Annotated in this window: 50 protein-coding genes and 1 riboswitch (1 of these 51 cut by a window edge); of the genes, 16 read left to right on the top strand and 34 right to left on the bottom strand. The window is 37.6% G+C overall.

Going from position 1 to position 57671, the window contains the following annotated elements:
• The first annotated feature begins 183 nt into the window (after positions 1 to 183).
• From C7Y47_RS01335 to C7Y47_RS01355, 5 genes are all read left to right on the top strand, one after another.
• A complete protein-coding gene (locus C7Y47_RS01335) occupies positions 184 to 1095 on the top strand; it encodes a LysR family transcriptional regulator (protein WP_132360047.1) in 912 nt (303 codons plus the stop codon).
• Positions 1096 to 1534: 439 nt separating this feature from the next.
• Positions 1535 to 2332: a response regulator transcription factor gene (locus C7Y47_RS01340; RefSeq protein ID WP_142507122.1), complete on the top strand. Its 798-nt coding sequence runs from the start codon at positions 1535 to 1537 to the stop codon at positions 2330 to 2332.
• 3 nt (positions 2333 to 2335) lie between these two features.
• A complete protein-coding gene (locus C7Y47_RS01345) occupies positions 2336 to 3727 on the top strand; it encodes a sensor histidine kinase (RefSeq protein ID WP_142507123.1) in 1392 nt (463 codons plus the stop codon).
• Between the two features lie 197 nt (positions 3728 to 3924).
• On the top strand, positions 3925 to 4677 hold the full coding sequence (locus C7Y47_RS01350; protein ID WP_142507124.1) for an ABC transporter ATP-binding protein: 753 nt from the start codon (positions 3925 to 3927) through the stop codon (positions 4675 to 4677).
• Entirely contained in the window at positions 4674 to 7196 is a 2523-nt protein-coding gene (locus C7Y47_RS01355; protein ID WP_142507125.1) for an FtsX-like permease family protein, read from the top strand. The genes C7Y47_RS01350 and C7Y47_RS01355 overlap by 4 nt, the downstream gene beginning before the upstream one ends.
• A gap of 1041 nt (positions 7197 to 8237) precedes the next feature.
• Here C7Y47_RS01355 and C7Y47_RS01360 read toward each other — a convergent pair.
• From C7Y47_RS01360 to C7Y47_RS01390, 6 genes are all read right to left on the bottom strand, one after another.
• On the bottom strand, positions 8238 to 9122 hold the full coding sequence (locus C7Y47_RS01360) for a YwqG family protein (protein ID WP_255504963.1): 885 nt from the start codon (positions 9120 to 9122) through the stop codon (positions 8238 to 8240).
• Positions 9123 to 9138: 16 nt separating this feature from the next.
• Positions 9139 to 9705, bottom strand: coding sequence for a hypothetical protein (locus C7Y47_RS01365; protein WP_142507126.1), 567 nt, complete (start codon positions 9703 to 9705; stop codon positions 9139 to 9141).
• 61 nt (positions 9706 to 9766) lie between these two features.
• On the bottom strand, positions 9767 to 11056 hold the full coding sequence (locus tag C7Y47_RS01370; RefSeq protein WP_142507127.1) for a DUF1963 domain-containing protein: 1290 nt from the start codon (positions 11054 to 11056) through the stop codon (positions 9767 to 9769).
• A 113-nt stretch (positions 11057 to 11169) separates the two neighbouring features.
• Positions 11170 to 12225: an ankyrin repeat domain-containing protein gene (locus C7Y47_RS01375; RefSeq protein WP_142507128.1), complete on the bottom strand. Its 1056-nt coding sequence runs from the start codon at positions 12223 to 12225 to the stop codon at positions 11170 to 11172.
• Between the two features lie 460 nt (positions 12226 to 12685).
• Positions 12686 to 13252, bottom strand: a complete 567-nt coding sequence (locus C7Y47_RS01385; RefSeq protein ID WP_142507129.1) for a hypothetical protein — start codon at positions 13250 to 13252, stop codon at positions 12686 to 12688.
• Between the two features lie 247 nt (positions 13253 to 13499).
• Positions 13500 to 13751: an alpha/beta fold hydrolase gene (locus C7Y47_RS01390; RefSeq protein ID WP_142507130.1), complete on the bottom strand. Its 252-nt coding sequence runs from the start codon at positions 13749 to 13751 to the stop codon at positions 13500 to 13502.
• Between the two features lie 473 nt (positions 13752 to 14224).
• Between C7Y47_RS01390 and C7Y47_RS01395 the strand changes: the two genes are divergently transcribed.
• On the top strand, positions 14225 to 16318 hold the full coding sequence (locus C7Y47_RS01395; protein WP_142507131.1) for a hypothetical protein: 2094 nt from the start codon (positions 14225 to 14227) through the stop codon (positions 16316 to 16318).
• Positions 16319 to 16437: 119 nt separating this feature from the next.
• Here the strand turns inward: C7Y47_RS01395 and C7Y47_RS01400 are convergent, their stop codons facing one another.
• A complete protein-coding gene (locus tag C7Y47_RS01400; protein WP_142507132.1) occupies positions 16438 to 17673 on the bottom strand; it encodes a DNA polymerase IV in 1236 nt (411 codons plus the stop codon).
• Positions 17674 to 17820: 147 nt separating this feature from the next.
• The gene (locus C7Y47_RS01405) at positions 17821 to 19218 is read right to left on the bottom strand and encodes a PLP-dependent aminotransferase family protein (protein WP_142507133.1); all 1398 of its coding nucleotides are present in this window, start codon (positions 19216 to 19218) and stop codon (positions 17821 to 17823) included.
• A gap of 133 nt (positions 19219 to 19351) precedes the next feature.
• Here C7Y47_RS01405 and C7Y47_RS01410 point away from each other — a divergent pair, with 133 nt between their 5' ends.
• Positions 19352 to 20518 carry a PLP-dependent aminotransferase family protein gene (locus C7Y47_RS01410; protein WP_132356607.1) on the top strand — a complete coding sequence of 389 codons (1167 nt, stop codon included), beginning with the start codon at positions 19352 to 19354 and terminating at the stop codon, positions 20516 to 20518.
• A 183-nt stretch (positions 20519 to 20701) separates the two neighbouring features.
• Here C7Y47_RS01410 and C7Y47_RS25385 read toward each other — a convergent pair whose 3' ends face one another.
• From C7Y47_RS25385 to bioD, 5 genes are all read right to left on the bottom strand, one after another.
• The gene (locus C7Y47_RS25385) at positions 20702 to 20824 is read right to left on the bottom strand and encodes a hypothetical protein (protein WP_255504965.1); all 123 of its coding nucleotides are present in this window, start codon (positions 20822 to 20824) and stop codon (positions 20702 to 20704) included.
• Between the two features lie 433 nt (positions 20825 to 21257).
• The gene (bioB, locus tag C7Y47_RS01415; RefSeq protein ID WP_142507134.1) at positions 21258 to 22250 is read right to left on the bottom strand and encodes a biotin synthase BioB; all 993 of its coding nucleotides are present in this window, start codon (positions 22248 to 22250) and stop codon (positions 21258 to 21260) included.
• Positions 22251 to 22359: 109 nt separating this feature from the next.
• The gene (locus tag C7Y47_RS01420) at positions 22360 to 22950 is read right to left on the bottom strand and encodes a biotin transporter BioY (RefSeq protein WP_142507135.1); all 591 of its coding nucleotides are present in this window, start codon (positions 22948 to 22950) and stop codon (positions 22360 to 22362) included.
• Entirely contained in the window at positions 22917 to 24320 is a 1404-nt protein-coding gene (gene bioA / locus C7Y47_RS01425) for an adenosylmethionine--8-amino-7-oxononanoate transaminase (protein ID WP_142507136.1), read from the bottom strand. Before bioA ends, C7Y47_RS01420 begins: the two co-directional genes overlap by 34 nt.
• A complete protein-coding gene (bioD, locus tag C7Y47_RS01430; RefSeq protein WP_142507137.1) occupies positions 24301 to 25005 on the bottom strand; it encodes a dethiobiotin synthase in 705 nt (234 codons plus the stop codon). The genes bioA and bioD overlap by 20 nt, the downstream gene beginning before the upstream one ends.
• A gap of 302 nt (positions 25006 to 25307) precedes the next feature.
• Here bioD and C7Y47_RS01435 point away from each other — a divergent pair, with 302 nt between their 5' ends.
• On the top strand, positions 25308 to 26057 hold the full coding sequence (locus C7Y47_RS01435; protein ID WP_185903365.1) for a CPBP family glutamic-type intramembrane protease: 750 nt from the start codon (positions 25308 to 25310) through the stop codon (positions 26055 to 26057).
• A 219-nt stretch (positions 26058 to 26276) separates the two neighbouring features.
• Positions 26277 to 26741, top strand: a complete 465-nt coding sequence (locus C7Y47_RS01440; protein WP_142507139.1) for a hypothetical protein — start codon at positions 26277 to 26279, stop codon at positions 26739 to 26741.
• Between the two features lie 206 nt (positions 26742 to 26947).
• On the opposite strand, the gene C7Y47_RS01445 is transcribed toward C7Y47_RS01440, so the two are convergent.
• From C7Y47_RS01445 to C7Y47_RS01455, 3 genes are all read right to left on the bottom strand, one after another.
• Positions 26948 to 27985 carry a beta-carotene 15,15'-monooxygenase gene (locus C7Y47_RS01445; RefSeq protein WP_142507140.1) on the bottom strand — a complete coding sequence of 346 codons (1038 nt, stop codon included), beginning with the start codon at positions 27983 to 27985 and terminating at the stop codon, positions 26948 to 26950.
• Position 27986: 1 nt separating this feature from the next.
• Positions 27987 to 28469 carry a MarR family winged helix-turn-helix transcriptional regulator gene (locus C7Y47_RS01450; protein WP_142507141.1) on the bottom strand — a complete coding sequence of 161 codons (483 nt, stop codon included), beginning with the start codon at positions 28467 to 28469 and terminating at the stop codon, positions 27987 to 27989.
• A gap of 183 nt (positions 28470 to 28652) precedes the next feature.
• Positions 28653 to 29549 carry an AraC family transcriptional regulator gene (locus tag C7Y47_RS01455; RefSeq protein ID WP_142507142.1) on the bottom strand — a complete coding sequence of 299 codons (897 nt, stop codon included), beginning with the start codon at positions 29547 to 29549 and terminating at the stop codon, positions 28653 to 28655.
• A 110-nt stretch (positions 29550 to 29659) separates the two neighbouring features.
• Here C7Y47_RS01455 and C7Y47_RS01460 point away from each other — a divergent pair, with 110 nt between their 5' ends.
• Together C7Y47_RS01460 and C7Y47_RS01465 are read left to right on the top strand one after the other, a co-directional pair.
• Positions 29660 to 30601, top strand: coding sequence for a DMT family transporter (locus C7Y47_RS01460; protein ID WP_142507143.1), 942 nt, complete (start codon positions 29660 to 29662; stop codon positions 30599 to 30601).
• Positions 30602 to 30739: 138 nt separating this feature from the next.
• Positions 30740 to 31786, top strand: coding sequence for a Cj0069 family protein (locus C7Y47_RS01465; RefSeq protein ID WP_142507144.1), 1047 nt, complete (start codon positions 30740 to 30742; stop codon positions 31784 to 31786).
• A 71-nt stretch (positions 31787 to 31857) separates the two neighbouring features.
• On the opposite strand, the gene C7Y47_RS01470 is transcribed toward C7Y47_RS01465, so the two are convergent.
• Together C7Y47_RS01470 and C7Y47_RS01475 are read right to left on the bottom strand one after the other, a co-directional pair.
• Positions 31858 to 32490, bottom strand: coding sequence for a LysE family transporter (locus tag C7Y47_RS01470; RefSeq protein ID WP_142507145.1), 633 nt, complete (start codon positions 32488 to 32490; stop codon positions 31858 to 31860).
• Between the two features lie 221 nt (positions 32491 to 32711).
• Positions 32712 to 33452: a tetratricopeptide repeat protein gene (locus tag C7Y47_RS01475; protein ID WP_255504966.1), complete on the bottom strand. Its 741-nt coding sequence runs from the start codon at positions 33450 to 33452 to the stop codon at positions 32712 to 32714.
• A gap of 798 nt (positions 33453 to 34250) precedes the next feature.
• On the opposite strand from C7Y47_RS01475, the gene C7Y47_RS01480 reads away from it, so the two are divergent.
• From C7Y47_RS01480 to nspC, 3 genes are all read left to right on the top strand, one after another.
• A complete protein-coding gene (locus C7Y47_RS01480) occupies positions 34251 to 34457 on the top strand; it encodes a hypothetical protein (protein WP_132356620.1) in 207 nt (68 codons plus the stop codon).
• Positions 34458 to 34729: 272 nt separating this feature from the next.
• Entirely contained in the window at positions 34730 to 35959 is a 1230-nt protein-coding gene (locus tag C7Y47_RS01485; RefSeq protein ID WP_132356621.1) for a saccharopine dehydrogenase family protein, read from the top strand.
• Positions 35956 to 37095: a carboxynorspermidine decarboxylase gene (nspC, locus tag C7Y47_RS01490; protein ID WP_142507146.1), complete on the top strand. Its 1140-nt coding sequence runs from the start codon at positions 35956 to 35958 to the stop codon at positions 37093 to 37095. The genes C7Y47_RS01485 and nspC overlap by 4 nt, the downstream gene beginning before the upstream one ends.
• 42 nt (positions 37096 to 37137) lie before the next feature.
• Here nspC and C7Y47_RS01495 read toward each other — a convergent pair whose 3' ends face one another.
• The 3 genes from C7Y47_RS01495 to C7Y47_RS01505 form a co-directional block, all read right to left on the bottom strand.
• Entirely contained in the window at positions 37138 to 38025 is an 888-nt protein-coding gene (locus tag C7Y47_RS01495) for an amidase (protein WP_142507147.1), read from the bottom strand.
• Between the two features lie 42 nt (positions 38026 to 38067).
• Positions 38068 to 38156, bottom strand: a riboswitch (cyclic di-GMP riboswitch).
• A gap of 336 nt (positions 38157 to 38492) precedes the next feature.
• Entirely contained in the window at positions 38493 to 38981 is a 489-nt protein-coding gene (locus C7Y47_RS01500) for a chemotaxis protein CheW (RefSeq protein WP_142507148.1), read from the bottom strand.
• 25 nt (positions 38982 to 39006) lie between these two features.
• Positions 39007 to 40122 carry a M20/M25/M40 family metallo-hydrolase gene (locus tag C7Y47_RS01505; protein WP_132356625.1) on the bottom strand — a complete coding sequence of 372 codons (1116 nt, stop codon included), beginning with the start codon at positions 40120 to 40122 and terminating at the stop codon, positions 39007 to 39009.
• Between the two features lie 244 nt (positions 40123 to 40366).
• On the opposite strand from C7Y47_RS01505, the gene C7Y47_RS01510 reads away from it, so the two are divergent.
• Positions 40367 to 40672: a hypothetical protein gene (locus C7Y47_RS01510; protein WP_142507149.1), complete on the top strand. Its 306-nt coding sequence runs from the start codon at positions 40367 to 40369 to the stop codon at positions 40670 to 40672.
• A 100-nt stretch (positions 40673 to 40772) separates the two neighbouring features.
• On the opposite strand, the gene C7Y47_RS01515 is transcribed toward C7Y47_RS01510, so the two are convergent.
• The 3 genes from C7Y47_RS01515 to mce all read right to left on the bottom strand — a co-directional run bounded on the left by C7Y47_RS01515 (position 40773) and on the right by mce (position 43842).
• On the bottom strand, positions 40773 to 41732 hold the full coding sequence (locus tag C7Y47_RS01515; protein WP_142507150.1) for a hypothetical protein: 960 nt from the start codon (positions 41730 to 41732) through the stop codon (positions 40773 to 40775).
• A gap of 143 nt (positions 41733 to 41875) precedes the next feature.
• On the bottom strand, positions 41876 to 43423 hold the full coding sequence (locus tag C7Y47_RS01520; RefSeq protein ID WP_142507151.1) for an acyl-CoA carboxylase subunit beta: 1548 nt from the start codon (positions 43421 to 43423) through the stop codon (positions 41876 to 41878).
• Between the two features lie 5 nt (positions 43424 to 43428).
• Positions 43429 to 43842 carry a methylmalonyl-CoA epimerase gene (mce, locus tag C7Y47_RS01525; RefSeq protein ID WP_132356629.1) on the bottom strand — a complete coding sequence of 138 codons (414 nt, stop codon included), beginning with the start codon at positions 43840 to 43842 and terminating at the stop codon, positions 43429 to 43431.
• A gap of 125 nt (positions 43843 to 43967) precedes the next feature.
• Between mce and prli42 the strand changes: the two genes are divergently transcribed.
• Positions 43968 to 44063: a stressosome-associated protein Prli42 gene (prli42, locus tag C7Y47_RS24795; RefSeq protein WP_156304613.1), complete on the top strand. Its 96-nt coding sequence runs from the start codon at positions 43968 to 43970 to the stop codon at positions 44061 to 44063.
• A gap of 20 nt (positions 44064 to 44083) precedes the next feature.
• Here the strand turns inward: prli42 and C7Y47_RS01530 are convergent, their stop codons facing one another.
• The 10 genes from C7Y47_RS01530 to C7Y47_RS01575 all read right to left on the bottom strand — a co-directional run.
• Positions 44084 to 45061, bottom strand: coding sequence for an aromatic acid exporter family protein (locus C7Y47_RS01530; protein ID WP_142507152.1), 978 nt, complete (start codon positions 45059 to 45061; stop codon positions 44084 to 44086).
• A 569-nt stretch (positions 45062 to 45630) separates the two neighbouring features.
• Positions 45631 to 46071, bottom strand: a complete 441-nt coding sequence (locus C7Y47_RS01535; protein ID WP_142507153.1) for a BrxA/BrxB family bacilliredoxin — start codon at positions 46069 to 46071, stop codon at positions 45631 to 45633.
• A gap of 131 nt (positions 46072 to 46202) precedes the next feature.
• Complete coding sequence (gene meaB / locus C7Y47_RS01540) at positions 46203 to 47300, bottom strand: methylmalonyl Co-A mutase-associated GTPase MeaB (protein WP_142507154.1); 1098 nt, start codon at positions 47298 to 47300, stop codon at positions 46203 to 46205.
• On the bottom strand, positions 47300 to 49453 hold the full coding sequence (scpA, locus tag C7Y47_RS01545; protein ID WP_142507155.1) for a methylmalonyl-CoA mutase: 2154 nt from the start codon (positions 49451 to 49453) through the stop codon (positions 47300 to 47302). The genes meaB and scpA overlap by 1 nt, the downstream gene beginning before the upstream one ends.
• Positions 49450 to 51141, bottom strand: coding sequence for a methylmalonyl-CoA mutase family protein (locus tag C7Y47_RS01550; RefSeq protein ID WP_366151245.1), 1692 nt, complete (start codon positions 51139 to 51141; stop codon positions 49450 to 49452). The genes scpA and C7Y47_RS01550 overlap by 4 nt, the downstream gene beginning before the upstream one ends.
• Before the next feature lie 132 nt (positions 51142 to 51273).
• Positions 51274 to 52617: a dihydrolipoamide acetyltransferase family protein gene (locus C7Y47_RS01555; protein WP_142507292.1), complete on the bottom strand. Its 1344-nt coding sequence runs from the start codon at positions 52615 to 52617 to the stop codon at positions 51274 to 51276.
• A 440-nt stretch (positions 52618 to 53057) separates the two neighbouring features.
• Positions 53058 to 54041 carry an alpha-ketoacid dehydrogenase subunit beta gene (locus tag C7Y47_RS01560; protein ID WP_142507157.1) on the bottom strand — a complete coding sequence of 328 codons (984 nt, stop codon included), beginning with the start codon at positions 54039 to 54041 and terminating at the stop codon, positions 53058 to 53060.
• Positions 54041 to 55057, bottom strand: coding sequence for a thiamine pyrophosphate-dependent dehydrogenase E1 component subunit alpha (locus tag C7Y47_RS01565; protein WP_142507158.1), 1017 nt, complete (start codon positions 55055 to 55057; stop codon positions 54041 to 54043). The genes C7Y47_RS01560 and C7Y47_RS01565 overlap by 1 nt, the downstream gene beginning before the upstream one ends.
• 46 nt (positions 55058 to 55103) lie before the next feature.
• Positions 55104 to 56531, bottom strand: a complete 1428-nt coding sequence (gene lpdA / locus C7Y47_RS01570) for a dihydrolipoyl dehydrogenase (protein WP_142507159.1) — start codon at positions 56529 to 56531, stop codon at positions 55104 to 55106.
• Between the two features lie 156 nt (positions 56532 to 56687).
• Positions 56688 to 57671: the 3' portion of a Leu/Phe/Val dehydrogenase gene (locus C7Y47_RS01575; RefSeq protein ID WP_132356637.1), read on the bottom strand. The gene runs 111 nt beyond the window's last position; the window shows 984 of its 1095 coding nt (coding positions 112-1095); the start codon falls outside the window, past its right edge; its stop codon occupies positions 56688 to 56690.

Raw genomic sequence — 57671 nt, forward strand, 5'->3', positions numbered from 1 at the left:
TAATTTGCGATTGGATGGATACACCTGGTATCAACTAACTTCAAACTGAAATACAATTCAGCTTGAATTTTTGAACTATTCTTAATTATGAAAATAGTATATCTTTACATTTTTATAATGTAAATTATAATATTTATATGGCTTCCATATATTTTATGAATACTAAAAGGAGGAGTTATCAAAATGAACCTTCATCGTTTACATTGTTTTATTACAGTAGTTGAGGAAGGTAGTATTACAAAAGCTGCTACTGCACTGCAAATGACTCAACCCCCCTTAAGTATTTTAATTAGAAAATTTGAACAAGAATTAAATGTCACTTTGTTTAATCGTTTAGGTAGATCTCTTGAATTAACACCTAGTGGACTATTTTTATATGAAAAAGGAAAAGAATTACTTGATTTATCTGAGAATACGGAGAAGAAATTAGTCGAGTTTCATGAAGGAATTAGAGGTACCGTGAAATTGGGTTGTACTACTTCAGCAAATCTATTTATTTTGCCAAATGTCTTAAAAAAAATTCAAAAGGAAACTCCTAACATAGTTACACATGTTCGCGAGGGTAATACATCATATATTTTAGAAGAACTAAGAAGTCATAAAATAGATATTGGAATTGTCCGAACTTCAGTGAGAGCTGAGGACATCCATACTTCAATATTACTAACAGAACCTTTACTTTTAGCTCTTCCACCCAACCATCATCTATGTGAAAAAGATTCTATTGATATTGCAGACTTGACAAACGAACGATTTCTTTTAAATACAACATCTTATGGATCAGGTGTTGCTGATGATGTGATCGAGGCATGTCAAAAAAGTGGATTTACGCCTAATGTCATTTACTGGGGGACAGAAACATTACCAACACTTATGATGGTAATGAAAGGCGCAGGAATTTGTTTTGTACCTAGCTGTTTCAAGCTACTTAATTCTCCTGATTTACCGGTACTTAGACCACTAGCAAATCCAGTGTTACAAACAAAACTTAATATAATTACACTTAAGGATCGTTACATGACCTCAATTTCCAAACGATTTCTTGCGATTACCGAAGAGGTTGCAATGAAAATGACAAGCATTTTCAATGATTAATGTGATTTAAGTTATGGCGTTCAAGTTAAAATGCTCGGTAGATAATGCATAATAAGTCAAAATAAGATTCTCACTTTAACATCAGTTAAGATAAGAGTGCTTTAAATTACCACCTGCTAAAGTAGGTGGATTTTGTCATGAATGTCCACGACTAAAGTCTTTTTTATCTAACGCTGAAACCCTTCTCAAAACTCCTAATTCAAGTACCTAATATTAATTAAAATACCCAATATATATAACAAACGTACAATAAATTCACATTATTCATCAACACAATTCCCTCATATGGTTATATTTACAATATAATAGAAATTATACTGGTGATGAGAAAAAACAAGGAGGCAATTATATCAAGCACCATCACCACGCCCAGGTACCTTACCAATTCTAGCAGCTAACCCTAAATTAATTGAACAAACCCTGTATTCTAATTGGAAGTATGCATAATATAGAATCTTATGAAGGTTGGTGTTTACAAAGAAACAAGGTACCAAACCATTGTAGTTTTAAATTATTAGAAGAGGTGATTAAAATGCCTTTTAGGAATATTTTAATTGTTGATGATCATATAGAAATTTTACAATTGATGACTGATTTTCTAGAGCTGGAAAATTATATAGTTTATAGTGCTCAAAATGCTGAAGAGGCAGAAACACTGTTACGTCAGATGACAATAGATTGTATTATTTTAGACGTTATGCTGCCTGATATTGATGGCTTTACACTCTGCAAGAAAATCCGAAAAGAATCAGAAGTTCCTATTTTATTTTTAAGTGCCAATCATCAAACCGATACGGATAAAATAAGAGGTCTCATGCTAGGAGCTGATGATTATATTGTCAAAACAGCAAGTCCAAGTGAAGTCGTGGCAAGGGTCAAGGCAGTTGAAAGAAGAATAGCTATACATTCTCGGAAAGCTATAGATGTGCAGAGGGTTTTATCTATAGAACAACTTGAATTAAACCAAGACACGAGGTCAGTGAAAGTAGGACAACAAGCAGTAGAGCTAACAACAATTGAGTTTGATTTATTAAATTATTTTATGGAAAATGAGGGAATTGTGCTAACATATGAGAAAATTATAGAAAGAATATGGAATGACGATGTAACTGGGTTTCATAGTGTGCGAGTCCATGTTGCAAAATTAAGAGAAAAGCTAGCCCCTTTTGATACAGTTCCTGAAATAAAAACAATTAGATCCGTTGGTTACCAGTTGCATAAAGGAATGAGAGGATAAAAGATGCCAAAGATTAGTTTTAAGGCGTTTATTGCGTTGAGCCTAATCGTTATTGTCTTCACGCCAATCCTTTTAGCGAAAACAGCTACACGCCTAACAGACGTTTATTCATCCAAAGAAAGTCAAATATTCGATTTGGACTTGTGGGTGCAGGACAATATAGTAAATGCCGATAAAACACAGTTCGATAAGGAAGAATGGAAAAGCCAATTAAGAAAGAAAGCCGAAGAAGATAAGCTTGATCTGTTCATTATTTTTGAAGATGATGAAATGCTTTATACTCAAGGAATGAAGGAAGCTGAAAATACTCAGCTTCATGAAGAGGTTCAAGCCCTTTCAGAAAGTCTCGAAAGGAAATCTAATTTAAATCTAGTTCCTTATATTGTTAATTCAGATGATTCGTTCATTGCAACGGTATATATTAACTACCCTATACCTGCTGAAGAACAAATTCAAAGTACAAATTACGATTTTGTTTTTTATATGGGTGCATTTTCCCTAGTCTCGATACTCTATATAGTATTTCTGCAAGTAAATTTAATGAAGCCATTGCGTGCTATTAATAAATCTTCACAGTTTATATCGAATGGTACATATAGCATAACTTTGCCAGATTCCTACATTAAAGAAATGAGCTACACGACTCATACCTTTATTGAAATGACTAAAAAACTCAAATTATCGAAGGAAACGAACGAAAGACTAGAAGATGAAAGAAAGCTCTTTGTGTCTTCCATTGTTCATGATTTAAGGACACCTATTTTTTCATTGCGAGGTTATTTGGAAGGCCTAATAAAAGGAATTTTTAAAAATGAACAAAAGAAAACGCAATATTTAGAAATGAGCATGAAGCAAGCAAATCATCTGAATGAATTGGTCACGTTTTTGGCTAATTATGCAAATATTGAAGGACAAATTAAACTCCAAGAAATAACAGTATTTCAAGTTAATGATCTGGTACAGGATTTAAAACAGATGTTATTTTTTAACCTTTCAGAGAAAAAACTTACGCTAGAAATAAATAATCTAACAAGTCAGCCCGCTGTTGGTGATTATATGTTGCTAAAAAGAGCATTTGAAAACGTGCTTATCAATTGTATTCGCTATAGCCCACCAACAGAGAAAATAGAAGTATTTGTTAGAGAAAGAGACAATTTTATAGAAACGATTATTTTAGACAATGGAAACGGGTTTGCTGAAAAGGATCTTGAACACATTTTTAAACCTTTATATAAAGGGGAAGAAGAAAAGTTTAGTGGAGGCCAAAGCATGGGCTTAGGTTTAACTATTGCACAGGTTATTATTCAGAAGCATATGGGAACAATCCAAGCTGCAAATGATGAGGATAAAGGGGCAAAGCTTGTTATAAAAATACCTAAAAATATCTTCGAATAAAATGATCTGAAAACATAAAAACGAAGGAAGCTATCTCCTTCGTTTTTTTGTATGGGTTAATATATTTTCAAGGTTATAACCTAGTTATTGTTTTATGAAATGGTGATATTTCTTGATAAAACCTTGATAATAGATCGATAGAAAATTGATTTACCTTGGCTATAATTCATACGAGAAAAAAAAGGAGGAGATTAAAAATGTCAGTTCTTAGCGTGAGAGGACTTTCTAAGATTTATGGCCAAGGTCAAAGTCAAGTAAAGGCATTAAATCATATTGAATTAGAAATTGAAAAAGGCGAATTTGTCGCAATAATGGGAACAAGCGGTTCTGGAAAATCAACCCTTTTAAACATGATATCTGGGTTAGATACTTATGATCATGGAGAAGTTCTGATAAGTGGTGAAAATATAAAAGGATATTCAGATCACGAATTGACTCGTTTACGCAGAGAAAAAATAGGGTTTATTTTCCAATTATTTAATTTAATTCCTGTATTATCTGTTTTAGAGAATGTTACCCTCCCAGCAATGTTAACTAAGGAGAACAAGCAAGAATTAGAAAAAAAAGCTACTGACTTATTAAATTTAGTTGGTCTAAGTTCTTTTATACAATCTAAACCTAATTTATTGTCTGGTGGACAACAACAGAGAGTAGCTATGGTGAGAGCACTTATAAATGAACCAGAATTAATTTTGGCAGATGAGCCTACTGGTAGCCTTGATTCGAAAACTTCTAAAGCAATGATGAATATTCTACGTCAATTTTGCGATAACCTTGGACACACATTAATTGTAGTAACGCATGATGCAAATGTAGCAGCTTATGCTAATAGAGTAATTTTTATGCATGACGGTAAAATTTGCGATACGCTACATTTAAAAAACTCAAGTTTGAAGGATAATGAAGTAGTTAGGATCATTGCATCTAAGATTGAGGAACTAAGCTTATGAGATTATTTATTAAAGCAGCTATTAAATCATTATTCAACCATAAGGCCAGAAACACATACTTAGTTTTAGGTATTTCTCTAGGTGTTGCTCTAATTGTAATCGTGCAAATATTATTAGCTAGTTTACAAGAATCAAATGAACAGACAATCAAAGATTTGCATGGAAATTTTGACATAGTAGTTGGTTATCAAGATAGTTATAAGTCACTTACTAAATTAGAGATTGATATGATAGAGGCGATAGAAGGCGTGGAGAAAATAAGTCCCTTCCTATATCCATACTTAAACAAAGAAGAAGAGTATGATATGTGGAGCGAACCAACTTACATTGGTTTTAACAATGATGAGCTAGCTTATGAATATCCGTTTGTATCAATAAAATCTGGTCATTTTCCTAAAGCAGAAGAAGCTTTAATTTCTCCCACATACGCTAAACTAAATAACTTGCAAATTGGCTCGATGATAGAAATGAATTTTCCACCACAAGGGAAAAGAGCGGTTAGGGTATCGGGAATTAGTGAAGAGCATGAAGCATTAACGAATATGGTCATTCTCGACTTTCATTGGCTTCAAGAAGTTACTTTAAACGATGGAATAACAACCGCATTGATTATTAAGTTAGATGATATTGAAAAGAAATCGGATGTTGTTCACGAATTGAGAGAGCTTAACCAGGATTTTTTTATTGATAATCGATTAGAGATTGATAATGAACGTAATAATATTGGAGGGCTTGGACCATTTGTTAAGGGGCTTAATATTGCCATTTACCTAATAAGTGCATTGATACTTATTAGTACAATGAGAATGTCCATTCAGGAAAAACAAAAGGAACTTGCAACGCTACGCCTATTAGGTTTTTGGAAAAAACACATTATGTTTTTAATTTTAATAGAGACGATGATAGTAGGATCAGTTTCTTTAGCAGTAGGAATCCTTGTTGGTATTCTAGTCCCCTTTCTTACATTTGATGTACTTTTAGGACTAATGAATATTCCAAATGCCGGTATTGTATTACCATACCACGATATATTATTTAGTTTGGGGATTTTTACAGTAGTCATTTTTTTATCTTCACTCATTCCTGGCTATATAGCAAGTCTTTCTCCACCACTTGTTGTTTATAGAGGTGCGAATAAGACACAAGGTATTACTAAAAGGTATTTCATTATTTGCTTGTTGTATGCGGTATTAATAACTATATTATTTGCCTTTAATCAGTGGCAGTGGCAATCAAGGTTTTTATATGTTATTAACGCAGTTTCGTTTATAGCGTTGATATTTATAACTATTCCTCTAATGTTTGTGTTATTTGAAAAAGGAATAAGTCTATTAGATCGAAAAGTAAAGGTTAGAGCAGAATGCTTATTAGCTACAAAAAATTTACTAAGGCAATTAGCCAGAAATGTACAAATCTCTATTATTTTCACTTTAGGTGTTATCATCTCTATTATAGGAATGGTGGTATTAACAAGTGTTAAAGACAACACGACTGAAACAATCATGGATACTTACCCAAATGACTTAAAATTAGTGTCTGTGGTATCAGAAAGAGAAGAGGGATTTCCATTTTCATTCTATGAACTTGTCAGTGAGAACCCTAATATAGAGGCGCATTTTTACACAAATGTAAAGCTGTTTGATACGATGAATCTCCCTTCAAAACAAGGTGAAGTGATACTAGCTCTTAGTGGGACTGATTTACAATACAGCATAGATAAAAATGAGGTTAAGATAAAGGACGGTATTCATCTAGAGGAAGAGTTGAGTCCTAACGGCGTTATGATAACAGAGTCTACTTCAAAGAAATTAGGCTATCATTTAGGCGATATAATAGAAGCTGATATGTCTGAAAATATGGATGTAGTGGATAAGAAAGAATTTATCGTAGAAGGTATTATAACCAATTCAGAGCACATGAGTGACGACTACAAAGTATTCACTACTAAAAAAAATATGGAAGATATGTTTCATATTCATACTCTTTATAGCGTAGAGATGAATATAACATCAGATATAGACCAACAAAAAACATTGAAAGATGTTCAATCTCTGATCCAACAACCGCAGTATGCTAATACTATTTTATATAATAAAGCAGAAGAATTGAATGACTTAGAAGAACAATTGTTACAACGCTTTTTCATTTTATTTCTAGCTGTAGGATTAATAATTATATTTACCATCATCGGGTTAATGAATAGTACAGCCAGTAGTATTAAGGAAAGAATCCAAGAATTAAGTATGCTCCGTGTACTTGGTTATACAAAGAAACGGTTATTTTCGATATTAATGATTGAAGGAGCCCTTTTAACAGGAACAGTTGGAATATTTGCAGTAGGGCTATCGATGATTTCCACATACTGTTTGCTTCAAAGTTTAAATGCTACAACATTTCCGTCAATGCCCTTACTACTGGGAGGTATAATTGTTTTTTCTCCATTAATAGGTATGGGAGCAGTTTTATTTCCTGCTATATGGGCAACGAGGCAAGATGTGATGAAGGGATTACGCGTATAGCTTTTAAATACTATTATAACAGTTGAATCTATCCTTAAAAATAAGAAAGATGGAGAATGACTATTCCTCCTCTTTCTTAGATTCGATGATTCCATCAGCAACGCTTTCTGGTGCTATGTCAAGAAAATGGACACAGAAAATTGAGATTTTTACTTTCTCCCTAGCGCGCTATGGCTTGCTAGTCTCACAAGTAATTTTAAGGGACGTTATCCATAAATTATTTGTGAGATTCAAAGGGGTGAATCCCTTTGTTCTCTGTAAAATTTCAGAATATCGTTAAGCAATTAGCCACATATAGTTTGTATAAGAACGGATACGTTTATAGTTATAGAAACTAACGATGTATAGCAACAAAATCAATTACAAGACAACAATAATCTAGCTCTCAAACAATCAAACGCAACTGTTGAATAAGCTTCATTTTCTTATTCCCCTAACAGTTAAAAAAGAATAGGGCTTGTGTTTATCATTGATTTTCATATATGCAAGCCCTTTTTTGTTCTCACAAGCTCACAGACAACTCTGTTGCTCCAATCAGACAACCTATGTAAATGATTCCTCTGCTTTACTATAAATCCTCAAAGGCTCGTTATACATTTCTATGTGCTTGCGACTGTTGGTGTAAGCTCCTTCAAAGCTAAGGATTTTTAAATAAGCTCATATCGCCAACGATAACAGTCAAACACAGCCGTTACAAATTTACCATTTAGGAGGGATTCGAACCCCTAACCTCCTAATGATTTACAAAATCACTCGTTTTCTAAGGCTAAATCAGTTGATTAGTTTGTCTAAAGCCAGTAAAAGATGGTCTTTATCGTACATGTGTTAATAAAATTATCGATTCTTTTTATATCTTGACAAAATGTATATAAAAAAAATAAAAAATCTCCCCATCTCAGTATATGATTTGAAGAGATTATAGTTTAGATTTCACTTAATTTCTATTGACCATATGCTAACAAGCGATGGACATTTCTTAATCTTGCAAACTATAGTCCTGAATCAGTGGCTTTTGCCTATAACTATAGTACAATAATTGACTTAACTTGAATATAGGGAGCAATAGGTATTTGTAAAATTGCCCGCGAGCAGATCTTCCTTTCGAATATAGAACTGCAATTCCCCAGCGTCACACCAGCAGAATCCCACATCCTGATCGGAGTCTAGCGCAAGCAATACTAACGTATCCTGCACTTCCTGCTTCGCTCGAATAGAATCACCTTTGAAGTAATCCGTAATCTTCTTTAACGCTGAATCCATTGAATAGTCATACTTTTTGCCTATCAACAGATGAAGAGCTGCTTCGTATTCACAATCCCCATGCTGGGTAGATGGATAACCGAACATTGCAGCCAGATCACTTGAGTTATCTTCATTCAACTCGAAGCATAGCTCTTCATACTGATCATAATCATGCTCATCGTCTTCCACTATATCGTAGTCTACATAACCATAATTGGGAAGTTCCATCATTGATTTAGCGCTCACACGGTATCCGGTAAAATCACCCTCAATGGCTGTCACTGCGGGTGAAGGGTAACGTTTAGCTCCTTCAAGCTTGTCTTCTGATAGATATATCACCTTATGCTCGATTCCATACGCAGGTTCATCCACTCCTATGAAAAAGTACAATATGCCTTTTACAGGTAGCAGTGCTGCTACATCATGTGGTGCCAATTCACTTAAACGCAGCTGGGCCAAGAATTTCATTGGAGTTCCATCAGAATTTAACGGCCATTCCACGTTTGCAGGAAGATCTGGATCGCCCCCTATACGGGATGAGCATATTTCATTGTATGTTTCGATCTCTTTCTTGGACAAGCGAATACCTTGACGTACAGACTCTTTCAAATAATCCATCGCATGTTCAAACTGGTATTCGTGAACAATTCGCTCAAGTTTATTTCGGTTGTTATTATTTAGCAATCTTTACACATCCTTTTTAGTAAGTGGAACTTTCAATCGTAAAATTTGAATTGAAATCAAATTCCACTGACTCCTTCCTTTCTGCCTTTCGCAAAACAAACTCAAATGTAGGTTCATAATATAAATCTTGCAAAGTTTCTCCACCTAATATCTCTATGCTGTACCAGCCGTTTTCAACTTCAATCATTGGTCTATTATATTGTCGATAATCATTAAGTAAAGCATGAACGCTTTCGTTAGTGAATTGTTCTAATATTCGCCAAGTAAACAGCATAAGTATGTTGTTTTCAACTTTAAGCGAATAGCCGTCACGTTTGAATTGTAAACGGCTATCTGTTTTTAACAATTCTGGAGCATCATCAGAAAGATTAAATATGATGGTATAGGGAAAGTTCTCAATCCCTACCATCGGAAGTATGATACCATCAAGCACAACATTATCGCCGCTCTCATTTGTTGTAAATTCCATTGCTAAATTATCTGAATGATTGTTGGACAGTTTCCATCTTTCCAATAGTAAAATATCTCCCAGAATAAAATAGTTTATAAGATCATTCAGCACTTCGGTAAATTTGTATTTCACGTTAAACGCCTCTTTTCCTCCTTTTATCTCGAAGCCAAGTTCCTTAAAGTGTGAACGTTATTCAGCTTTGCTGATATACTGTTGCCGTAATCTTGTCTTTTAGACATACAAACATATAAAAAATACCTTCAGCATATTCATCGAAATCAGCATAATCGATTTGCCCTATATACCGCATTCTTCGTTCACAACATGGACAAAGCGGATACTCCGGATCCTGGACCCAGCTTGGATGGCCGCCAATCTGCGAATTTAATTGTGACATGGTCCAAACTGCAGCATAATACGGTGATTGTGGCTCATGTGATAGGACTAAACTAAGTGGGATTTCAGTACTGCTGTTTACGTCATCAATATCCGGAAGATAAGCGGGTTCCTGATTATAGCGGCTCCATACAGGCACGCCATGATTGTCCAGCTCTATGTATATCGTGCTAAAGCCCCCACATAAATCACAGGTTATCACCTGCAGATTCTCCATCTGTAAGTCGAGATATTGCAAGGAAGGATGAGAGGTAGCTACGTCCATCAACTTTGTTAACTTCCTATTGCACCATGGGCATGTTGAATGGCTTATCTCAAGAAAACGGGCATGATGTACTTCATTTAAATCGTTATTCTGTTGTTCTACTTGCCTAATTGGATAACATAAATGATTAATTAGATCACGCTTCTCTCCGTCTGGGGTTAGCTCCCATCCTCCATCGAGAGCGTATGTTTCAGGAGTTACATACAACTGCTCCGCCCATTTTGGCGGCTGCATTTGCCATTCCCGAAACTGCTCTATGACCAGGGCATTCCCCATCCATCCGAGCACAAGGAGAAGCTGATTTCGGTTATCCTCATCCCATTTCACCCGCTCCAAAAGCTGCTCTTGAATTTCTTGTGGTGCATCTTTAAAAACAATCGGGTTATGAAACAAGCCGCGCTCTATAAGCTCAGGCAAAGCATTCGAGATATTATCATTCCGATAGCATACTAGAGATAATAAAATGTCTTGTGCTTCACTTTCATTGTTAATAGCGAGTAATTCCATCGCATATTCCAGCATACCGCCTGCTTCATTATCTGATAACGAAATGTACAACTGCTCCATGCTCAAAGGATAAGGAGTGTATTGGATAAGCGGACCTTGCCTTCTTGGTGCATGCATCACCTTGAGAATATCTAAATAATCTGTTAGTCCTTCAAAGAGATTCACTGTTTTGCGGTGCTGCTCAATATAAGCTTGTTGTTTTTTTCGTTCTTGCTCCTGATGGCAAGGCATGCAGATGCCTCCTGTTTTGACTGCTGTACTCGGCAAAATTGTTGCGTTGCAGTCTTCCGTCTTGCATGGTATGCGTTCCGCCATGTTTGATTAACCCCCTTTATTTCATCCCTCTTCTTAGCTGATGTGTGCTTAGAAAAAAGTATGTATAGTGCATTTAAAAGTTTATTGTATATGCTGATTAAGTCGTACATAAGTTATCGCTTATAGTCGGGCTGTTCCAAAGTAATAGGATTAGGATTGATGAGTACCCAATGCACTGCCAGTTCGCATAGTCTCGCAGGCTCTTTACTACCATTGCCGTTGTGAAGTTCTTTCGCTAATCTTTCAGCCTCTAGAAGTGCATCTGGATGTAATGGCGTACCCAAGCTAAAGTAATGGCCTAAACTGTTAATCATGTTACGATATTGATTATCCCAGTTGATACTGCCGTTATTTAAAATTTCGTATGATATTTTACCTGTAATACGGATAACCTCACCCTGTACGGTTTTCGCATGTCCTTGTGAAGGAATTAATAAATTCCAAAGTTCATCGTGTTGCGCCTGCCATCCCTTTGTTGATACTGCTATCGGAGAGGTACCATCGTGAGTCTTTCGTTTCCCTACTGGAGGAACATCAAATAGCTCATATAGACGTAAAAGTGCCTCATCTGTTTGATTCAAATATTCTTTATTAAAGCCTTCTCTGTGAAACTCAAAGTCATTGCCAATTCGCTTAATAGAGTCTTTCATTTTCTGCGTTTCAGTTGCTCCAGCGTTAAGCAAAATATCAGCAACTTTCGCCATATTGACGATATCTATGTTTCTACACATTGCCAAAGCTTTTTCTAAGGGCGTCTGTTTCAACTTATTTTCTGCGCTGATATTTGCCCCTTTGGCAATCAACGTGTTTACCGCATTTGGCTTGAATGAAGCTGCGGCGGCAAATAAAGGTGTCTCGTTTTGATAATCAATGGCCTCTATATCTGCACCCAACTCAAGCAGTAATTCAGTATTACCGCACCAACTTATTGCATGTTTATGTAGAGCCGTTCTTCCGTAACTGTCACTAGCATTTATATCAGCACCCTGTTCCACAAGCCAGCGGACCAATTCATTCGGTATATTGAAAAAGCTCAAAGCTGTTGATTTACTGTAACCGCCACGGGCATCTAATTCGCATTGCATAAATACCTCTTTTAATGCCGAGATATCGCCTACTTCAATTAGTTCATCGAAATTTTTCGGTAAGGTTTTTTTCTTCTTCCCCATCTGTACTACTCTCCTTAGGTCAGATTTTTGAAATTAGCACATTACTACATTTTACCACTTATTCATTTGTTGTAGTATTCCATTCTCCATTAATATGGTGCTATACGAAGGAATGGCTTCCAAGCTATACGATCAAACCTCAAATAAAGTTATGGTTAGATGAGTATTTACTGAATAGTTCCTTGACTATTCGGTACTATCCGTTTAGCTAAACACTCGTATCATCACTCCCATTGCTTCAATTTGAATAGGACAAGCCTGTTTGAGAAAATTAATCGATGGACTAATTGATAACCTTCCCTTCTGGTAACGTACCATCCTTAATCCACTCTTCTACAAAACGATTAAAGAACTCAGGATTCGCTAATGAGACACCGTGGCCGATGTTCGATAGCACAACACCTTAGACGAACACAACTATATGCTATTTTTTCTGGCTCAAAATTTATCCTTCATTATTTTAAGTGTTCCTTGTGAGATTGAGCTTTGGCATATAAGTACCTCCACCTGCTACCATTTCTTTTGTTTCAACATCATAAATTGCATATCTACCTCTGAATTCTTTTTCTGTGTCTATAAAGGAATAAAAGAAATAAACTTGCCTATCAGGGCTAACAGTCTGATGGTAGTTAATATCTATATCAGGGTAGGGACGAAGAATATTTCCATCAATAGTTATATAATTTAATCTTTCTACCTCATTAAACAATAACTTTTTTCTAATATTTACAGATGCATCAGGTATTTCTTTAAAAAGAGCAGTATCCAAATCTCTTTGCTGTTGCTGTTGCTTGGGCTTCTGCTTATATCTTTGATAAAACTCCTGATGTATAGGATACTTTAGGTCTCTTAATGCCTGGTAAAATGCATCTACAGTTTCATCAAAAACTTTTTCCTTATTTGCAGGATATAAATATTCAATTTTATCTGAAGATGTAGTTTGTGAATAAACAGGATTTCCTAATAACAGGGAAAGACTGCACGAGAATATAAACATATACAAACTAATTAAGAATGGATTTTTCATTTAGGTTACTCCTTTTTAAAAGTAAAGTACCCTAAATGTTCTTTAACTATCCTGCATTGTTAGTTGAAGAATATATAATTTAACATCTCACTCAAACTACACTTCCGCCTACCAAATATTCCAAATCATATCTTTAAACACAAAAAAAGTTGAACTAATACAAAAATTAGTTCAGCTTAAAAATAACTTGTTATAATGTTGCACATTATATTAAGTGTATCAGTATAACTCTTGACTTTTAATAAAACTATGACACATTTATTTTTTGCTTTTTCTTTAATGATAGAAGGGTTTTGGCACTATCTTCAATTGAAAAATCAGAGTTATTTTTAGCCCCGTTATCTATTAATTCTGGTACAACGCAATGATAATCGGAAAAGTATTGGACTTGTTTATCCCACATCCACCCTCCAACACCACCCCCATGAATCAACAGTATAAGCGGCTTATGTATATCTCCGTACTCTTTAAAATGCATTACCACACCTTCTTTCTTCATTCTTGTATTCCCTGGGAAATAAACAAATTATTCTTACATATTTTGAATCATCACCAAAAGCTGTGGATAACTTTTGTTAAAGTGTATGCCTTGTATATAAGTTGATTGGAGTGGAGACTGGGCGACTCCTCGGGGATCAGCGTCACAGATGAGACCATGGAGCGAGCAACGCGAGTGAAGCGGCTCATCGGACGCCCCCAGGAAGCTTTGCTCTGTGTGAAAGCGTAGTGTTAACGTAGCGGCAGCAACAAAGCGCCCAGTCGGAACGGAAATCAACCACTCGTTATGGTTATGAGAGCTATACTTTTACACATTGTATTTATTTTACCAATTTGTAGTGTTTATGTGTCATATTTATAGTTTCTACTGCATATATAATACTCGAAACACATTTTCCATTTTTTTACGTAGCATTGTGGCTCTTGGGATTGAGGAAGAAAGACAAAAAAATAATAAACATGGAGGTAATACAGATGGATCAAAACAAAACGAACGAACTAAAAGTAAAAGCCATTACCCCTTCCAGTTTAGGAGAATTTCCCCTCGCACCAATTAGTGGCTTATATGTATGGAGTGAGCAGCAAATCCGTGAGGAACTTCGCATCGATGTCGACGGATTCTACCCACAAATGGTAGCAAGTGGCACTATTATTTCAAACCAGTCTTCTACTATTCATTGGATTGCTAAGTTAACAGCGAATGGTCCAGATACTTGGACAGGCAATATTCGAAATAAATATTTAGACGACAACCAATCATTTCCTTATACAAATGTGAAAATACAAGTAACACGCGGTTCATTACCTGAACAGCATTCTGCAGAAGTCGCATTTCTAATCGGAGGGGAGATAGACAGAACTAGCACTTTCCAGTTTCAATCTCCTTACTTCCACCCTGTGGAATTTGAATTTGATGCTGAAGAAGATACAACGCCAGTTACTACCTATCAAACTCACGCTCATCCAGACAAGCCTGCATCTTTGCCGGATGAAACTTTGTCAATTTCAGAAGTTTTCAAACGCACGGGGTTTGATGTAAAAATATCAGACGGTAATAATATTGTTTCCAAAGACTATGCAGGGACTGATAAAAAGTGGAACACTCAAGAGATGCATGATGCCATGCAAGTATATTGGTCACACTTTGATAATAAGCCCCAATGGTCCATGTGGACATTCTTTGCAAATTCAGAAGCTGAAGAAGGCCATGGTCTGGGCGGGATTATGTTTGATAGCTTAGGTCCGAATCAACGCCAAGGGACTGCCATTTTTAATAATTCATTTATTGCCGATCCACCTAAAGGTGATCCCGCTCCTGAAGCTTTTGTACAGCGCTATCGTTTTTGGTGTGCTTGCCATGAGATGGGACATGCATTTAATCTGCTGCACTCTTGGCAAAAACACCTAGGTTATCCTTGGGAACCTTTGGAGAGACCTCTTACCCCAGAACCAAAGGCTCTAAGCTTTATGAATTATCCTTACAATTTTGATAGTAAAACTGGTGGCAAAGAGTTCTTTAAAAACTTTGAGTATCGTTTTAGTGACCAAGAACTGTTGTTTATGCGGCACGCACCTGAGCGCTTTGTACAAATGGGTAATGCTGACTGGGCTGTAGATCATGGTTTTGAGCAACCAAACATTTCTACTCACCCTTCTTTTAATCTTGAATTGAGGGTTAACCGTAAATCACCTATATTCCAATGGTTAGAACCTACAGTTATTGAAATCAAACTAACGAATACTTCGAATCAACCTCAATCAATCAATAAACATATATTGTCCGATTTATACGGAATGACTGTAATGGTTAAAAAAGATGGAAAACAAGGACGGCGATTACTACCTCATGCTCAATATTTGTGGAACAAAGAGAACAAGGTAATAATGCCTGGTGAATCACTATACGAAACGATTTTCGCGTCTGTAGGGAAAAATGGCTGGTTAATTGATGACCCAGGATTTTATAGCATTCAAGTAGCTATGCAAATAAACGGCCATAACATCGTATCAAATAACTTAAGACTTCGAGTTTTACCACCTACAGGCTACGATCAAGAATTCCTTGCTCAAGACTATTTCTCTGAAGAAGTAGGACGCGTTCTTGCCTTCGATGGCAGTCGTTACCTTGACAAAGGAAACGATATCCTTCGTGAAATAACGGAAAAACTTCCTGACCATGCTGTTGCTCTTCACGCTCATATCGCTCTTGCTAAACCATTGGCGTTTGATTATCAATTCCTTGACTTCGCAGGAGACTCAGATACAAAAGGTAAAATCAAACTAATACCTGCCCAACCAGATGAGGCACGTAAACAGTTTACTTCTGCGTTAACTAAACATAACCAAATTGCTGCTAAGACACTTTCTAATATTGATTATCATGAATATATGGGAACATACAGTGAATTTCTAAGTAACCAAGAAGAAAACAAGGAAGCGGCAGAGGTACAAAATGTCCTTTATCAAACGCTAGCTGAACAGAATGTGCTAAATAGTGTATTACAAAACATCAAAAATCGTCGCGAAGACTATGAACAAAAGGAAAATGAAATTTCTACGAACATATAATATTCCCACTTAAATAAGCTACTTTGATTCTGAATACAAATAGAAAACCGTCTTTTCAAAAAAAGGTTAAAATCGAAATGACGGTTTTCTGTTTGATCCTTAAAGTTTGTTCATTTATTCTACTTATGTTCATCCCAAAAGTCTTTACTAAAACTCGTATTTGCTTGATATTTCCCTACTGGTTTGGCAATATCTGAACCCCGCAAAATTGTTCCTTTTCCAAACTTTTGCTCGATTTGATCAACCAGTTTAATGATGGGTTCATCTTTTACATGCTCTTCAAAGTTAAATAACGTTAGCTGTTGTGTCGTTTCTTTAATATCACTAACATTCGATACGGTAACACCTAGTAATCGTACAGGTTCCTCATCCCAATGCTTATTAAATAAATACCAGGCATGCTCAACGATATCCTCTTTTGCATGAATCGCGTTATTGATGGACTTACTTCGTGTACAAGTTTCCCAATCAGCTGAACGGATCATGATACTTACTGTAACGCCAGCAAGCTTCTTGGCCCTTAATCTGTCCGCTACCTTTTCAGAAAGTGTTGCGATTACTTTATATAGTTCATCTCTATCTGTCGTATCATGAGAAAGTGTTGTTGAATTCCCTACACTTTTCGTATCATATATAGCTTCTGGATCAACAGGCCTATCATCTTCACCATTTGCCTTTTGCTTCATCCGTAAACCATTAATGCCGAAGTTTTGCTTTAATACATATTCATCAGCTATAGCTAATTCTCCAATTGTTCGAATTCCTATATTCCCCAATTTCTCGGCTGTACTTTTGCCAACCCCATGCATCTCAATGACATTCATCGGCCACAATATTGTCGGAACATCACGCTTTCGGAGTATTGTAATACCCATTGGCTTTTTCATATCACTTGCCATTTTCGCCAAAAATTTATTCGGTGCAATACCAATTGAACAAGGGAGTTGCAATTCGTTCCAGATTCTATTTTGCATATTTTTTACGTGTTGCAGTACATTTTGGTCTTCTACTATCGGAAGTTGCAAATATCCTTCATCGATCGAAACTGGTTGGAGAATGTCGCTATACTCTTTCAACAAATTAAAAAATGATTTGGACGCAGCTCTATACCGTTCGAAATTAGGAGGAAGTATTATTAACTCTGGGCACTTTCGCCGCGCCTCTCCGACATTCATAGTTGTATAAACACCACTTGCTCTTGCTTCGTAACTACACGTAATAATAATACCTCTACGCTCTTTAGGATTACCTGCGATGGCTACGGGTTTTCCTTTTAATGAGGGATCATATATTTGTTCAACAGAGGCATAAAAGCAATTAAGGTCGATATGTAAAATGATTCTTCCTTTATTCATGTTCTATCTCCTCATTTACTTTGGCTTACCTTTTAGACTAGGGTCATGCTCCTACTCATTGACACATAAAAACTATTCATTTACGTCCTTTATGCGCTATTGTATGACAATTTTCTTTCCATACTTTTATTATAAGCTTTCCTTACATTAATCAACAAATGTATAGTCACCATCACTTTCAAGTAATTCCCTCAAAATGATGAGTGCTTGTTCAAGCTGATTTTCAGGTGCAGTGATGGCCAAACGAACTGCATTAACTAGCTTCGCATTTCCTACGGCAAAACGTTCGGCAGCATACACTTGCACACCAGCTTTTGCTGCTAGTAATTCAAACTGAACGCTGGTGAATTTTTCGGGGAGTATAAGCCATCTGAAAATACATTCTTCTTCTCCTAAAATGTTATATTCCCCTAAATATTGATCGACAAGGGCATTTTGTTGCTTGGCATACAACCGGTGCTTCTCTAAAATTGTCTGTGCAACGCCATCGTGAATCATCCTTGCTGTAAGCTCCACCATCATGAGAGACACTGAAATATTTATATTATACAGTGTTTCCATTATTTTTTTTCGTAGCGCTGGCGGTGTAACGATATAGGATAGTCGTAAGCCAGGTGAGATGGTTTTTGATACACTAGCAATATAAATAACCTTTTCAGGAGCATAGGACGCTATTGGTGCAAGCGGCTTCTCCTTAAGAAAACTATAAATCGCATCCTCAATGACGATTAAGCCTTTCCGCCTCGCAACCTCCGCAATCATTTTTCTTGTCTCCATTGACATTGTATGGGTAGTTGGATTATGAAAATCAGGAATAACATAAAGACCTTTTATATGCTCATTTTTACAAGCGTATAATAACCCCTCCCTTGTCATTTCACCGTTTCTTTGTTGGATTGCCACTAATTGAATACCAAGCATATTTGCAGCTGTTTTTATACCTGCATATGTAATGGGATCTGTACCAATTCGATCTCCTGGCTGAAACAACGCAGCTAACGTGCCAACAATGGCATTTTGTCCCCCCGCTCCAAGCAATACAGGTTGATCTGTTTGAAAATTGACCTTTTCCAAAAGCTTCATTGCCGCTTCCGTTTGCCACACATTTCCTTCCGGTCGTCCGTACTGAAATAATTTACTAAAATGAGGATCATTCATCATCTTTTTCATATAACGTGTAATATCCTCATTCGCATGATTTTCTGGCAATACAGGGCCCATTTCAATCATCTGAGAAGATTTATTTGTTGGTAATAACATTTTGTTTGTCGCTGAATCAGATGAAACGAATGTACCATTTCCGATAGAAGCATAAATAAGCCCCTTCTGGCCACAAAGTTTAAAAGCCCTCGTGATCGTGCTTAAATTAACATCTAAAAAATCAGCTAACTCACGTTGAGGAGGTAGTTTGGTGCCTGGCGATAATTTTCCATCCTTTATATCTTGTTCCAGCCGTTCAGCTATTGCTATATATAATGGAGCCGAACTTTTACTAATGTCCGGTTTCCAACTCATTGGATATTCTTCAAACGAATTAACTGGCATATTCTAAGCTAAGCTCCTTCTCTCTCAATTTTTGCATACAATATTTCATTGTCTTGCATACAATGATAATATTGTATGCATATGATGGCAATGATATAATTTTTAAAAAATCAGAAAAAAGGAATGAAAAATTATGCAATTTTCAGAAAAGATTTTAAATACCCCGTCCTCATTCATCCGAAATATTTTGAAAGTAACTGAATCTGAGGATGTCATTTCTTTTGCAGGGGGGCTTCCAAACCCAATCTCTTTCCCAATTGAAGCGTTAAAGGCATCTGCGAACCATGCCATTACGGAAAATGGTAGTCGTCTATTCCAATACTCTTCTACGCAAGGGTATGCGCCTTTACGTGAGTACATTGCTGCAAAATATCAACGTGTGCACGGACTAGATATCCATGCTGACGATGTATTTATTACAACTGGATCACAGCAGGCTCTTGAATTAATTGGGAAAGTACTTATTAACAAAGGTGATGGTATCGTCATCGAGGAGCCCGGTTACTTAGGTGCCATTCAAGCCTTCACATTAAGTGAGCCAACTTTCTATGGTGTAACACTCGAAAATGATGGATTAAACTTAGAAGAGTTAGAGAATGCACTACAACAGCCAAATGTAAAATTCGTATATACAGTTCCAAATTTCCAAAACCCAACAGGCCTTACGTATTCTAAAGAAAAACGTCAGCAAATTTGCGAAATCATGGCAAAATATAAGGATGTAGCGTTAATTGAGGATGATCCATATGGAGAATTACGCTTCCAAGGTGAGCCACTACCGTACATTGGTGCTGGTAAATTAGAAAATAGTATTTTGCTAGGTTCTTTCTCTAAAACGGTCACACCAGGAATGCGTCTTGGCTTTATCATTACAAAAAATAAAGAATTACTGCAGCATATCGAAACAGCGAAGCAAGCAACTGACCTGCACACAAATATTTTCGCTCAATATGTCATTTATGATTATCTAGCAAACAATGACTATATGGAACACGTTCAGAAAATTATAGCGTTATATAAAAATCAAGCAGATGCTATGCTAAATGCAATGGAAGAGTTTTTCCCAGCACATGTGGACTACACACGACCAGACGGTGGAATGTTCATTTGGGCTACAATGAACAATGGAACTTCGTCAGTAGATGTCTTCCATAAAGCGATGGAGCAAAAGGTAGCCTTCGTACCTGGCGATCCATTCTATACATCAAAAACTGATGTTAATACAATGCGCCTAAACTATACGAATGCAACACCTGAAGTCATCCGAGAAGGTATTAAACGCTTAGGTAGCATTTTATAAAGGCATTTAAAAGTTATTGATAAGAGATGGTGTGAAATTTTCACACCATCTTTGCTTATTTCTCATCATATTAACTTCTTCCCCAACAGATTGAATAGTGTTATAAGAACATCTATGCAACGTAAGAAGCAACCCGCTTCGTGCGCTATAGCGTCGAAAAGGGTTGCTTACTTTCATGTAAAATTATTTTGTATACGTTAAAACTGCATGTTTCTTAAATTTCGCTAAAGCCTTTGTCGCCTCATCTTTGTTTGTATACTCAAAAATCCGAACGTCCTTTTTATCAAAAACTGTAATAACCCACATGCTAAATTCTCCCCTCTAATTCGTTTTTGTAATATAACAACCACTTAAAACTGTGATACTTTTTTCAAACTGTTTTATAACAATCCCTTACTTAATTCTTATTTTACGCCGATTTTTTCAAAAATAAAGTATTATGTGAAGCCCTTCACAAACTGTTCAATTTCAAAACGCTTTCATTGAACAATTTGTGAAAATCAGATTTTTTAAGGCATAAAAACAGTTCTTTTCGTTTTAGGATCCGTAACTTTTTATCTCTTAGTTGCCATCGGGTTTTCAGCGAATGTTAGCACTTTTCTTGGTACCTGAGCATTTCTACGATTTTATCCGTCCAAAAAAAAAAGCCGTATGTACGCCTTTTCCACGACGCACATACGACTTTCCAATTCGATGATAATTAAGTAGTAGTAGTAGATTTTATTCCATAAGTTTTTATTTAGCAAATTGCTGCTTGCTTTTCCGTTAATTCAATTTCAAAGCCTAAATCCTCAAGCATACGATAATCACTGTTTGCTTCTTGTCCTTCAGTTGTTAAATAATCCCCAACAAAGATACTGTTTGCTGCATATAAGCCTAGTGGCTGAAGTGACCCAAGATTGACTTCACGACCACCAGAAATACGAATTTCCTTTGTTGGATTCATATAACGGAACAACGCTAATACCTTTAAACAATAGCGTGGATTTAATTCCTTCGTCCCTTCTAGTTTCGTGCCATCAATCGCATTTAAGAAGTTAACCGGAATGGAATCCGCGTCTAATTGATGAAGTGCACGCGCAATATTCACGACATCCTCCTTTGTTTCCTTCATACCGATAATGGCACCTGAGCAAGGTGATATTCCATGCTTTTTTGCAATTTCAACCGTATTAACACGATCTTCATACGTATGAGACGTAGTAATATAGGAATGATGTCGTTCAGATGTATTTAAGTTATGATTGTAACGATCCACCCCTGCCTCTTTTAATTGCTGTGCCTGTTCTTCTTTTAATAAGCCAAGACAGGCACATACTTTTAAGCCATACTTCTCTTTAATTTCTGTAACAGCTTCACTTACAACATTGACATCCTTTCGGGTTGGCCCACGACCACTTGCCACGATGCAATAAGTGCCAATTTTATTGTCAAATGCTCGTTTTGCCCCTGCCAAAATTTCCTCTTTCGTAATGAATGGATATTTTTCAATCGGTGCAGTTGATTTAGATGACTGTGAACAATAGCCACAATCCTCTGGACAATAACCGCTCTTAGCATTCATAATCATATTTAATTTTACTTTTTTCCCATAGTAGTGCTTACGAATAGCAAAGGCACCGTCCATTACCTTTAAAAGCTCATCATCTTCACTATTTAAAATGGCAAGAGCCTCCACATCGCTAATGATTTTCCCTGCAATAACTTCCTCTGCTAACTGTAACCAATTCATTTAACATTCTCCCTCTCTACTTGTATAATTGCATGAAATCTTCCTGAGGCTATATCAGCTGATGTTTGATATTTGCTGAAAATAACTTAAATCTGCATTTCTCTCACATCTATAGAGGTGGGAGATTACTGCTGAAAGAAGTAATTGATCTTGCTGAATTAAATACTTTGTAAAGTCGCTCGGCCAAAAATGCAGAAGCGATCGCTAAGCAAAAATCTGCACCAATACTGTTTAAAAAGCCAACTACGAAAATATGTGACCAGCTCGTTTTCATATGTAACCAAAAATTCAATGACACATATAAATATGGAACTGCTACCGCATAAATAATAAAAAGCCCGACAATATTTGCACCGATAAAATGTTTTTTCGTTGGCGTATCCACTCTTTCAATCATGAAACCACTTACTAAAGCGGCCAGTGCAAAACCGATAAGGAAGCCAAATGTTGGTTGCAATACATAAGTGATGCCTCCACCTTGCGTAAAAACTGGCAGACCAACTAAACCAACTCCTATGTAGACAAGCTGACTTTGCAATCCATTGCGACTGCCGAGCAAACTGCCTGCTAAAAATACAAAAACTATTTGTAATGTAAAGGGCACTACTGGTAGCGGTATTTTAATAAATGCACCGATTGCGGTTAAAGCGGCAAACATCGCAATCATCACAAGTGACAGTGTTGATTGTCGTTTGAACAACTTACTCCCTCCCGCTCCTTAAAAAATTGCATGATCGTCTCTTTTGTTGTATCAATCATAAAACGCATTTCATCATCCGATATAATGTATGGAGGCATGAAATATAATATATTGCCGAGAGGACGAATGAGTAAGCCCTTTGCTAAGGCACGTTTATAGATTTGATAACCGATTCGTTCCTCACTAGGTAGCGGCTCCTTTGTTTCACGATTGGCGACTAATTCTATTGCACCAACTAGTCCTACTTGTCGATATTCCCCAACAAACGGCAACTCCCCAAATGCATTCATAGCTAACTCTCGCATATGTTCACCCTTGTTTTGTATCATATCGATCACATTTTCCTCTTCAAACATTGTCAAAACTTCTAAAGCCACACGACAAGCAAGTGTATTACCGGAATAGCTATGAGAGTGTAAAAACGCTTTCATTGTACCGTAATCATCATAAAATGCGTCAAATACATTATCAGTCGTTAAAACTGCAGATAGTGGCAAATAACCACCCGTTAAACCTTTTGATAAGCACATAAAATCTGGCGCAATACCCGCTTGCTCACAGGCAAATAATGTACCTGTTCGTCCAAAGCCAACTGCAATTTCATCTACAATAAAATGCACATCGTATTTTGTACAAAGCTCTCGTAATCGCTTCAAGTATAGTGGAGGATACATTTTCATGCCTGCAGCTGCTTGAATGAGTGGCTCAATAATAATAGCTGTAATGTCTTCATGGTGCTGACTAAGCTCCTCTTCAACAAACTGTATACATTGGGCTTGACAGCTTCCTGGTTTCTCTTGAAAAGGACATCGGAAGCAATCCGGTCCTTGTGCACGTACTGTATCCAATAAAAGCGGCTGATACACTTCGTTATACAGCCCTACTCCACCAACAGATAAGGCACCAAGTGTTTCACCGTGATAAGCATCTGTTAAAGCCAAAAAACGCTTTTTCGTCGTTTTTCCCGTCTGCATATGATATTGAAAACTCATTTTTAATGCGACTTCTATTGCAGAAGAGCCGTTATCTGCAAAAAATACTTTATTTAAACCATCTGGCGTTAAAGCGACTAATTTTTCTGCCACCTTAATGGCAGGCTCATGTGAAAAATTCGCAAAGATTGTATGCTCTAATGTAAACGCTTGATCGCTTAATGCTTGACTTATACGCGGATTCGCATGTCCAAATAAATTGACCCACCAGGAAGATACGGCATCTAAATAGCGATTATTATTTTCATCGTAAAGCCATACCCCTTGTCCTTTTTGAATAACAATTGGCGGAAATTGCTCATAGTCCTTCATTTGTGAGCACGGATGCCAAACATGCTGTAAATCTCTCGTCTGCAATTCAGTTAATGCTTGTTTCATATTTGACCAACCTTTCAAACAAAGAAGTGTGTGAAATAGAGTAGTCAACAATCCGTGAAATATCCCCAAGCTTTGGGATCGTCGCATATGGCAAATCATGATGTTGTAGAATTGTATTGACATTATCTTGTTCCATCTGACTACCTGTGTCTCCGTTAAATACAATGCCAAGAACTTCAACATTACGAGCATGTAACGCCTCGAGTGTAAGCAATGTATGGTTAATCGTTCCTAGTGTTGTTCGCGTGACAAGCAGGGCTGGAAGCTTACTTTGAACGATGACATCAAGAAGCGTATTTTCCCCATATGTATCTAATGGGACAAACAGCCCCCCTGCTCCCTCGCAAATCACAACATCGTATGCTTCCTGTAACAACTGCATTTGCCGTAATAAATACGCCACATTTATTTGCTGACCCTCCAGTTGTGCAGCAAAATGTGGTGATGCAGCTTCCTTAAACGAATAGCCATTTAAATTTTCTTGCTTTAGTTTTTGTAATGAATACTTTTCATACATTGCTGTATCGTAGTAATAGCCATGCCCATTCTCATTTATCTCGCCAGTTTGCACGGGCTTATAAGGTGTGACTAGTAAATCATGCTTTTGTAATTGACGCATCAGTAATGTAGTGATAACCGTTTTACCGACATCTGTGTCCGTTCCAACAACCCAAAAGTGTTGCATCGTTAACTCTCCCCCCTCTTTTAAGTTAACTGTTTACATTTTTAAGTTAACACATTTATTTTTATTTTGTAAATGCTATTTCCATATTTCTTCAAAAACAGCCCTTTTCTATGCAAAAGATAGAGAATTTTGTGATAACTTATCCGTTTTTTTCATCATAAAACACACTAGATTCTTACCGTGTGGCAAAATCTAGAGCTGGTTGACGACAAAATATATATAGAAAAATATTACAATTTGTGCTTATATGTTATTTGTAAATATATCCTCTTTATAGAAGGAGACTTCAAATGTCCTATCTGGTGCAGTTACTCATTTTCGGCATAACAGGTTCGTTAGTATACTATGGTGTTTATTACGGAACACCACTATTCATTAAAAAGGGTGTGCCATTAATTTATGCTTTTTGGTTCTTTCTATGGTTTCCTGTAATAAGTTTATTTCCAGTATCATTACTACTGTATCATTTAGAGGGAAATACTTGGACATGGCAAAATATTTTGGAAAGGTTTCGCTTTAATCCTTTAACAGATAACGATTGGTATTGGGTTGTGGGAGCAATTATTTTTACAATAATCTTTGACCAGCTTCTCGAACCTTTAGGAAAGTTTTTTGCACGACTTCCAATGCTTGCCCCACCAAGTTATCTTCCAGCTCCATTTAATCCATTAAAAAGAATGGAATTTCCACCATCAGAATTTTTTGGTGTTGCGCTTTACGGCAATTGGAAAATGATAACCATATTTATTCCGTTACACCTTTTTGCTATGCTTAGTGAAGAAATAATGTGGAGAGGTTTTTTCCTTCCTATTCAACAAGAGATTTTCGGAAACTGGGCTTGGGTAGTAAATGGATTACTTTGGGCTTGGGTTATTCATGCTTGTTTGAAGTGGCATTTTATCAATATGCTTCCTAGCATGCTTATTGCTCCATGGATCGCCCAGTTTACTAATTCAACATGGGCCTCTTTTGTAACCCATTCTGTTGGAAACAGTTTACTGTGGATTTTGTTAGTAGCGGGAATAATAAAAAAACTAAACCTCAAAATATAAACTTTATTTAATTTTATCATTCAACTTTTAAAGTCTTGTTACATAAGTAAATGTAGCAAGATTTATTTTTTTATAAACGCACTAACTTAAGCTTGTATTTTAGCTGTTTTCTATTAATATCCAGAGATTTTCATTGTTTCATTACTTCCATGAATATTACAGGAAATTTAAAGGATTTTACCCTTCATTCGTAGTATTAAACTAAACGGGGGTGGCTGTATGTTTGGTATGTTTAAAGAATCAGAAAAGACTATAGACTCTTATGAGCATGTTAGCTATATTTTAAAATCCTTGCTCACATACGAGCTAAAAGACTTACCTATTCGCTATGAGTTTTGGTATCGTGTGGCTATTCGTCAGGAAGAATTGCGAACGTTAAATACCGAGCATCGGGCAAAGATCTCTATGACTACCGCAGCAGGACGATTTCATCAAACACAATACGAAGGAACGAAACAAAAATTAGCGAAGCTTAAACGTCTCGCAGAAATGTATAAATCGTTTTGTATTGAGGAAGAACGAGAAGCATTAAATCATCGACTCCATTTTCATAAAGAAGCGATTTCTGAGCTATATGAACATGTTCAAAATAAAGAGCTATATGTGTATTGCGATTCTGTACAGCAACAATTTTGGGATGCGGTGTGTGAAGACATATTAAATGCAATAGCCCATCTAGATTAAGTAGGTAGGTTATTGCTTCTTTTCCATATCTGTTTAGCCACCGGAATGTCCCCTAACAGTAAACGCTAAACGATACACTTCTGAAAACTAGAAACATTCCCCACTCCAAATAGGCGCTTTCCCGGGCAATCAACGTATATAAATCAACCCGACCTAATGTCTAAATTAAATAGGTGCCAGCTTTGTTTGCTAGCACCCGTTGTTTATTATTTATTATCTTCAATTCCTTGGATAAGCATTTTTCTAAATTCCTGTGCTTGGTCAGCTTTAATAGCTACACTGTTATAACGTTTTTTCAGGCCAAACATGAAAGTCACTTCCACAGGCTCCTTCATTTTTAAAATAAACTGTGGATATACCGCTTCAAAATCACGTGCTATAAAACCAACTGTATCCTTGGATAATTTTCTTTCCAATTGTTCCTTATCCTCAATAAGTTCTTCAATCTGCTCAAAGCGAATTTCTGCTCGTTTCATCAATCCTAAAGACAAATACAATTTATCAGATGTTACATGGACAGGGTTTAAACGAATAGCCTGCATATCCGCTATAAAAAATAGAACAGTGTATACATTTAAAATAAGTAATAAAATCGAAAGAACGATTGATTTTTCATGTAACCACCAATGAATCCCTATTGTTTCAATAACTGTCCCATGGATTAGCATAATGATAAATGCAATATAGCTCGAGTTTTTATGCACGGTTAAACCAGATCGCTCTTTTCTCTTCCAACTAGCAAAAGCGTAGTAAAATACTACAAAATCTGCGCAAAAAATTTTGATAATAGGATGCTTCGGTGCATGTTTTTCAACTGCTTTTGAGAATGAGAACAAATCGGGTATAGTAGTTGAACGTACATCCGCTAGAATTCTTGGCATATAACGAACAAGCGTTGCAACTAGCAAAATTTCTAATAATAGAAGTGTACCTTCAATCGCAAACCCAGTCCAAGTAACGGCTACAAATGGCTGCAGATGTTCTATTGGGATAATAAAACGAGCTGCAATACAACCAGTTGCTGCTAAAATAACCGCTTGTTTTATAGAAAACTTTCCTTTATATAACAGAAATAAAACTGGTATAACAAGAACAAAATCAATTAATGAGCCAATAACAACTCCATTTGTTTCGGTTGGTAAAATCGATACACCAAGTCCAGTGTTATAAAGCGTGTAATTGCTAGCAAGTACGAGTAACAAAAATGCTAGCCATATATTTTGCTTGTTCTTTAATGCAACCATGTTACATCTCTCCTTTATCATTTATTTCATGGATAATTCCTTCCTTTAATACAATTTGATTGAGCTTCTGCACAATCTCTTTTAATTGCACGACCTCACTTAATTCAAGCTTGGAATAGTATCTCGAAATAATAAATCGTTTTATTTCTTCTTCTCTTTCAAAATATGTAATGCCGGAAGTATCAAGACTTACAAATATTTCACGTCGATTTTCAGGATTAATGCTCCGACATACATATTGCTGCTCTTCAAGTTTACTAACCAATTGTCCAACAGCACTTGAAGTTATATTCATATAACTCGCAATCTGTCCAATCGTCACTTGACTATTTTTTTTAATAAAATCTAAAAGAATTATTTGTTTAGGTGATAATTCATCACTAATTAAGTTTTGATGTAACTTGATGAAATGGCTATCCATTGAATAAATAGCTTCATTTATTTCCTCCACAAGCATATATATAAGTTCTTTATCCTTCGTCATCACTCAATCCATCCTTTAAGTAAAGTTAATAGTAAAGGTAACTTTATTATTAACTTTACTTTATTTTAAATGGTTATCATTGTCAATAAGTTCAGCTATTAACAGTATGGTCTATTCCGATAATTTTCAAAAATATATCACATCTTCGCTTCTCTTCTACGGATAACCCCTTGCCTCGAACAATTATACGCTGCTATCCTTATCAAAAAATTGTTTACGATAAACATATGGGGAGTATCCTGTATATTTCTTAAATTTATCAATATAGTAGCTTACTGTACTAAAGCCTGTTGTTGTAGCAATTGTGGTGATCGATTCCTCACTATCACGTAATAGCTCCATACTTTTACGAAGACGATAGTTTAGTAAATATGTGAATGGTGTAATGCCAACCATTTTTTTGAAAAATCGGCTACATTCTGCACGACTTAAAAATACATGTGCGGCTAAATTTTCTAAAGAAATTTTCTCTTGATAATGAGCATGGATATAATCAAGCATATCCTTCGCTCGTTCATGCTGGACAATCATTGCTGGATCAAGTATTTCTTCAGTTAGCATTGATTGGGACAAAATAGTTTCCCAAATGGCTAATAACTCTCTCCATACCTTTAGCTCATAAAAGACGGCTTGCTCTTGCAGTAATTTCGCCACAATTTCAATTTTTTGCGCCAACTGGTCTGAAAGCTTTACATAGGGCAGTCTATTGCTCGTTATATACGGCAGGACATATTTAGTAGTAAAAATACTGTTCTTGTGTCCGCCTAATAGCAATGGGTCCACATTAATACAGAAAATTGTAGCCCGCTCTATTTGAAACGGCTTTGCTTCATGTAATCCTGATGCATTGACAAATAGTCCCTCCCCCTCCTCAAGTACAAAGACATCTGCTCCTACTCGGTATTCCACACGACCGCTTTTCACATAGACAAATTGAATTTCCTTATGCCAATGTAACGGTAAAAAATCCAGACTATCTAATCGCATAACCGTCTCATATAAGGCAACTGGAAATTCCTTCGTCCCATGTAACGTTAGCTCTTGTAAATCTTTCGCAATTTTGATATGTGTTAACACCATTACTTTGTTCACCTCAATATATTGATATTTTTAAGTCACTAAATCGATATTTCTTCTGTTAAATATTCCTTATAATTTCTTTATATTGATAGTTTAGGAGATGTTTTAAGATGAATCAATCTGCACCAAAAAATCGTACACTTGGTTATATTCTTGTCATTCTAGGGGCAAGTTTTTGGGGTATTGGGGGTACGGTCGCACAAAAGCTTTTTCAGCAGGAAAATATAGAGGTTGGCTGGCTTGTTTCTAGTCGTCTTCTTTTAGCTGGCCTTTTACTTATAACTGCCTATAAAATTACGCATCGTCATGCGTCTATTTTTGTGATGTGGCGAACAAAGCACAATGCTTTTAGACAAATTTTATTTAGTTTACTTGGAATGCTGGCCGTTCAATATACGTATATGATGTCCATAGCTATAGGTAACTCTGCTGTAGCAACATTATTGCAATACTTAGCACCACTCTTTATTATGGCCTATTATTTAATAACGAAGCACAGTCAATTGACAAGGCAGGATGGAATAGCTGTGACGTTAACACTTATTGGTACTTTTTTATTACTAACAAATGGCTCATTGTCTACACTTTCTGTTCCAACGATGGCCGTATTTTGGGGGATATTATCTGGTCTTTCGGCTGCTTTTTATACGCTATATGCCGTTTCGCTTTTACAGCAGTTTCATTCATTGTTAGTTGTAGGCTGGTCAATGCTTATTGGCGGGATTGTGATGAGTCTTTTCCATCAGCCATGGCAAATTGATCTGTCAAACTGGGCATTTTCTACAATCGCTTACTTTCTGTTTATCGTAATTTTCGGGACAATGTTGGCATTTTGGTTTTATATTGCAAGTTTACATTATTTATCGCCAAAAGAAACTAGTTTACTTGGTAGTCTTGAGCCTCTAACAGCCGTTATTACAAGTGTTTTCTGGCTTAAAATTGCCTTTGGGAGCTTTCAGTTTATTGGGACAATGCTGATTCTCTGCATGATCTTGTATCTTACAGTTTTTCAGAAAAAGAATCGTGCGGAAGCCTTAACCAATTTAGGGTAATTTCGAAATAATTAGTCATAAATTCCTATACAAATTTTATAAACTATGAATTTCCACATAAAATTTACATATTATATATATCTTTTTTCCTTTGCTGTCTATTATACTGAAAATATCATCATTCAAGGGGGTATTTTTATGGATAAAAAGGTTATTTTTTTCGAGGTCCGTGGTGGCACAGATAAAGGCCCTGACGGCTACCGACAAGATACAATGCCAATGGTGAATGCACTAAAACAACGTGGACAGGATGCAGAAGTCATTTTCTTTGATGTAACAAAAAAAGAGGAAATTTTTCATTACGTCAAAGAGCATGGTATTGCCTATGTATCACGTATTAATCCAGGAAACTTACAGCATGAACAAGAGTACTTCGATATGTTGCGTGAACTTTGTCATGCAGGTGTCATCGGTATGCCACACCCTGATGCAATGATTGGTTATGGTTCTAAAGATGCATTAACAAAACTTGCCTCAACGAATTTAGTGCCTGATGATACATTTGCATATTATACAATTGAAGCATTTAAAGCGCAGTTCCCTACCTCTCTTGCTATTACTGAACGCGTTCTAAAACAAAATCGTGGATCGACAGGAGAAGGTATATGGCGAGTAAAACTTGTTGAACGTCTTGCTGAGGGAATTACAGAAGTACCACTTGATGCGGAGATTAAATGTACAGAAGCACGGGATAATCATGTGGAATATTGGAAACTAAGTGATTTCATGACGTTCTGTGAGCGCTATATTACTGGTCCAAATGGCATGCTAATTGATATGCGCTTTCTTCCTCGTATTACTGAGGGCGAAATCCGCTTATTTATGTTACGAAATAAACCAATTAACGTAGTACATAAAAAACCGGCAAATTCCGCGGACGCATTTAGTGCGACACTGTTCTCGGGTGCGCAATATCGCTATGATGCACCAGAGGATTGGGAAGAGCTTGTCCAAAACTTTTTAACTCAGCTACCACACGTAACTAGTTTACTGGGCAATTATGCTTTACCACTTATATGGACTGCCGATTTCATGCTTGATACAAACGAAGCTGGCGAAGATTGCTATATTTTAGGGGAAATGAATTGTTCATGTGTAGGCTTCACTTCTGAGCTTTCTTTAGCACATCAAGTAGCAGAAGAAATTTTAGTTTGTATCCATGAAAATACCGAGATTTCAGCATAGTGAGACTATCATCTTTTACTGACGGGCAATACGGATAATTGAAAAAGTGCGATCGTATTGGATCGCACTTTTCATATATAACTCTTAATAGCTTGTATAAATTCATAAATAAAATACCCGGCAAAGCCTATTAATAAAACGCCTGCAACCATCGTGAGCGACTTAATGACCTTACGACTCATCGCTTTACGGGTAACTGAAACAATGGTCATCAAGCCAATATCATGCAACAATATGCCACTCAGAACCCCTGCCGCAATCACTAAAAAGTTTGCTGACTGTCCTTGCCCATATGATTTAGCTAGTACAACACCGAAAACATTTACCCAGAATACTAAATTTCCAGGTGAAATTGCAACTAGTAAACCATTGCGATAAGAAGTAAAAAATGATTTTGTCACTTTCTCTCCTGCAAGCGTAATATCATGATCAGCATTTTTTATAGAGTCCAGCCCTAAAAGGAATAAAAAGCCCGCTCCTATAATCCACATAGGAATTTGAATGATAGGCATTGCTAAAATGGAAGCTAGTCCCATATACAATGCAAAAACTAATACAAAATCAATTGTCATACCACCAAGACCGACAGCCCAACCATGCATAAAGCCATTTTTTAGTCCTTGCTTTGTCATTTCTACTGTAATAGCCCCAACAGGCATGGCAATCGCAAGTCCTACCAATACATACGCTACATATAGACTCAACTAAACACTTCTTTCATGTAATAAGATAAGTTTCATACGTCCGTTTATACTTGTATTATAGCATAAAAATACACAAAAGGTCATTTTTGCTAATAAATATTCATTTTTTTATATGCTGATGCTTTACTAATTTATTTGTATGATATTATTGGGACACCTATTCTTATTTGCTATTCAAGTTTTTTTAGTCTTCTCTGAGCTTTTTTCTACTAATAACATGATTACAGCATTTGCTTTTTCCATTGCGCTAGCACGTCATTAGCTTTCGCAATGTCCACCTTCAATCCCACTTGCTTGGCGGAGCAACGCTTTTTAGCCCTGTCCCATGCTTCTTCTAGAGCAGGTAAATAGCTTAAATTTTTTGTAGCTGCGACTAGCTGTAAAAAAATATTTCCTTGAATATAATACCAGCGAGGATTCATGCCATCTAACTGAATAGCTTCTTCAATAAGACGTAGTGCCAAATACGGACTGCCTTCATTTCGACTCAAAAACTGTGCGAACGCTCCCCAATATAGAGCTTTATTTGGCTGTAGTTTTATCGCTTCCGCATATTGTACAAGTGCTTTATCATGCTCCTTCGCAAGAGCAAAATATTCAGCCATTGTATAGTAAGCATTCGCTTGTGCCTCGACCGATCCAGCTAATAATTCATCTACTACTTTACCAAATTGCTGTTCATCCTCACTTCCAATATAGGCAGCGAGGACATCACGCTCTGGGTAGGAGCCATCTGCTCGTTCAACACTTTGCTTCACTTTTTCAGCGGAAGGAATAGGCATATTTGCATAACCGTTTGCTTCCAGCAATGCGACATGCTGTTGAATTGTTGGAAAAGATTCATGTTCTGTAAACGCATTATTAACTAACATTGCTTTGGCTAATTGATAGCTCTCTTTCACATGACCATTTAAAAATAATTCATTTATTTGTTGGACTTGCTCATCAAACTGTTTAATCACTATTAAAATCCTCACCTTCACCAAAAGAAAAGTAATATAGATATTTTACCATCTTTAAATCTAAAACAAACTAAATAGAAAAAATTTTTCTACAATTCTTTTAATTTAATGTTGATTACAAAGGTTGGTTTCCGTTTCGACTAGGCATGTTCTCGGGGGGCGTCCGATACTCTCGTTGCTCGGCACGGGGTTTCGCAGCTTTGTCATGCATTTGCCGCTTAGGGATACTTTCCGACGCTTAGTCATACCTTCCACTGCTTGAATCGTGAACATCGCTGATAAAACCGCGAATATCGCTGATAGAACCGCACATCGCTGATAGAATCGCGAACATCGCCGATAGAACCACAAACATCGCTGATAGAACCACGAACATCGCTGATAAAACCGCGAACATCGCTGATAGAACTGCAAACATCGCTGATAGAACCGCGAATATCGCTGATAGAATCGAAAAAGCTTGTTAGCAGCGAAACTTTATGGTTTAGCGGCGTTCTTTGAGTGGTTGGCGGCGAAACTCAAAGTTTTAGCGGGGAATCCCAACGCAAGATGTAAAATTTAGGAAAACTTAAATCAAGGTTGAAAAACTTTGTATAAAATTTTACACAATATTAAGGACTTGACACTTGGACATGCTTTCCGACGCTAAGACTTGGATTTCCCATGCTAACTCTTGCTTTTCCGACGCTTAGTCAATCCCCAGATAAAAAAGCATTGGATAAAGTTCTGAATTGTGAGATAATTGAAGTGAATTTTTATTTTTTTGGAGAACATGTATATTGGAGGAGGGCTTGTGCTATGAATAAACGATTTCATTTTGTATCGCTTATTATTGGAAATTTGTTAACACTAGGAGCTATTTTCATTTACGCTATGCAAAGTCAAGTAGATGTGGCCATCAGCACATATGCCCTTGTGATGGGGTTTTTAAGTACTTTACTACTGATCTTTTTTTATTTATGGGGGGATGAAAAACAACAAATATCGAATCGTTTTTTTAAATAACTCGGGTGGTTTTAGACTACTTGAAGTCCCCCCAGATTTCCCCAATCGCTGCCATTGAACAAAAAATGATTTTCCCTTTTCTACATCAGAGTTAAGGGAATTTTTTTCCCGAAATGCTTCTTTTTTCGTGGCATCCCCCTCTGAATACGCTACATTATTGTTGAAAAATAAAAAATTTTGTAGAAAATTTAAAAAGAATGATTGAGTAGTGATTCAATTTTCTGTATAATCAGCTTGTTTGACAATACTTATATGAATTTGGGGGTAGACAATTGGGTAAAGCATTGATTATAGGAGCTGGCGGAGTAGCCAGCGTTGTGGTACACAAGTGTGTTCAAAATTCGGACGTGTTTGAGGAGATTTGTATCGCAAGTAGAACTGTTTCAAAATGTGACGCTCTAAAAGAAAAACTAGATGGCGGAAAAACAAAGATTCATACCGCACAGGTAGACGCAGACAATACGGAAGAGGTTATTGAGCTAATTAAAGCCTTCGGACCAGAAGTTGTTATTAATGTAGCACTACCTTATCAAGACTTAACGATTATGGATGCTTGCTTAGCGACAGGTGTACACTATGTGGATACTGCAAACTACGAGCCACCTGAAACGGCAAAATTTGAATATAAATGGCAATGGGCTTATAAAGAGAAGTTCGAAAAAGCTGGTTTAACTGCTTTACTTGGTAGCGGTTTTGATCCAGGTGTAACGGGCGTTTTTACAGCTCATGCACAAAAACATGAATTTGATGAAATCCACTACATAGATATTGTGGATGCAAATGCCGGTGACCACGGTTACCATTTCGCTACAAACTTCAACCCAGAAATCAACATTCGTGAAATTACTGCGAATGGTCGTTACTGGAAAGAAGGCGAGTGGATTGAAACTGCACCACTTGAGAAAAAAGAGGTTTATAACTTACCAGAAATCGGACCAAAAGATATTTACCTTTTATACCATGAAGAACTAGAATCACTTGCTAAAAACATTAAAGGTTTAAAGCAAATCCGCTTCTGGATGACATTCTCTGAAAAATACTTAACACATTTAAAAGTATTAGAGAATGTTGGTATGACTTCTATTGAGCCGATTGAATTTGAAGGACAAATGATTCAACCAATTCACTTCCTTAAAGCTGTACTGCCTGATCCAGCATCACTTGGACCACGTACAAAAGGAAAAACTAATATCGGTTGTATCATTCGCGGTCTAAAAGATGGTAAGGAAAAAACTTATTATGTCTACAATGTGTGTGACCACGAGGAATGCTATAACGAAGTTGGTTCACAGGCAATTTCCTACACAACAGGTGTACCAGCAATGATTGGTGCAATGCTTGTGATGAACGGTCAATGGCGTAAACCTGGCGTTTGGAATGTCGAAGATTTCAATCCAGATCCATTCATGGATGCACTAAATAAATGGGGTCTACCATGGCAAGAAAGCCATAATCCAGAATTACTTGACCTTGAGTTAGATGCGAAGGAATTAAGTCGATGAAGCCAATTGATTTCTCAAAAGTTCCATCCCCTTCTTACGTAGTGGATGAACGATTATTAACAAAAAATCTAGAACTTTTAAAATCGATTCAAGATCGTACAGGCTGCCGTATTTTACTTGCCTTAAAAGGGTTTTCAATGCATTCAACATTCCCTTTAGTGGGTGAATATTTAGCAGGGATTACGTCCAGCTCATTATTTGAAGCTCGACTAGGCTATGAAAAAATGGGCAAGGAAGTTCATGTCTATGCACCAGCTTACGTCGAACATGAAATGGACGAGCTTCTTGGCTATGTTGATCATATTGTGTTTAATTCATTTAACCAATGGAATCAATATAAGGACAAAGTAAAATCCGCTGGTAAAACAATTGAATGTGGTATTCGTATCAATCCTGAGTACTCTGAAATTGAAACAGCACTTTACGACCCTTGCTACACGAATTCTCGTCTTGGCACAACATTAGCCAACTTCGACAAGTCACAGCTTGACGGTATTGATGGCTTACACTTCCATGCAATGTGTGAGCAAAACTCCGATACGTTAGAGCGTATTATACAAGTTGTCGAAGAAAAATTTGGTGATGTCTTACATCAAATGAAATGGTTAAACTTTGGTGGAGGTCACCATATCACTCGTGAGGATTATGATGTAGAAAAGCTTGTGAATATCATTAATTACATTCAAGACAAGTATAACCTTCTCGTCTATTTAGAGCCAGGTGAAGCTGTTGCACTTAATACAGGTTATTTAGTAGCAACTGTTCTCGATGTACAGAAAAACGGTATGGACCTAGCAATTTTAGATACATCGGCAACTTGCCATATGCCAGATGTTCTAGAAATGCCATACCGCCCAATGATTATTGATTCTGGTCAACCAAATGAGCTAGCTTACACGTATCGTCTAGGCGGGCTTACTTGTCTGGCTGGTGATGTAATTGGTGATTATTCATTTGAACAACCTTTACAACTAGGCGATCGTCTAGTATTTACAGATATGGCACATTACTCAATGGTGAAAAATCATATGTTTAATGGCGTAAATCTTCCATCAATCGTTTCTTATAACGATGAAGAAGGCATTAAAGTCATTCGTGAATTTAAATTCGAAGACTATAGCGGCCGACTTTCATAAGGCAAAGAAAATCCTCTCCAACTTAATGCTGGAGAGGATTTTTTACGGCTGCATATTCATCCAACTATCAACATGATGAATGGCAAAACCATTATAACTTTTTTTATTGGCATAATGTTGATGAACTTGTGCTAACTGTTTGTTCATATAGGCTTCTCCATCATCATAGAAGGTAATATTATTCCCTTCATCAGTGGCTCCTGTTTCCACACCAATAACAATCGACTTTTTTACTTTTTTTGCATAATTAATTTCATGTTCAACGATATTAATAATGTCTATAGCAGCATCTCGATAAGCCATTATTGAAACACTTTCTACTTGGTCAATTACCCAGTCAGCTAATAAACCTTTACCGAATTGATTTTTGTAAGTAATTTCATCAAACCAAAATGGCATATCAACTTCCAATGGCAATAGTAATCGATCGGTATCCCCTTTCGCTCTAGTAACAAGTGCTTGATAGGATTCAATCGTTTTCGCTTGATTCGAGCTCCAGCCACTATTTAAATAGGGCTCTACATCAAGATGAACGCCAGAAAATTGCTCTGTTGCTGCTGCATTTTCATTATATGTTTGTAACCAATCAAATAGCTGATCCTGCATTTTATAGCCCTCTGTTGAAACCCAACTTTCAGAACCATCTAACGCATATACTTTTATCCCTTTTGCCGTTGCTTTATCGATAAAACTTTTGTAATAATTACTTGCTATATCACTATTAATTTGTAAATATAATTTATTAACTTGTTTGCTTTCTAAAAATGAAAGTACCCCGGATTCATCTTCAACAATCTTTGTCGTGTCCCATAACCAAGTAGCCCTATCCTGCATGGCCATTGCGTCTACCTTTCCCATTGTTAACCCTAGCGTACTTACAATTGCTACAATAAAAACAATGATTGCTTTTGATAGTGAATGACTTCCCATATTTACATCTCCATTCTATTGGCCGAGGCTCATAGAACAGAACCTGGCAACCTGACAATCATGCACTAAAATAGTGTTTAGACTCATAGCTTTGCGTCCTTCCCTTTCGGTGAAGTTTGCCTTTTACAGTAGTTTTCTTACCATACATAATACGATGTTAGTATGGATATGTCAGTAGGTAAATCGCATAATTTTATTGATAACTTTCAAATATGTACATATGAACACAGGTTATTTTTACTATATTAGAAATAAGTAATTTATGTTACTAACTTGTAGCGATTGAAAAATCATGGATAGAAGAGCTAGTCGGAACGAAAATCAACGACACGTTTTGGTGATAAGTCTTAATATTCGGCAGAGGTATTCCGTTTCCTTTTAAAAAAGCTATTTAAAAAGAAAGACAGAATCACATATATGTAATTCTGTCCCCAATATTAACTATGAAATATTAATCATACAAAAACTTATGCCTCTACGTTTTCTTTTTCATTTTCAAGCATTTTGTGTAAATAATCTATTATTTCACGTATACCTTCTAATGAATTCACAAGTATCTTCGGGTCAACGTAGGTGATCATACGATTTTCAAGATTAGCCACAGCTGTAAAATAGCGTGTTTTTGAATAATTAACAAGTCCCATTTGCTTTAATACCGACTCATCAAAATCAAGAATTTCACGAGCTTCTGTTACAAGTAATCCATAATTCACAACATCCGTGTTCAATACTATAATTCGTGCTGTTGCAGCATTAGAAGAACGATTATAAAGAATACGCTCAAAATCAAGCACAGGGACAAGCTCGCCACGAATTCTTGTGAAGCCTAGAAGATAATTAGGCAAGTGAGGAATCGGTGTTACTTGCTCTAACTTTTCAATCGAAATCGCTTGTTCCACGGGTACTGCGTATTCCTCTGTACCACAAGCAAAAACTACTGCCTTTACACTTTCCATGCGGTCACATCCTCGATTTTTGTAGTTATTTTTTCGCAGACTCTTTAATAATTTCAACAAGTAAATCTGCTAATTTTTCTAATTCTTCGACTGGGATTTTTTCATTTGTTGTATGAATGTCCTCGTATCCAACAGAAAGATTTACTGTAGGGATGCCGAAGCCCGCAATAACATTAGCATCGGAACCTCCACCTGAAATACCAAGCTTTGGTGTACGATCGATGTTGTGTACAGCTGCCATTGCCACTTGCACAACTTTATCTGATTCTGTTACACGGAATCCAGGATACATTAGCTTCACTTCAACTTCAGCCTTCGCACCTAAGGAAGCAGCTACTTGCTCAAACGTCTCCTGCATATGCTTCGTTTGGGCATCTAGCTTCGCTTTGTCGATCGAACGAGCCTCCGCAAGAATCGTTACTTCGTCACAGACAATATTTGTTGCCTGACCACCCTCAAAGCGACCAATATTAGCTGTTGTTTCTTCATCTAATCGACCTAGCTTCATTTGTGCAATACATTTGGAGGCAACCGTAATCGCAGACACTCCTTTTTCTGGCGCGACACCAGCGTGTGCTGTTTTCCCAATTATTTTAACAGCAATTTTTGCTTGGAATGGAGCCGCTGTTACAATGCCTCCTACTTTGCCATCACTGTCTACAGCAAAGCCATATTTCGCTTTAATTTTAGAGGGATCTAACTCTTTAGCGCCAACGAGCCCACTTTCCTCGCCAGCTGTAATAATAAATTCAATATCACCATGTTCAATATTTTGCTCTTTTAAGCGTTTAGCCATTTCAAATAATGCGGCAAGACCTGCTTTGTCATCCGCACCTAAAATCGTTGTACCATCTGAAACGATATAGCCATCTTCACGAAGAGATGGTTTAATCCCTTTACCTGGGACAACTGTATCCATATGAGAAGTAAAATAAATTGGGTCAATATCTAATGAACCCTTTAGCGTAGCAAGTATATTACCTGCTCCATGCCCGTTACGAGTATGTGCATCATCTTGTTCTACTGTAAAACCAAGTGCTGTTAATTTGTCGATTAAAATCGGCGCAATCACTTCTTCATGTTTTGTTTCTGAATCGATTTGTACGAGCTCAAAAAACTCTTCTACTAAACGACTTGTCATGTTGTAGGACTCCCTTAGTTTACGTGTTTATCCACGTCATAGTTATCTTCTATATTTTAGCATACTGCTGCGTTTGGTAAAATAAAACGATTACATTGTTTTTCAATTGATGGCAATAATTATCCTGTTCCATTCAATTCGCAAATTATAGACGGGTAATTTTAGCTAATTAGGAAGATAAATGGAAAATTTATGTTAAAATATTTTATAGATTATATTCACGTCAATTTTGGGGAGCGGTGACTTGAAGAAAAAAGTGATAATTATTGTTTCTTTGTTGGTTGTATTTATATTGTTGCATTCGACACCAAGTATGGCATTAAGAACACATATATTTTTAATGGGTTATCCAAAAGTCGCAATTTCTTCAGGGATTATTGAAGATAAAGAACATAATGCAGTAGATCAAGATAAATTTGCTGCATTAAATGCCAAAGCCTACACCCTAACAGATCCTCCAATCGAAAAAGCTACTCATGGCGAATTAAGAAACTTTCTTGTAAGGAAATTTGGATTTTTGCATTTTGCAGAATACTACGTAGATACTTAATAACCTTCGTGGGGGCTATACAAAAAAAACGCTCAGAGTATTGAGCGTTTTTTTCTACTTTTTATGTTATTACTAATTTACCGTTAAAGGGAGAGTCTTTTCACAGATTACTTTGAAAAATCGCTTCTGTTTCTTTATGTAGGGACTGCAAATAGCCATCTGCCTTATTATGTTTATCCTGTAGACGCAAGATCGTATTATGGACATCATCTTGTACACGAGAAACCTGCTCTCTTGCGGTAGATATTTTAGAATGGACAGACCAAGCTGAAAAAATATCATCAAAGAAATAGTCCGCAAATTTTACAAATCCATCTGTTTCAACTGCTAACGATTTCGTTGACATATCTTGTACATCCAGTAGTTCGTTTTGGAAGCGCTGTAATGCAATTTGAGCATTATGAAGATAATTTTCGGACTCATCAAGTGCATCATGCTTTAAATGTGTAGCAATGAGACCCCCACCAAAAAACGTATCCCATGCTGAGTAACCACTTGCAGAATGCAAGGACTCTGCAGCTTGTCCAAGCTTAGTAAGCGCTGCTTCACCGGCTTCTTCCGCTTCCCCTATCTCTAAAATAAGTTGTTTCGTTAACATTTCTTCGTGCGCTAATTGTTCAAGCCTTTTTGCCTGTTCAGGCTCATGTATTTGTAAATAGCCTTTCTTTTTAGCATTTAATAGCTTTAAAACTTCATGCAACTCTTGTTCGTTAATTTGAGTAAGTTTACTGTTTATGTGCCGTAAATCATCTGTCAAATCAAGTTCCATCTTCTTTGCTTCATTTATTTTCAATTCAAGAATAGCTGCTTCATCAATTTTTTCTGCACGTAGCTCATCTTGTTGCCCTGCCCACGTACGAATCATATTCATAAAAGAAAAACCTTCTAACTTATCGAGTTTCAAACGAATTTGATTGAGTGCTTTAGAATGTTTGTAAATTTCCTGTTGTGCACGCTCGATTTGCCTTTCAATTAAATCCTTTTGTTCACTTAACCTACTAGCAGTTCTTAATTGTGCATGAATCATTTCTTGCTCTTTTTGTAATTGTTTCCATTCCATCCATCTCAACTCCTCTTATATATATGTACGAATGAAAACAGGAAATGTTTCAATTATCTGTTATTTTCAACAGATCTTTTATTATCAAATATTCGTAAAAAGAAAGCCTAGAAATCCCAAAGGATACTAGGCTAGTACAATTTTTATAGAGGAATGTTTCCGTGCTTTTTCTCTGGACGTGTTTCATGTTTGTTCGCTAACATATCTAGCCCTTGAATTAGCTTAATACGTGTATCACGTGGATCGATAACATCGTCTACCATACCGCGAGATGCCGCCACGTATGGATTTGCGAATTTCTCTTTATATTCTTCAATTTTCGCTGCACGTGTTGCTTCTGGATCTTCCGATTTTGCAATTTCACGCGCGAAGATAATGTTAGCTGCACCTGCCGCACCCATAACAGCAATTTCTGCATTAGGCCAAGCAAATACTAAGTCTGCCCCAATTGATTTAGAGTTAAGGGCAACGTACGCACCACCATATGCTTTACGCAGAATCACTGTGATTTTTGGTACTGTTGCTTCTGAGTATGCATAAAGGATTTTTGCTCCGTGACGAATGATACCGCCATGCTCTTGTTTAACGCCTGGGAAGAAACCAGAAACGTCTTCAAATGTGATGATTGGTATATTATAAGCATCACAAGTACGAATAAAACGAGCAGCTTTGTCTGAAGAGTCAATATCTAATCCACCAGCTAATACTTTAGGTTGGTTACATACAAGACCAACTGATTCCCCAGCAATACGCGCAAAACCAACTACAACGTTTTTCGCAAATTCTGCATGAACTTCCATAAATGAGCCTTCGTCCACTATTTGCTCGACTACTTTTCGTACATCATAAGGACGAGTTGTTTCGATCGGTACAGTATCCACGATTTCCGGACGATAGTCATCACCCTCTGGACGTGCCTGACGAGGAGCTTTTTCTTTATTATTTTGTGGTAAGTAGCTTAATAGCTTCTTAATTTGATCAATAGCTTCTTCTTCAGATGGTGCGCGGAAGTGTGCATTACCACTTACAGCGTTGTTTACTTTTGAACCACCTAAATCTTCAGCAGAGATTTTTTCACCTGTTACTGTTTCAATAACTTTCGGTCCTGTAATAAACATTTGAGATGTCTTATCAACCATTAGAATGAAGTCTGTAATTGCTGGTGAATATACCGCCCCACCAGCACATGGTCCCATGATCACTGAGATTTGAGGAATTACCCCAGAGTAGATTGCATTACGATAGAAAATATGACCATAACCATCAAGTGAAAGTACACCCTCTTGAATACGAGCGCCACCTGAATCATTAATACCGATAAATGGTGTACCATTTTTTGCTGCTAAATCCATTACTGTTGCCATTTTTTTTGCGTGCATTTCACCAAGTGCTCCACCAAATACTGTGAAATCTTGAGAGAATAAGTATACTGAACGTCCATTAATTTTACCGAAACCAGTTACTACACCATCACCAGGACCTTCCATCTTGTCCATGCCAAAGTCTACTGTACGGTGTGTAATGAATGGGTTGATCTCGAAAAATGTACCTTCGTCTAGTAATAATTCAATACGCTCACGAGCAGTTAATTTGCCTTTATCATGCTGCTTCTCGATGCGCTCATAGCCGCCACCAAGTTCAATTACTGTCTTACGGTCATACAAGTCATTAATTTTGTCGAACATATCCATACTGATCACTTATCCCCTTTTCCACTTTTATCGCATAATTCATATAACACACCGAAAGATGATTTCGGATGCATAAAAGCAACTTCTGCACCACCAGCACCTGGTCCTGGCTCTTCAGATAAAAGACGGACGCCTTTTTCACGAAGCTCAGCCATACGCTCACGAATACCTGTTACACCGAAAGCTACATGATGGATACCTTCTCCACGTTTTTCGATGTATCCGTGAATAGTACTTTTTTCACTCATCGGTTCTAATAACTCAATTTTTACATTACCCGCATCAATGAATGCAACACGAACCTGTTGAGATTCTACTTCTTCCACTTTCAGCAGTTTTAGGCCTAAAGTTTCTGTATAATATGTAATGCGTTCATTAAGATCGCGGACTGCAATCCCAATATGATCTACTCTCTCCATGGTGACATCTCCTTCTGTTATGGTACATAATCTATTTTACAGACTTTTTCGTCAAAACTCTACTACTTGAGAAATTTTTCAGATTTGCTAAACTATTTATAAGAAAAGAAGGAGAGAACGAGCATATGAGTAATAAAAAATTTCAAAAAATTGTCGTTTATACGATGATAGCAATCATGGTAATTTCATCTCTAGCATTCGGCTTATCAATGCTAGTGTAATGGAAAGCTAGGCGTCCGCATTACTGCGGGCGCTTTTTCTTTACCTTTAAGCCCTTAAAAGACTGCTTAATTTCTAAATATCGATCCATTTCCTCAATAAATTGATAGAGAGCCGCTTGTGCTAAAAATTGCTCATGATTTTTTGGCAAAGGTAATTGGGCGAAATCCAACTTTACCTGCTCTAACTTCTCCCTAAAATGACTAGCCGTATTTCCTGAATGAACATGCTCACCGAGGTCTTGTAAAAAGTCAGCGACGATCACCGCCTCTTGTACTATAACAGGAAGTGCCGTTATTTTTGGAAGAACTCTATCGATAATTTCTAGTTGCTGTTCACGCATATCAAAATACACGTAGTAGTCATTTTCACGTCTCGTAAAATGATTTTCAACATCTTTAAATGCTAGGGATTTCGCACTATTTAATGCTTTAATGGCGTCAATAATTTCCTGCCCATCCCACAATGTATCGCCTTCTCTTAAATAGTTGGCAATTTCTAAAAAAATCTTACTGTAAAGTTCCTCAATTTTAACTCTATAGTAATTTAATTCCTTTTGGATGTCTGGCATATACATATTTATAGCTATCCCCGTACCATATCCAATTGCCATTAATGCGAATTCATTAGAAACTAGTGCCAATGAAAAGCTTTTAGCTGCATAAATATGCATGATAATTACTGCACTAGAGACAAAACCATCTGCAACCTTCAAAGATACAATTGTTGGTATGAATACGATCAGCATACCTGCAAATGTAAGCGGATGATAGGAAAATAGCTCAAAGCTCAAAAATGCATAAAGCATACCGATAATACTTGCGACGAATCGTGTATAAGCAGCATGAAGAGATTTTTTCTTCGTTGGCTGTACACATAATATTGTTAGAATACCAGCAGATGCATAAGAAGCTAATTCAAAGTATTGGGCAATGGCAATAGCGATTGCTGCACCAAAGGCCGTTTTTAATGTACGATAGCCGATTGAAAACTTCTTCAAGTCGACTGCCTCCTATCTTTTAGTACTCTAATTTTACATACGTGTTGATTAGCCTTATTTCACAAACATAGGCTCAAACCATAATGTGTGGTTGATTTCCGTTCCGGCTGGGCGCTTTCCTAGGGGCGTCCGATGAGCCGCTTCACTCGCGTTGCTCGCTCCAGGGTCTCATCTGTGACGCTGATCCCCAAGGAGTCGCCCATCCTCCACTACAATCAACAATATTCATTGAATACGTTTTACAAATGTCATCAACAACTTTTGGCGACGAGCGACAATTGCAGTAGTCCAAGAAAAATAAAGGATTTCACCACAAATAATGCCCAATATTGCTTATCAACACATCTGTTAATTTTATTGATTTCGAATTTTAGATTACTCATTTAGCCAATATTACAAATATTTCGAACGTCAATTGGCCAGGTATATTGAAAAATAAAAGGAAGCTATAACACCATGCTAATCGAGGATCAATTAGCATGGCCAAGTAGTAAGCCACCGCAGATATTTTGTAGCTGCGGGGCAACATACTTATAGAATAGCTTCTCTTTTAACTTCTAAGAATAAAATTAAAGTTCTTCGCAATATTCCTCAAAGTTTGCTTGTAAGTTTGTTACTACTGACATTGGGTCATGTCCCTCAATTTCATAGCGTCCAACTTCTGCTACTACTTGTCCATCCTTTAATAACACAAATGATGGGGAAGATGGTAAATGATCTTCACCGAAGTGATAACGAGCAGCTGCAGTTGCTTCTTTATCTTGACCAGCAAATACTGTTACAAGATGGTCTGGACGTTTATCGTAATGTACGCTTTGTGCTGCTGCTGGACGTGCGATACCTCCTGCACAGCCACATACAGAGTTTACCATGACTAAAGTTGTACCTGGACGAGCAAACGCCTCTTCAACAGCTTCTGGCGTGCGAAGCTGCTCATAACCAGCACCCTCAATTTCTGCACGTGCTGTTTTTAAAATTTCTTGCATAAATAAATCGTAATCCATATTCATATAGCGATAAGCTCCTTTCAAGTTCGCGCCATCTTAAACTAATAGCTTTAGATATTTGACGCACATTTCATCTACTATCATAGCAGTTAGCGACGAATTTGTGCACCTAGTTGCTCATAACAAAGGTAATATTATTTCTGTGATTGTTCATCGCTAAACAAACGATCTACACCTTGTGTGACTGTTAACTGTCCATTTAAAATTTGACGTTCTAAAAGTTGTACCTGTGCTTTACGTTCTGGATTACCATAAAACATATCGATTAAATGGTCGGTAATCATCGATTGGAACCAATCTCTCGTCTGATTTTGGCGTCTAATTGACCAGTAATTATTTGTCTCAACGATTTGTCTGAACTCCCCTATTGTACTCCAGACTTTGTCGAAACCACGTTTTTCCCACGAGCTTACCGGCATTGCTGTGGACATCCACCCTGGGGTTGCAGGCTGTAAGAAATGTAAAATTTGCTTATACTCAGATACCGTTTTTTTAGCCAGACGAACATTATCACCATCAGCCTTATGAACAACAATGGCATCCGCTAACTCCATAATGCCCTTTTTCATGCCTTGTAGCTCGTCCCCGGCACCTGTTAAAACTAACAGCAAGAAGAAATCAACCATACCGCGGACATACGTTTCACTTTGTCCAACACCGACTGTTTCTATTAAAATGACATCGTAGCCAGCCGCTTCACAAACAAGCATCGTTTCACGTGTCTTCTTATGAACACCCCCTAGGGTACCAGCTGATGGAGAGGGACGAACAAATGCATTAGGCTTTTTCACGAGCTCCTCCATTCGAGTCTTATCGCCTAATATACTTCCTCCCGATAAAGAAGAGCTTGGATCAATCGCAAGAACTGCCACTTTTTTCTCCATCTCACAAAGCATCGTTCCGAAAGCCTCAATAAACGAACTCTTTCCAGCACCAGGAACGCCTGTGATCCCAATACGGACACTGTTTCCTGTATGTGGTAGAAGCTCTTGAAGAAGTTCTTGTGCTTGCACTTTATGTGTAGCATTTGAACTTTCAATGAGAGTAATAGCTTTTGACAAGTGTGTACGAGAGCTTGCACGTACTTCTTGTGCAAGCTCCTGAATGTTTAAATTGTCTGCTTTTTTCTTTCGGAATTTTTTCGGTGTACCATATTGCATTCCGTCGTGAGTTGCCTCTACTCCGTCCATAACAAATAGCGCACTTTCAGGCATTCCTTTGTTTTTGTCCATTATTCAGACACTTCCTCATAGCCTAAACGTTTATAAATCTCTTCAATAATCTTTTGTGCCGATACAGGAATAACTGTACCAGGTCCAAATATCGCTACTGCGCCAGCTTCATAAAGGAATTCATAATCTTGTGCTGGAATAACACCTCCAACAATAATAATGATATCTTCGCGGCCCAGTTTTTCTAACTCTGCTACTAATTCAGGAACAAGCGTTTTATGACCAGCTGCTAATGAAGATACACCAATGACATGAACATCGTTCTCTACAGCCATTTGAGCTGCTTCAGCAGGTGTCATAAATAGTGGTGAAATATCTACATCAAAGCCTAAGTCAGCATACCCTGTTGCCACAACCTTCGCACCACGGTCATGTCCATCTTGTCCCATTTTCGCTACTAAAATACGTGGGCGACGACCTTCGTTTTCAAGGAACTCCTCTGTCATTTGTTTCATTTCAGCAATTTGCTCCTCATCTGAGAAGTTTGCAGAGTAAACGCCAGAGATTGAACGAATTACTGCTTTATGGCGACCTGAAACAACTTCGATTGCATCAGAAATTTCACCTAAAGAAGCACGAGCACGCGCTGCATCTACAGCTATCGCTAATAAGTTTTCTTCACCATCTTGCGCAGCTTTCGTTAATCGAGCTAGATGCTTTTGTACTTCTGCTTCATCACGAGCTGCCTTCATTGCTTCTAAACGTTCAATTTGCTTTTGACGAACTAATGTATTATCAATGTCAAGAATGTCGATAGGTTCTTCTTTTTCTAGACGATATTTATTTACACCTACGATTGTTTCTGTTTTAGAGTCGATTTTCGCTTGACGTTTTGCCGCAGCCTCTTCGACTTTCATTTTTGGAAGACCTGTTTCAATCGCTTTCGCCATACCGCCTAGTTCTTCGATTTCTTCAATTAATGCCCACGCAGATTTTGTAATTTCGTCTGTTAATTTCTCCACATAGTATGAACCGCCCCAAGGATCAATAACCTTTGTCATTGCCGTTTCTTCTTGTAGGAACAGCTGGGTATTACGTGCAATACGTGCAGAGAAATCAGTTGGTAGAGCAATCGCTTCATCAAGTGCATTTGTGTGAAGAGATTGCGTATGCCCCATTGAAGACGCATTCGCTTCAATTAGTGTACGTGCCACATTATTAAATGGATCTTGCTCAGTTAAAGACCAACCCGATGTTTGTGAGTGTGTACGAAGTGCTAATGTCTTAGGGTTTTTCGGATTAAATGTTGACATCATTTGTGCCCAAATTCGGCGTGCAGCACGCATTTTTGCAACTTCCATATAATAGTTCATACCAATTGCCCAGAAGAATGATAGACGAGGAGCAAAGGCGTCAATATCGATTCCAGCTTTTAGCCCTGTACGAACATATTCAAGACCATCTGCTAGTGTATAAGCAAGTTCAATGTCATTTGTTGCCCCCGCTTCTTGAATATGGTAACCAGAGATTGAAATTGAGTTAAATTTTGGCATAAATTTTGCTGTATATTCAAAAATATCTGCAATAATTTTTATAGACATCGCTGGTGGATAAATATATGTGTTACGAACCATGTATTCTTTTAAAATGTCGTTTTGGATTGTACCCGCTAATTGGTCTGGTGTAACGCCTTGCTCTTCAGCAGCAACGATATAGAATGCAAGAACTGGTAATACAGCACCATTCATTGTCATAGAAACTGACATTTGATCCAAAGGAATTTGATCAAATAAAATCTTCATATCTTCTACAGAGTCAATCGCAACACCAGCTTTACCAACATCCCCTGTTACTCGAGGATGATCTGAGTCATAGCCACGGTGAGTTGCTAAGTCAAAGGCAACAGAAAGACCTTTTTGACCCATTGCTAGATTACGTTTGTAGAATGCATTTGATTCTTCAGCTGTGGAGAAACCAGCATATTGGCGGACAGTCCAAGGACGAGCAACATACATAGTAGGGTATGGACCGCGCGTATTTGGCGCTATACCCGCTACATCGTTTAAATGTTTTGCCTCTTTAATATCTTCTTTTGTGTATACATCTTTAATCTCGATACCTTCATTAGTCATAAATTTTTCTTCTGACGCTTGAGGAGCTTCGACTGCTAAAACTTTTTCGATTTCAACTGCACTAAAATTTGGCTTGCTCATCGTTGGACCTCCTTCATGCTAGCGAACACTGAGTTTAATTTTTCGATGATGTTCTGTCCTACGAAAATAAAGCCGTTTAAGCCATTTGCTAACCAAGCTTCTTCTTCGTCTTTAAATTTACCGGCAACGTCAACAATTACGTTAGCTAGTTTGCCTGCTAAAATTGCTGGTACTAATTCTTTTGTATCGTCATCATTACCTGCAATTACCACATATGTTGCTTCTGTAGCGTTTAACCAAGCTAATGCATCTTCAGCTGTAGCAACTGGTTCGCTTTTTTCTGGTACTAGACCTACAGTGTTTAAGAAACCTGACACGAAATCAGCACGTGGTTTTGAACTTTTAAGTGTGCCTAATGATAAGATTCCAGTTTTCACATTTGCCGTAGTCATTACCGCACGTAATTGCTCAAAAGGTATAGCAATTCGCTTAATTTCTGCAAACATTGGGTTTGTTGCGCTTTCAAGTACATCTGCTGGATTAGCATAAATATTTGTACCTATTAATGATTGCTTACGCGTTTGTACCGCTTTTATACGAGCTTGATAGGATTTTTCTAGTTCCTCCGTAAGCTTTCCAGATGCAATGTAAGCGTCAATACCTTCAGCTGCTTCAATTTCTAAGAATAATGCCCAAGCTTCTTTCACAAAATCTGCTGTTAATGACTCAATAAAGTAAGAGCCACCAGCTGGGTCTATAACTTTTAAAACATTTGTTTCTTCTTTTAAGATTAACGATACATTCCGTGCAATACGAACCGATTGATCGGTTGGCTTCGTTAATGCATCATGAGGGTGAACTGTAAAGACATCCGCACCGCCAATTAAGCCAGAAAGAGCTTCATTCGCTGAACGTAATAAGTTTACATAAACATCCAGCTTAGAGAAGCTTCTTAATGATGTTTCAGCAATAGTTGGAACTTTTACGCTATTAGATACTCCATAAGCGGATGAGAACGCTTTCCAAAGTACTTTAAAAGCACGGAGTTTTGCAATCTCTGTAAAGAACTGTGTATCCACTGCAAAAGATACATAAAATTTCTTCGCGAACGCTTCAAAGCTTTCTTCTTGTTTTGCGTATTTTGCGGCTAATGCAAGTGCATATGCTAACTCTTGCACAGCGTTTGCTCCTTTATTATGATAAATCGTCGTATCCGCACCGATTGAGCGCACGCTCGGGAAATTATTTAAAGAGATAGGATTTTTAGATACGATGAAACCTTTGACAGTTTCTCGCTGATTAACTGCTATTTTGTCGAACACTGCTAATAATGGATCATTTGAATTTTCAACCACAATTTTAAACGAATATTCTGAGAAATAAGTCCCTAATTGTACCAATACTTCTTCAGTCCATTCGAAATTTACACGGCTATCAATTGTTACTACTTCATTGCCTCGAGCTAAGCTATCATCAAGCTGTGCAAAAAATGCTTCACTAGTATCAGCATATATTTGTTGTGCCACTTGAAATGCTTCGTTATTTTGTAGGGAACGGATTGTAGCAACTTGTTTATCAAGTTCTTCACCAAGTTTTGCTACTAAACTTTCTTGGGTGTAAAGAGGTTCTAATGTAATACCTTCACTCGTTTTCGTTAAAAGAGACTCGTATGGTTTCCCTTTTAAAGCCTTGATTGCTGCATCTTGCCATTCTGAATAGGACGGCTTTTCAAATTCAATATTTTTCATGTTGTTTGACATGCGGACGCTTAATCAGCTTCCCCCCTTAGTAGTTTCTATTTGTTATTCTACATGACAAATTGCGACTCGGAAAGCAAAAAAAAATCGGAAACCGTTATATAACAGGTTTCCGAGAAGTCATCAGTAGACTGATATTGAAGATTTATTTGTATTTTCGAGTATTTCTTTTACTCTATTTAAGAATTTACCACAAACAAGTCCATCAAGAACGCGATGATCTAAAGATAAACATAAATTCACAATATCTCGTGCAGCGAACATTCCACCAGGTAAAACAACCGGTTTTTTCACAATACTTTCCACTTGCAAAATAGCCGCTTGTGGATAATTAATGATGCCCATCGACTGTACAGAGCCGAATGCACCCGTATTATTGACCGTAAATGTACCACCTTGTATATCATCCATCGTCAGTTTTCCTGCACGAACTTTCACTGCAAGCTCATTAATTTCTTTAGCAATACCTTTAATTGATTTTTCATCAGCGTGTTTTATAACAGGAACAAATAATGCATCATCTGTTGCGACTGCAATGGAAATATTTATGTCATGTTTTTGGATAATTTTGTCTTCTGCCCACATGGAATTCATCATTGGGAATTCCTTTAGAGCTTGAGCAACTGCTTTTACGAAGAAAGCAAAATACGTAATATTAAAGCCTTCTTTTTGCTTAAACTCTGTCTTGATGTTATCACGATATGCTACTAAATCCGTAACATCTACTTCCATCATCATCCATGCATGTGGCACTTCATGAACGCTCCGTACCATATTATTGGCGATCGCACGGCGCACCTTTGTTACCGGAATCTCAATATCGCCCACTTGAATTGGTTGTACAGATGTGGCTTGTTTCTTATTCTCCTGTGATGCTGGTGCTTCAAAAGGTACTGACTGTGGTACGGCCGAATCGATTGCAGGAGGTGTTTCCACTAGAGAAGTTGGCACATTTCCTGCCTCAATCAGTTGCATTAGGTCTTTTCTTGTTATACGTCCCCCTTCACCAGTACCTGTGATTTTATCAAGGGCAATTTCATACTCTTGTGCAAGTCGAAGAACAGCTGGTGAATAACGCACTTTATCCTGTCGAACTGTTTTTTGCGATGCTCTTGTAGCTGTAGTTGGCTGCTGTGTCTCCTGCTTTTTTTGTACACCTGCATTTAAAATTGCCGTACTTACCGCTGATTTTTTCGGAGGAGGAGGAGGAGGTAACTCACTGTCACCTGCTATTTCAATGGAACAAACGACTGCACCAACTGGTAACGTTTGCCCTTCCTCTACAAGTAGCTCTGTAATGACTCCTTCAAAAGAAGACGGGATTTCTGCATTTACTTTATCTGTTACAACTTCTGCTAATGGATCATATTTTTTTACCGTATCACCTGGCTTAACAAGCCATTTTTCAATCGTACCTTCTGTTACACTTTCGCCGAGCTGTGGCATTGTAATATTTTGAATAGCCATCATCTATTCCTCCCATCAATATTATGCCTAGGTGTAATTGGATCTATCAAATTACTATCATATTTATAAAATACTCATCACCATAAAGTGGGGGTTGATTTCCGTTCCGACTGGGCGCTTTGCCGCTGACGCTTCGCTTTCGCGCAGAGCAGAGCTTCCTGGGGGCGTCCGATGAGCCGCTTCACTCGCGTTGCTCGCTCCAGGGTCTCATCTGTGACGCTAATCCCCAAGGAGTCGCCCAGTCTCCACTCCAATCAACTTATATACATGACATAACGAATTAAGAAATGTCATCCCGAACTTTTGATGAAGAGCCTTAAAATACCTGTGACATGAATAAGCTTTAGGCTATGACGCGTAGATAAACAATCACATTTATTTTAGCTTTTTAAAGCTTCTATTTACCACATGAGTGGATATCAGAAATAGAACTTTTTATATTAGAATGCTGCAAGTTCTCGCATCGCACGCTCTACTTTATCAGGATTGATCATAAAATATTTTTCCATCGTTGGTGCATAAGGCATAGCTGGAACATCTGGTCCTGCAAGGCGCTGAATTGGTGCATCGAGCTCAAATAAACAATGCTCTGCAATAATTGCTGCAACCTCACTCATAATGCTACCTTCTTTATTATCTTCAGTAACAAGTAAAACTTTACCTGTTTTACTTGCCGCCTCAATGATCGCTTCTTTATCAAGTGGATATACCGTGCGTAGGTCAAGAATATGCGCTGAAATACCATCTGCTGCTAGGCGCTCTGCCGCTTGTAATGCAAAATGGACAGCTAAACCATACGTAATGACAGTAACGTCTTCCCCTTCCCGCTTAACATCTGCCTTACCAATGGGCAATGTATAATCGTCGACAGGTACTTCACCTTTAATGAGTCGATATGCACGCTTATGCTCAAAAAACAGTACTGGATCCTCATCGCGGATTGCTGCTTTTAACAAGCCTTTTGCATCATACGGTGTTGATGGTATAACAATTTTCAAGCCTGGTGTTCCTGCAAAAAGTGCCTCTACAGACTGCGAATGATAGAGCGCTCCATGAATCCCGCCGCCAAATGGTGCACGTATAACCATTGGGCAAGACCAATCATTATTTGAACGATAGCGGATTTTTGCTGCTTCAGAAACAATTTGATTAACGGCAGGCATGATGAAATCAGCGAATTGCATCTCGGCAATCGGGCGCATCCCATACATCGCAGCACCGATACCAACCCCTGCAATTGCACTCTCGGCAAGAGGCGTGTCAAGTACACGATGTTCACCAAATTGCTCATAAAGACCTGCTGTTGCTTTGAAAACTCCGCCTTTGCGGCCAACGTCTTCTCCTAAAATAAAAACACGCTCATCACGTTCCATCTCTTCCTTCATCGCTAATGTAATCGCATCAATATAAGACATCACTGCCATTACACATCACCTCCGTCCGCTGGTGCATATACATATTTCAAAGCATGCTCTGGTGTTGCATACGGAGCAGCTTCTGCATAATCTGTTGCTTCATTCACCTCTGCCATGACACGTTCTTCTATTTCAACACGTAGTGTTTCTGTCATAACTCCTGCATCCGTTAGGTACTTTTCAAACAACAGAATTGGATCATTTGCCTTTCCTTCTGCTATATCCTCGGCTGTTCGATATTGACGATCATCATCATCCGAAGAATGAGCCGTTAAGCGATAAGTCACTGTTTCTATTAAACTCGGTCCATCACCACTACGCGCGCGATCAGCTGCTTCTTTCACAACCTTATAAACTTGTAACGGATTTTTCCCGTCAACAGTAACACCTGGCATACCATAGCCAATACCGCGATCTGATACTTTTGCACAGCCTAATTGACGTTCTACAGGCACAGAAATTGCGTATTGATTATTTTCTACCATTATAATTACAGGCAGCTTATGGACTCCTGCGAAATTCGCACCTTCATGGAAATCACCTTGGTTTGAAGAGCCTTCACCTAGCGTAACAAAAGCAATAAAATCTTCTTTTTGTAGACGGCCTGCTAGAGCAACTCCCACCGCGTGCGGAACTTGTGTAGTAACTGGAGAAGAGCCTGTTAGAATACGATTTTTCTTATGCCCGAAGTGACCTGGCATTTGACGCCCACCCGAGTTTGGATCCTCTGCTTTAGCAAATGCGGATAACATCAAATCTCTTGGTGTCATGCCAAAATGTAAAACAACTCCCATATCTCGATAGTAGGGTGCAATATAATCTCTATTATTATCAAGAGCAAAGGCTGCCCCTACTTGTGCTGCCTCCTGTCCCTGACATGAAACAACAAATGGAATTTTACCAGAACGGTTTAATAACCACATGCGTTCATCTAGTCTTCTCGCCATTAACATCGTTTCGAACATTGCAAGTACATATTCTTTTGATAAACCTAAATCCTCGTGCTTAATTTGAACACTTTGCATACGAACACCCCTTCCCGACGTTTCACTTTCGCTACAAAAAAAGAAATTAAAAATGAATGGCGCGATTATCCACTGCTAATGCTGATTCCGCTAGTACCTCATTTAGTGACGGATGTGGATGAATAGCCTGACTAATTTCCCAAGGCGTTGCGTCCAATAATTTAGCAAGCGATGCTTCTCCAATTAAATCTGTCACATGTGGTCCTACCATATGAATACCTAAAATATCATTCGTTTCTTCATCGGCAATCATTTTCACAAAGCCATCTGTCTCTCCATTAACTAGCGCTTTTCCAATCGCCTTGAATGGAAACTTACCGACTTTCAATGAATAACCTTGCTCTCGAGCAGCCCTCTCTGTTAAGCCAATACTCGCAACTTCAGGGTAAGAATACACACATTTTGGTACATTTAGAACATTTAGCGCCTCTGTTTCCCCCGTTGCAATATGCTCAATCGCAGACAACCCTTCATGCGAAGCAACATGAGCTAATTGTAAGCCACCGATAACATCCCCAATGGCATACATATGTGATTCCTGCGTTTGATACGAATTATTGACTTTGATAAACCCATTTTCAACTGCTATTTCTGTATTTTCTAATCCAATACCTTGTGTATTTGCTTCACGCCCAACACAAAGCAGTACTTTATCAGCCTCAAATAATTCATCCTTATCATCGACTTTCGCAGAAATGAAAACGTTATCATTTTCAATTTTAAAGGTCCCTGTATCTAGGCGAGCGTTAGTCACAATTCGGACGCCTCTTTTTTCAAGCTGCTTAGTTACCTCTTTTACAATATCCGTATCCTCTGCAGGTAAAATGGATGGCCCATATTCAATGACCGTTACGTAAACCCCAAAATCACAAAGCATAGAGGCCCATTCAATTCCAATAACGCCTCCGCCAACAATTAATAATGACTTTGGCAAATTTTCCATTTCCAGTGCATGATCAGAGTTCATCACATATTGACCGTCAATTGTTAGTCCTGCCATTCCTCTTGGCTTTGATCCGGTGGCAATGACCACATTTGTTGGAACTAGCATTTCATTTTCATCGCCATTATTCATTTCAACTGAAATAGTGCCAGGCATTGGTGAAAAAATGGAAGGTCCTAAAATTCGACCTGTTCCCTGATAAACGTCTATTTTGCCTTTTTTCATAAGTGTATTCACACCTTGGCTCAATTGCTCAACAATCGTTTGCTTTCTTACCTGCACTTTGTCAAATTGCAATGTAACGCCTTCAATATCAACACCATATTCAGCAGCTGTTTTATTTGCCATACGATACACTTCTGCGCTTCGAAGTAAGGCCTTACTCGGTATACAGCCTTTGTGCAAGCATGTTCCGCCTAGGCGCTCACGTTCAACAATAGCTGTTTTTAAGCCCAGCTGTGCAGCTCGAATTGCTGCAACATAGCCACCTGTACCTCCGCCTAAAATGACAACATCATAATTTTGAGCCATATGGATTCCCCCTTTTGAGAAAACTCTTGTTCCTTTGGTACTAAGAAAAATGATCTGACCTTGCAGTTTAAATTCATTTAAACGATTAAATCTATTAAGCTACTATAAAGTTAGAAGAAGTCGACAATGCGACTTCTTTAAACGAATAAACGGTTTTTAACGACCGTGTAAAATATTTTTTTCATTTTTTAAAAATTGGCTACGAGACTTCGATACTCGAGCGATACGTTCTTCTGCTAAACGATTAGCCGCAACATATGTCGGAATGCCATCACGTTTAGAAATCTCGAAGATTTTTTCGATACTATCATAAATACCTTCAACACGCTTCATCGCACGCTCACGGTTATATCCATATAATTCATCAGCTACATTTATTACTCCACCCGCATTAATCACATAATCAGGTGCGTACACTATCCCTAATTCATGTAAATAATCACCATGGCGAGAATCTTGTAGCTGATTATTGGCAGAACCTGCAATTACCTTTGCTTTTAGTTGCGGAATCGTTTCATCATTTAAAATCGCTCCTAATGCACAAGGTGAGAAAATATCAACTTCCTGTGAATAGATTTCCTCTGGTGCCACAGCAGTCGCACCAAAATCATTCACAACTCGATCAATTGCCGCTTGATTAATATCTGTAACAACAAGTTTTGCACCTTCATTATGTAAATATTCGCAAAGCTTGTAGGCTACATTGCCTAAACCTTGTACAGAAATAGTACGCTCCTCTAGTGAATCAGATCCAAATGCTTCTTTTGCCGCTGCTTTTATACCACGGTAGACCCCGTAAGCAGTTACTGGAGATGGGTTTCCTGATGAACCAAAAGCAGGGGAAATTCCCGTTACATAATTTGTTTCCTCATGCATTAAATCCATATCTGTCACTGTTGTACCAACGTCTTCTGCCGTAATATAGCGACCATTAAGCCCTTGGATGAAACGTCCTAGTGCACGGAACATTTCTTCATTTTTATCTTTAAATGGGTCACCGATAATAACCGTTTTTCCTCCGCCAAGGTTTAAACCAGCTGCAGCATTTTTATAGGTCATCCCTCGTGCTAAACGTAATGCATCCTCGATCGCATTTTCTTCTGATGCATATGTCCACATACGTGCCCCGCCTAGTGCTGG

It is taken from the genome of Lysinibacillus sphaericus (assembly GCF_006864135.1).
GTDB lineage: Bacteria > Bacillota > Bacilli > Bacillales_A > Planococcaceae > Lysinibacillus.

Coding starts and splice junctions, on each gene's coding strand:
- C7Y47_RS01335 (WP_132360047.1), top strand. CDS start 184: ATGAACCTTCATCGTTTACATTGTTTTATTACAGTAGTTGAGGAAGGT.
- C7Y47_RS01340 (WP_142507122.1), top strand. CDS start 1,535: ATGCATAATATAGAATCTTATGAAGGTTGGTGTTTACAAAGAAACAAG.
- C7Y47_RS01345 (WP_142507123.1), top strand. CDS start 2,336: ATGCCAAAGATTAGTTTTAAGGCGTTTATTGCGTTGAGCCTAATCGTT.
- C7Y47_RS01350 (WP_142507124.1), top strand. CDS start 3,925: ATGTCAGTTCTTAGCGTGAGAGGACTTTCTAAGATTTATGGCCAAGGT.
- C7Y47_RS01355 (WP_142507125.1), top strand. CDS start 4,674: ATGAGATTATTTATTAAAGCAGCTATTAAATCATTATTCAACCATAAG.
- C7Y47_RS01370 (WP_142507127.1), bottom strand. CDS start 11,056: ATGGCGGAACGCATACCATGCAAGACGGAAGACTGCAACGCAACAATT.
- C7Y47_RS01375 (WP_142507128.1), bottom strand. CDS start 12,225: ATGGGGAAGAAGAAAAAAACCTTACCGAAAAATTTCGATGAACTAATT.
- C7Y47_RS01385 (WP_142507129.1), bottom strand. CDS start 13,252: ATGAAAAATCCATTCTTAATTAGTTTGTATATGTTTATATTCTCGTGC.
- C7Y47_RS01390 (WP_142507130.1), bottom strand. CDS start 13,751: ATGAAGAAAGAAGGTGTGGTAATGCATTTTAAAGAGTACGGAGATATA.
- C7Y47_RS01395 (WP_142507131.1), top strand. CDS start 14,225: ATGGATCAAAACAAAACGAACGAACTAAAAGTAAAAGCCATTACCCCT.
- C7Y47_RS01400 (WP_142507132.1), bottom strand. CDS start 17,673: ATGAATAAAGGAAGAATCATTTTACATATCGACCTTAATTGCTTTTAT.
- C7Y47_RS01405 (WP_142507133.1), bottom strand. CDS start 19,218: ATGCCAGTTAATTCGTTTGAAGAATATCCAATGAGTTGGAAACCGGAC.
- C7Y47_RS01410 (WP_132356607.1), top strand. CDS start 19,352: ATGCAATTTTCAGAAAAGATTTTAAATACCCCGTCCTCATTCATCCGA.
- C7Y47_RS25385 (WP_255504965.1), bottom strand. CDS start 20,824: ATGTGGGTTATTACAGTTTTTGATAAAAAGGACGTTCGGATTTTTGAG.
- bioB (WP_142507134.1), bottom strand. CDS start 22,250: ATGAATTGGTTACAGTTAGCAGAGGAAGTTATTGCAGGGAAAATCATT.
- bioA (WP_142507136.1), bottom strand. CDS start 24,320: ATGAAACAAGCATTAACTGAATTGCAGACGAGAGATTTACAGCATGTT.
- bioD (WP_142507137.1), bottom strand. CDS start 25,005: ATGCAACACTTTTGGGTTGTTGGAACGGACACAGATGTCGGTAAAACG.
- C7Y47_RS01440 (WP_142507139.1), top strand. CDS start 26,277: ATGTTTGGTATGTTTAAAGAATCAGAAAAGACTATAGACTCTTATGAG.
- C7Y47_RS01445 (WP_142507140.1), bottom strand. CDS start 27,985: ATGGTTGCATTAAAGAACAAGCAAAATATATGGCTAGCATTTTTGTTA.
- C7Y47_RS01450 (WP_142507141.1), bottom strand. CDS start 28,469: ATGACGAAGGATAAAGAACTTATATATATGCTTGTGGAGGAAATAAAT.
- C7Y47_RS01455 (WP_142507142.1), bottom strand. CDS start 29,549: ATGGTGTTAACACATATCAAAATTGCGAAAGATTTACAAGAGCTAACG.
- C7Y47_RS01460 (WP_142507143.1), top strand. CDS start 29,660: ATGAATCAATCTGCACCAAAAAATCGTACACTTGGTTATATTCTTGTC.
- C7Y47_RS01465 (WP_142507144.1), top strand. CDS start 30,740: ATGGATAAAAAGGTTATTTTTTTCGAGGTCCGTGGTGGCACAGATAAA.
- C7Y47_RS01480 (WP_132356620.1), top strand. CDS start 34,251: ATGAATAAACGATTTCATTTTGTATCGCTTATTATTGGAAATTTGTTA.
- nspC (WP_142507146.1), top strand. CDS start 35,956: ATGAAGCCAATTGATTTCTCAAAAGTTCCATCCCCTTCTTACGTAGTG.
- C7Y47_RS01495 (WP_142507147.1), bottom strand. CDS start 38,025: ATGGGAAGTCATTCACTATCAAAAGCAATCATTGTTTTTATTGTAGCA.
- C7Y47_RS01500 (WP_142507148.1), bottom strand. CDS start 38,981: ATGGAAAGTGTAAAGGCAGTAGTTTTTGCTTGTGGTACAGAGGAATAC.
- C7Y47_RS01505 (WP_132356625.1), bottom strand. CDS start 40,122: ATGACAAGTCGTTTAGTAGAAGAGTTTTTTGAGCTCGTACAAATCGAT.
- C7Y47_RS01515 (WP_142507150.1), bottom strand. CDS start 41,732: ATGGAATGGAAACAATTACAAAAAGAGCAAGAAATGATTCATGCACAA.
- C7Y47_RS01520 (WP_142507151.1), bottom strand. CDS start 43,423: ATGGATATGTTCGACAAAATTAATGACTTGTATGACCGTAAGACAGTA.
- mce (WP_132356629.1), bottom strand. CDS start 43,842: ATGGAGAGAGTAGATCATATTGGGATTGCAGTCCGCGATCTTAATGAA.
- prli42 (WP_156304613.1), top strand. CDS start 43,968: ATGAGTAATAAAAAATTTCAAAAAATTGTCGTTTATACGATGATAGCA.
- C7Y47_RS01535 (WP_142507153.1), bottom strand. CDS start 46,071: ATGAATATGGATTACGATTTATTTATGCAAGAAATTTTAAAAACAGCA.
- meaB (WP_142507154.1), bottom strand. CDS start 47,300: ATGGACAAAAACAAAGGAATGCCTGAAAGTGCGCTATTTGTTATGGAC.
- scpA (WP_142507155.1), bottom strand. CDS start 49,453: ATGAGCAAGCCAAATTTTAGTGCAGTTGAAATCGAAAAAGTTTTAGCA.
- C7Y47_RS01550 (WP_366151245.1), bottom strand. CDS start 51,141: ATGAAAAATATTGAATTTGAAAAGCCGTCCTATTCAGAATGGCAAGAT.
- C7Y47_RS01555 (WP_142507292.1), bottom strand. CDS start 52,617: ATGGCTATTCAAAATATTACAATGCCACAGCTCGGCGAAAGTGTAACA.
- C7Y47_RS01560 (WP_142507157.1), bottom strand. CDS start 54,041: ATGGCAGTGATGTCTTATATTGATGCGATTACATTAGCGATGAAGGAA.
- C7Y47_RS01565 (WP_142507158.1), bottom strand. CDS start 55,057: ATGCAAAGTGTTCAAATTAAGCACGAGGATTTAGGTTTATCAAAAGAA.
- lpdA (WP_142507159.1), bottom strand. CDS start 56,531: ATGGCTCAAAATTATGATGTTGTCATTTTAGGCGGAGGTACAGGTGGC.